The 57,236-nt window shown below is 73.5% G+C and carries 52 protein-coding genes (2 of these 52 running past the window's edge); 21 read left to right on the top strand and 31 right to left on the bottom strand.

Features of this window, described 5'->3' with window-relative positions:
- Nucleotides 1-1,009, top strand: the 3' portion of a protein-coding gene (locus Asera_RS32130; protein ID WP_157035154.1) for a hypothetical protein. It extends 686 nt beyond the left edge of the window; 1,009 of the gene's 1,695 nt are visible here — the last part of the coding sequence; its start codon lies beyond the left edge, outside the window; it ends in the stop codon at nucleotides 1,007-1,009.
- A 26-nt stretch (nucleotides 1,010-1,035) separates the two neighbouring features.
- On the opposite strand, the gene Asera_RS32135 is transcribed toward Asera_RS32130, so the two are convergent.
- Nucleotides 1,036-1,542, bottom strand: coding sequence for a DUF6912 family protein (locus Asera_RS32135; RefSeq protein ID WP_030449379.1), 507 nt, complete (start codon nucleotides 1,540-1,542; stop codon nucleotides 1,036-1,038).
- A 322-nt stretch (nucleotides 1,543-1,864) separates the two neighbouring features.
- On the opposite strand from Asera_RS32135, the gene Asera_RS32140 reads away from it, so the two are divergent.
- Nucleotides 1,865-2,095 (top strand): helix-turn-helix domain-containing protein, encoded by a 231-nt coding sequence (locus Asera_RS32140; protein ID WP_030449380.1) that lies wholly within the window; start codon nucleotides 1,865-1,867, stop codon nucleotides 2,093-2,095.
- 198 nt (nucleotides 2,096-2,293) lie between these two features.
- Nucleotides 2,294-2,842 (top strand): Rv3235 family protein, encoded by a 549-nt coding sequence (locus tag Asera_RS32145; RefSeq protein ID WP_030449381.1) that lies wholly within the window; start codon nucleotides 2,294-2,296, stop codon nucleotides 2,840-2,842.
- A gap of 55 nt (nucleotides 2,843-2,897) precedes the next feature.
- Here Asera_RS32145 and Asera_RS32150 read toward each other — a convergent pair whose 3' ends face one another.
- From Asera_RS32150 to Asera_RS32180, 7 genes are all read right to left on the bottom strand, one after another.
- The gene (locus Asera_RS32150; protein ID WP_051802975.1) at nucleotides 2,898-5,165 is read right to left on the bottom strand and encodes an ABC transporter permease; all 2,268 of its coding nucleotides are present in this window, start codon (nucleotides 5,163-5,165) and stop codon (nucleotides 2,898-2,900) included.
- Between the two features lie 253 nt (nucleotides 5,166-5,418).
- Nucleotides 5,419-6,387, bottom strand: a complete 969-nt coding sequence (locus tag Asera_RS32155; protein WP_030449383.1) for an ABC transporter ATP-binding protein — start codon at nucleotides 6,385-6,387, stop codon at nucleotides 5,419-5,421.
- 199 nt (nucleotides 6,388-6,586) lie between these two features.
- Nucleotides 6,587-6,880, bottom strand: a complete 294-nt coding sequence (locus Asera_RS32160) for a hypothetical protein (protein WP_157035157.1) — start codon at nucleotides 6,878-6,880, stop codon at nucleotides 6,587-6,589.
- Nucleotides 6,881-7,298: 418 nt separating this feature from the next.
- Entirely contained in the window at nucleotides 7,299-7,640 is a 342-nt protein-coding gene (locus Asera_RS32165; protein ID WP_212804784.1) for a cell division protein SepF, read from the bottom strand.
- A gap of 355 nt (nucleotides 7,641-7,995) precedes the next feature.
- Complete coding sequence (locus Asera_RS32170; RefSeq protein ID WP_035298548.1) at nucleotides 7,996-9,693, bottom strand: DUF885 domain-containing protein; 1,698 nt, start codon at nucleotides 9,691-9,693, stop codon at nucleotides 7,996-7,998.
- Nucleotides 9,694-9,924: 231 nt separating this feature from the next.
- A complete protein-coding gene (gene secA / locus Asera_RS32175; protein ID WP_030449387.1) occupies nucleotides 9,925-12,897 on the bottom strand; it encodes a preprotein translocase subunit SecA in 2,973 nt (990 codons plus the stop codon).
- A 220-nt stretch (nucleotides 12,898-13,117) separates the two neighbouring features.
- Nucleotides 13,118-13,462 carry a hypothetical protein gene (locus tag Asera_RS32180; protein WP_157035158.1) on the bottom strand — a complete coding sequence of 115 codons (345 nt, stop codon included), beginning with the start codon at nucleotides 13,460-13,462 and terminating at the stop codon, nucleotides 13,118-13,120.
- 140 nt (nucleotides 13,463-13,602) lie between these two features.
- On the opposite strand from Asera_RS32180, the gene Asera_RS32185 reads away from it, so the two are divergent.
- Entirely contained in the window at nucleotides 13,603-14,733 is a 1,131-nt protein-coding gene (locus tag Asera_RS32185) for a GNAT family N-acetyltransferase (protein ID WP_035298550.1), read from the top strand.
- Nucleotides 14,734-14,929: 196 nt separating this feature from the next.
- Here Asera_RS32185 and Asera_RS32190 read toward each other — a convergent pair whose 3' ends face one another.
- Nucleotides 14,930-15,913, bottom strand: a complete 984-nt coding sequence (locus tag Asera_RS32190) for a glutathione S-transferase family protein (RefSeq protein ID WP_030449390.1) — start codon at nucleotides 15,911-15,913, stop codon at nucleotides 14,930-14,932.
- Nucleotides 15,914-16,226: 313 nt separating this feature from the next.
- On the opposite strand from Asera_RS32190, the gene Asera_RS32195 reads away from it, so the two are divergent.
- A complete protein-coding gene (locus Asera_RS32195; RefSeq protein ID WP_030449391.1) occupies nucleotides 16,227-17,357 on the top strand; it encodes a GNAT family N-acetyltransferase in 1,131 nt (376 codons plus the stop codon).
- Nucleotides 17,358-17,431: 74 nt separating this feature from the next.
- On the opposite strand, the gene hpf is transcribed toward Asera_RS32195, so the two are convergent.
- From hpf to Asera_RS32235, 8 genes are all read right to left on the bottom strand, one after another.
- A complete protein-coding gene (gene hpf / locus Asera_RS32200; RefSeq protein WP_030449392.1) occupies nucleotides 17,432-18,043 on the bottom strand; it encodes a ribosome hibernation-promoting factor, HPF/YfiA family in 612 nt (203 codons plus the stop codon).
- Between the two features lie 365 nt (nucleotides 18,044-18,408).
- Complete coding sequence (locus Asera_RS32205) at nucleotides 18,409-19,230, bottom strand: ComF family protein (protein ID WP_030449393.1); 822 nt, start codon at nucleotides 19,228-19,230, stop codon at nucleotides 18,409-18,411.
- A gap of 105 nt (nucleotides 19,231-19,335) precedes the next feature.
- A complete protein-coding gene (locus tag Asera_RS32210) occupies nucleotides 19,336-20,313 on the bottom strand; it encodes a zinc-binding dehydrogenase (RefSeq protein WP_030449394.1) in 978 nt (325 codons plus the stop codon).
- Nucleotides 20,310-21,194, bottom strand: coding sequence for a haloalkane dehalogenase (locus Asera_RS32215; protein ID WP_030449395.1), 885 nt, complete (start codon nucleotides 21,192-21,194; stop codon nucleotides 20,310-20,312). The genes Asera_RS32210 and Asera_RS32215 overlap by 4 nt, the downstream gene beginning before the upstream one ends.
- Before the next feature lie 294 nt (nucleotides 21,195-21,488).
- Complete coding sequence (locus Asera_RS32220; RefSeq protein ID WP_169745914.1) at nucleotides 21,489-23,381, bottom strand: LpqB family beta-propeller domain-containing protein; 1,893 nt, start codon at nucleotides 23,379-23,381, stop codon at nucleotides 21,489-21,491.
- A complete protein-coding gene (mtrB, locus tag Asera_RS32225; RefSeq protein ID WP_244844249.1) occupies nucleotides 23,374-25,068 on the bottom strand; it encodes an MtrAB system histidine kinase MtrB in 1,695 nt (564 codons plus the stop codon). Before mtrB ends, Asera_RS32220 begins: the two co-directional genes overlap by 8 nt.
- Nucleotides 25,069-25,233: 165 nt before the next feature.
- Entirely contained in the window at nucleotides 25,234-25,923 is a 690-nt protein-coding gene (mtrA, locus tag Asera_RS32230; protein WP_030449398.1) for an MtrAB system response regulator MtrA, read from the bottom strand.
- A 175-nt stretch (nucleotides 25,924-26,098) separates the two neighbouring features.
- On the bottom strand, nucleotides 26,099-27,367 hold the full coding sequence (locus tag Asera_RS32235; RefSeq protein ID WP_035298553.1) for a CynX/NimT family MFS transporter: 1,269 nt from the start codon (nucleotides 27,365-27,367) through the stop codon (nucleotides 26,099-26,101).
- 83 nt (nucleotides 27,368-27,450) lie between these two features.
- On the opposite strand from Asera_RS32235, the gene Asera_RS32240 reads away from it, so the two are divergent.
- From Asera_RS32240 to Asera_RS32265, 6 genes are all read left to right on the top strand, one after another.
- Entirely contained in the window at nucleotides 27,451-28,119 is a 669-nt protein-coding gene (locus Asera_RS32240; protein ID WP_030449400.1) for a FadR/GntR family transcriptional regulator, read from the top strand.
- A gap of 325 nt (nucleotides 28,120-28,444) precedes the next feature.
- A complete protein-coding gene (locus Asera_RS32245; RefSeq protein WP_051802980.1) occupies nucleotides 28,445-29,239 on the top strand; it encodes a hypothetical protein in 795 nt (264 codons plus the stop codon).
- Between the two features lie 64 nt (nucleotides 29,240-29,303).
- Entirely contained in the window at nucleotides 29,304-29,843 is a 540-nt protein-coding gene (locus Asera_RS32250; RefSeq protein WP_051802981.1) for a DUF4129 domain-containing protein, read from the top strand.
- The gene (locus Asera_RS32255) at nucleotides 29,840-31,150 is read left to right on the top strand and encodes a DUF4350 domain-containing protein (RefSeq protein ID WP_157035159.1); all 1,311 of its coding nucleotides are present in this window, start codon (nucleotides 29,840-29,842) and stop codon (nucleotides 31,148-31,150) included. Before Asera_RS32250 ends, Asera_RS32255 begins: the two co-directional genes overlap by 4 nt.
- A gap of 16 nt (nucleotides 31,151-31,166) precedes the next feature.
- Nucleotides 31,167-32,144, top strand: coding sequence for an AAA family ATPase (locus tag Asera_RS32260; protein ID WP_030449404.1), 978 nt, complete (start codon nucleotides 31,167-31,169; stop codon nucleotides 32,142-32,144).
- 88 nt (nucleotides 32,145-32,232) lie between these two features.
- Nucleotides 32,233-33,543, top strand: a complete 1,311-nt coding sequence (locus Asera_RS32265) for a DUF58 domain-containing protein (protein ID WP_030449405.1) — start codon at nucleotides 32,233-32,235, stop codon at nucleotides 33,541-33,543.
- A gap of 225 nt (nucleotides 33,544-33,768) precedes the next feature.
- Here the strand turns inward: Asera_RS32265 and Asera_RS32270 are convergent, their stop codons facing one another.
- Nucleotides 33,769-34,062: a helix-turn-helix domain-containing protein gene (locus Asera_RS32270; RefSeq protein ID WP_212804786.1), complete on the bottom strand. Its 294-nt coding sequence runs from the start codon at nucleotides 34,060-34,062 to the stop codon at nucleotides 33,769-33,771.
- A 64-nt stretch (nucleotides 34,063-34,126) separates the two neighbouring features.
- On the opposite strand from Asera_RS32270, the gene map reads away from it, so the two are divergent.
- Together map and Asera_RS32280 are read left to right on the top strand one after the other, a co-directional pair.
- Nucleotides 34,127-34,903 (top strand): type I methionyl aminopeptidase, encoded by a 777-nt coding sequence (map, locus tag Asera_RS32275; protein WP_030449407.1) that lies wholly within the window; start codon nucleotides 34,127-34,129, stop codon nucleotides 34,901-34,903.
- 246 nt (nucleotides 34,904-35,149) lie between these two features.
- Entirely contained in the window at nucleotides 35,150-37,051 is a 1,902-nt protein-coding gene (locus Asera_RS32280; protein WP_030449408.1) for a CASTOR/POLLUX-related putative ion channel, read from the top strand.
- Nucleotides 37,052-37,063: 12 nt separating this feature from the next.
- Here the strand turns inward: Asera_RS32280 and Asera_RS32285 are convergent, their stop codons facing one another.
- Nucleotides 37,064-37,639: a TetR/AcrR family transcriptional regulator gene (locus tag Asera_RS32285; RefSeq protein WP_030449409.1), complete on the bottom strand. Its 576-nt coding sequence runs from the start codon at nucleotides 37,637-37,639 to the stop codon at nucleotides 37,064-37,066.
- A 119-nt stretch (nucleotides 37,640-37,758) separates the two neighbouring features.
- On the opposite strand from Asera_RS32285, the gene Asera_RS32290 reads away from it, so the two are divergent.
- Nucleotides 37,759-38,130, top strand: coding sequence for a DUF4267 domain-containing protein (locus Asera_RS32290; protein WP_030449410.1), 372 nt, complete (start codon nucleotides 37,759-37,761; stop codon nucleotides 38,128-38,130).
- A gap of 40 nt (nucleotides 38,131-38,170) precedes the next feature.
- Here Asera_RS32290 and Asera_RS32295 read toward each other — a convergent pair whose 3' ends face one another.
- Complete coding sequence (locus tag Asera_RS32295; protein ID WP_030449411.1) at nucleotides 38,171-38,734, bottom strand: dihydrofolate reductase family protein; 564 nt, start codon at nucleotides 38,732-38,734, stop codon at nucleotides 38,171-38,173.
- A gap of 175 nt (nucleotides 38,735-38,909) precedes the next feature.
- On the opposite strand from Asera_RS32295, the gene Asera_RS32300 reads away from it, so the two are divergent.
- Nucleotides 38,910-39,905 carry a sigma-70 family RNA polymerase sigma factor gene (locus Asera_RS32300; protein ID WP_030449412.1) on the top strand — a complete coding sequence of 332 codons (996 nt, stop codon included), beginning with the start codon at nucleotides 38,910-38,912 and terminating at the stop codon, nucleotides 39,903-39,905.
- Nucleotides 39,906-40,011: 106 nt separating this feature from the next.
- On the opposite strand, the gene Asera_RS32305 is transcribed toward Asera_RS32300, so the two are convergent.
- Complete coding sequence (locus tag Asera_RS32305) at nucleotides 40,012-40,473, bottom strand: MarR family winged helix-turn-helix transcriptional regulator (RefSeq protein WP_030449413.1); 462 nt, start codon at nucleotides 40,471-40,473, stop codon at nucleotides 40,012-40,014.
- 98 nt (nucleotides 40,474-40,571) lie between these two features.
- On the opposite strand from Asera_RS32305, the gene Asera_RS32310 reads away from it, so the two are divergent.
- Nucleotides 40,572-41,240, top strand: coding sequence for a hypothetical protein (locus Asera_RS32310; protein WP_035298556.1), 669 nt, complete (start codon nucleotides 40,572-40,574; stop codon nucleotides 41,238-41,240).
- Between the two features lie 83 nt (nucleotides 41,241-41,323).
- Here Asera_RS32310 and Asera_RS32315 read toward each other — a convergent pair whose 3' ends face one another.
- A complete protein-coding gene (locus tag Asera_RS32315) occupies nucleotides 41,324-42,436 on the bottom strand; it encodes an aminopeptidase P family protein (RefSeq protein WP_030449415.1) in 1,113 nt (370 codons plus the stop codon).
- Nucleotides 42,437-42,608: 172 nt separating this feature from the next.
- Between Asera_RS32315 and Asera_RS32320 the strand changes: the two genes are divergently transcribed.
- On the top strand, nucleotides 42,609-43,007 hold the full coding sequence (locus Asera_RS32320) for a RidA family protein (protein WP_030449416.1): 399 nt from the start codon (nucleotides 42,609-42,611) through the stop codon (nucleotides 43,005-43,007).
- Entirely contained in the window at nucleotides 43,004-43,534 is a 531-nt protein-coding gene (locus tag Asera_RS32325; protein WP_030449417.1) for a nucleoside/nucleotide kinase family protein, read from the top strand. Before Asera_RS32320 ends, Asera_RS32325 begins: the two co-directional genes overlap by 4 nt.
- Before the next feature lie 655 nt (nucleotides 43,535-44,189).
- On the opposite strand, the gene hpnH is transcribed toward Asera_RS32325, so the two are convergent.
- Nucleotides 44,190-45,188: an adenosyl-hopene transferase HpnH gene (gene hpnH, locus Asera_RS32330; protein WP_030445142.1), complete on the bottom strand. Its 999-nt coding sequence runs from the start codon at nucleotides 45,186-45,188 to the stop codon at nucleotides 44,190-44,192.
- A gap of 282 nt (nucleotides 45,189-45,470) precedes the next feature.
- Here hpnH and Asera_RS32335 point away from each other — a divergent pair, with 282 nt between their 5' ends.
- The 3 genes from Asera_RS32335 (at nucleotide 45,471) to Asera_RS32345 (ending at nucleotide 48,813) form a co-directional block, all read left to right on the top strand.
- Entirely contained in the window at nucleotides 45,471-46,706 is a 1,236-nt protein-coding gene (locus Asera_RS32335) for a L,D-transpeptidase (RefSeq protein ID WP_084131024.1), read from the top strand.
- A 78-nt stretch (nucleotides 46,707-46,784) separates the two neighbouring features.
- Complete coding sequence (locus Asera_RS32340; RefSeq protein WP_030445140.1) at nucleotides 46,785-47,687, top strand: NADP-dependent oxidoreductase; 903 nt, start codon at nucleotides 46,785-46,787, stop codon at nucleotides 47,685-47,687.
- Between the two features lie 124 nt (nucleotides 47,688-47,811).
- Entirely contained in the window at nucleotides 47,812-48,813 is a 1,002-nt protein-coding gene (locus tag Asera_RS32345; RefSeq protein WP_035295631.1) for a BTAD domain-containing putative transcriptional regulator, read from the top strand.
- 27 nt (nucleotides 48,814-48,840) lie between these two features.
- Here the strand turns inward: Asera_RS32345 and Asera_RS32350 are convergent, their stop codons facing one another.
- The 8 genes from Asera_RS32350 to Asera_RS32385 form a co-directional block, all read right to left on the bottom strand.
- Nucleotides 48,841-49,413 carry a TetR/AcrR family transcriptional regulator gene (locus Asera_RS32350; RefSeq protein ID WP_030445139.1) on the bottom strand — a complete coding sequence of 191 codons (573 nt, stop codon included), beginning with the start codon at nucleotides 49,411-49,413 and terminating at the stop codon, nucleotides 48,841-48,843.
- A 27-nt stretch (nucleotides 49,414-49,440) separates the two neighbouring features.
- Nucleotides 49,441-50,160, bottom strand: coding sequence for an ABC transporter ATP-binding protein (locus Asera_RS32355; protein WP_051801933.1), 720 nt, complete (start codon nucleotides 50,158-50,160; stop codon nucleotides 49,441-49,443).
- Nucleotides 50,157-51,275: an ABC transporter permease gene (locus tag Asera_RS32360; protein ID WP_030445137.1), complete on the bottom strand. Its 1,119-nt coding sequence runs from the start codon at nucleotides 51,273-51,275 to the stop codon at nucleotides 50,157-50,159. Before Asera_RS32360 ends, Asera_RS32355 begins: the two co-directional genes overlap by 4 nt.
- Complete coding sequence (locus Asera_RS32365; protein WP_211255501.1) at nucleotides 51,275-51,655, bottom strand: antibiotic biosynthesis monooxygenase family protein; 381 nt, start codon at nucleotides 51,653-51,655, stop codon at nucleotides 51,275-51,277. Before Asera_RS32365 ends, Asera_RS32360 begins: the two co-directional genes overlap by 1 nt.
- 143 nt (nucleotides 51,656-51,798) lie before the next feature.
- Nucleotides 51,799-55,104, bottom strand: coding sequence for a type 2 lanthipeptide synthetase LanM family protein (locus tag Asera_RS32370; RefSeq protein WP_030445135.1), 3,306 nt, complete (start codon nucleotides 55,102-55,104; stop codon nucleotides 51,799-51,801).
- A 180-nt stretch (nucleotides 55,105-55,284) separates the two neighbouring features.
- Entirely contained in the window at nucleotides 55,285-55,464 is a 180-nt protein-coding gene (locus tag Asera_RS32375) for a mersacidin/lichenicidin family type 2 lantibiotic (RefSeq protein WP_030445134.1), read from the bottom strand.
- A 181-nt stretch (nucleotides 55,465-55,645) separates the two neighbouring features.
- Nucleotides 55,646-56,599 carry a formylglycine-generating enzyme family protein gene (locus Asera_RS32380; RefSeq protein ID WP_030445133.1) on the bottom strand — a complete coding sequence of 318 codons (954 nt, stop codon included), beginning with the start codon at nucleotides 56,597-56,599 and terminating at the stop codon, nucleotides 55,646-55,648.
- A gap of 13 nt (nucleotides 56,600-56,612) precedes the next feature.
- A protein-coding gene (locus Asera_RS32385; protein WP_035295626.1) for a metallophosphoesterase crosses the window boundary here: on the bottom strand, nucleotides 56,613-57,236 show its 3' portion. Its footprint extends 555 nt past the window's final position; 624 of the gene's 1,179 nt are visible here — the last part of the coding sequence; its start codon lies beyond the right edge, outside the window; its stop codon occupies nucleotides 56,613-56,615.

Raw genomic sequence — 57,236 nt, forward strand, 5'->3', positions numbered from 1 at the left:
CGGCGAAGGCACGATCGAGAAGTACGCCAGCGCGCAGTCCACGCTGGCGCTGGTCAGCTTCGTCGTCGCCGGGGTCGTGGCCGGCGTCGCGATCCACCTGTACGCGCGGCGCACCGGCAACCGCCTGCGCATCGCCAGCACCATCGGGGCCGGTGCCACCGCCGGTGTGTTCACGCTCGTCGGCTTGGCGCTGACCTGGGTGTTCGACCGTCAGCTGATCAGCAGTGCCGGCGGCCTCGATCTCGGCGATCAGCTCGCCTTCCACATCGCCGGCATGTACCAGCTCAACGGCGGCCTGGCGCTGCTGTTCGCCGGCGCGATCGTCGCCCTGGTGCTGTACGGCCGGACCCGCGGCCCGCGCCGCCCGCGCCCCGCGAAGCGCCCCACCGGCAAGCCGGAGTGGGCGGTCCGGGAGGAGCGCCGCGCCGCCGAGATCGACCGCGCCGCAGCCAGCGACCCGGCCACCGGCACGACGTCGACCGGCAGCAAGGGCCCCGCCGCCACGACACCCGGAAAGGCCGGCACAACCAAGGCCGACACAACCAAGGCCGGCACGAGCAAGGCCGCGAGCACGGCGGCCGCGAGCAGGGAAGCCACCGGTGGCGAGAATCCCGCCGGCGGCAAGCCCAGCGCGGACGGCGAGGGATCCGTCGCGAGCAAGGCTGCCGCAGACGGTAAGAGCGCCGCGAGCAAGCCCGGTGCGAGCGCCGCGAGCAAGGCCGCCGCAGCCGGTAAGAGCACCGCCGGGCGCAAGACCGACGCAGCGGGTAGGAGCGCCGCGAGCAGGCCCGCCGGTCAGGGCGCCGGGCGCAAGGGCGCGGGCACGGCCAAGGGCGCCAGCGGTACGGGCACGAGGAAGGACGCCGCTGGATCGACGCCGGGCGACGCCCCGGGTGCCACCGAGGCCGAGGGCGCGACCGGCGGCGGCGACGGCGCGGCGACTCCCGAGAGTGCGTCGCCCACGCGCAGCGGCAAGCCGACCGGCAACCGCCGGCGCGCCCGCACCTGAGCCGAGGATCCGGGGCGCCGGGTCGATCAGCTGGCGACGAGGTCGGCGAGCTCCGACACGTCGTACCACTCCAGTTCGTGGTCCTCGGCGCCGTCCACGGTGAACTGGGCATCCCCGTCGCCGCTGGCCGCCGCCAGGATCGCGTCCGCTGCGGCCGCCACCGCCGGCTCGGCATCCGCACCGTCGACGTGCAGCGCCGCGACCGCCGCCAGCGGTACCGAACCGGTCACCGTGACCTCGCTGTCACCGAGTTCGGTGCTCGCCGGGAGCGCCTGCGACGCCGGCAGGTCGACTGAGACCACCGCCCGGCGACGCGGCGCTGCCGGGTCGGCCGCCAGCAGTGCCAGCGCGGCCTGTGCGGCCCGGGTGAACGCGACGTACTCCAGCTCCTCGTCGTCGCCCTCCGCGTACCACTCACGCAGCGTGCCGGTGACCGCCTGGCCGGCGACGACGCGCAACGCGCCGTCCGCATGCAGCCGGCCGAGCAGCGGCAACGTCGCCGGCAGGTAGACCCGTACCGATGCCTCGGACACGTGGTTGCACATCCTTCCTCGCCGACCGGCCGCCCGGCGGGCCCACCGGCTTGACGCGCGACAGTGGCCGAGTCGCGCCGAGGTCCATTCGCTCACCGGCGAGGCGGGGTGCGAGGGCATACCGGTCGCATGCGCTCCATCGGACCCGCTCGTCCGCCGGGTGGGCGGCTCGCGGACCCGACCGGCGATGCCGCCAGCGGGCGAAGGGGGCCAACGCGGCCCGGCCGTCTGTCGTGCTCCAACACGTAAGGCTACGGTACAAGCAAACGGCGGCAAACGAACGCACCGCCGCCGGCCGCCAGCCCACGACGGGAGTCGACGAATGTCGTCTCGTTTCCTGCCGCTCGCCGACGTCGCCGACGAGCTGAACGTCACCGAGTCACAGGTGTACCACCTGGTGCGCAGCGGGGATCTGGCGGCCATCAAGATCGGCGGCCGCGGCCAGTGGCGGGTCGAGCGGGCCAAGCTCGAGGAGTTCATCGAGCGCAAGTACGCCGAGACCGCGGCCTGGGTGGCCGACAACCCGCTGCTCGCCCGCGACGCCACGGAGTAGCGCCGGGGACCGCCGCTACGGAGTAGCTGGGGACCGCGGAGCAGCGCTCTGCGGCCGCGACAGTCGCCGTCTGTCACATACTCGTCAGCCGCGGAGGCGGGCGCGTCTTCCTTCGGGCGTGTATAGCTATCCCAAGAGAACGGAAGCAATCGAAGGCAAACGAAGACATTCGCCCGCTCTGGCATCGGAGACATCCCCATGGCGACTCCGCTTCCCGCCGGCCCCCTCCGCGAGCCGATCCCCGCCGGCCCGTACCCGCGGCTCGTCGAGGACGACGACGGCACGCTGCACGTGCTGTCGCCACCGGACACCGAGCCCGAGCCCGACCCCGACCCGTACTGGGAGCGTCCCCGGCTGTCCGCCGTCGGCACCGAACTGCCGCTGACCTGGTCGCCGGCCCCCGACGACAGCGACGACACCGACCCGACCGAGTACCCGCCCGGCGCGCAGCGGGCCGCCTGGGTGCTGATCAACGGGTACCTCGAGGTGCTGGCCGGCCGGCGTCCCGCCAGTCAGCTCGCCGGCCCGGCCACCCCGGCCGCGGCGCGCCAGCTCACCCAGATCTCCCCGGATCCGAAGCGGCGGCTCCGGCTGTTCCGGCTGCACGTCATCGAACAGCTGCCGGGCCGCGCCGAGGTCGTCGTACTGCTCACCGACCTCGACCGGGACGAGGTTTTCGCGGTCGCGCTGCGCCTGGTGCACATCGACGGCGCCTGGCGCTGCGCCGACTTCCAGGGCGTCTGGTGAGCCGGTGCGCGGCACGCCGGCCGACCGGCCGCGCGTTGCGGCCGAGCCCGGCCGGTCAGGTGACCCGGGCGAAGCGCCACGCCGCGAGCAGTACGAAGAACAGCGTGCAGCCGCCGGTCAGGGCCAGCTCGTCGGTCACGCTCATCCGGTGGCCGAACAGCACCAGGCCGGTCAGCGCACCCTGGTCGGCGCGGACGTTCGAGCCGATCAGCAGCCGCCGGATCGCGTCGACCGGATAGGTGAACAGGTTGAACGTGGCGATCCGGCCGACCCAAGACGGCAGCCCGGCCAGCGGCACCAGCGCGCCGGACAGCACCAGCATCGGGTACGTGAGGGCCTGCGTCACCGCGGTGAAGCTGTGCGGCTTGGCGATGAACGTCGCCAGCGCCACGCCGAGCGCGGTCACCTCCACCGCCATCAGCCCGGTACCCGCGAGCACCGCCAGGATCGTCCCCGGCCCGGGAAACAGTCCCATGATCGGCGCACCCAGGAACAGCAGGACCGCCTGCACGGTGGAGATCAGCGCCCCGCCGAGGATCGCACCGAGCACGATCGAGACGCGGCTCGCCGGCGACACCAACATCTCGCGCAGGAACCCGAACTCGCGGTCCTGCACGATCGTCACCGCGGACAGCAGCGACCGGCCCAGCACGGTCATCGCGATCACGCCCGGGAACACGAACGCCTCGAAGCTCACGCCGCCGGTGGTGCGCACCAGCGTGCGCATCCCGTACCCGAAGATCAGCAGGAAGAAGAACGGCTGGACGAAGCTGGAGAGGATCTTCGCCTTGGAGCGCAGGTACTTCTTCAGCTCGCGGCGGACCACCATGCCGATCACGCGCAGCTCGGCGACCAGCCGCGGTTCCCGGCGGTGCGCGCCGGGCTCGAAGTTGCCGACCGGCTCGTCGTCCGCCACCGTATGCGGCGCTCCGGCCGTCCGAACCGCCGTACCGCCGCGTCCGGCCGGTTCCCGCCGTGCCGCACCACGCGGTGCCGGCGACACGGGTGCCGGATCGCGGGGGGCCGGGTCGTGCCGCGCCGACCCGCTCCGGTACGTGCCGGGTTCCGCCACCGGTTCGGCACCGTGCCGGGCCGCCGGGCCACGCCGTCCCGCCAGCTCGGGCCGTCCCGCCAGCTCGGGCCGTCCCGCCAGCTCGGGCCGTCCCGCCAGCTCGGGCCGCGCCGCCGGCTCGTCCGCGCCCTGGGAGGCGGCGACCGGGGCCCCGGTGCCGTGCCGCGGCGCGGGGGACACCGGCGCTGCCTCGGACCCGCCGTGGCGGGACACCGGCGCGGCGTCGGCGGCACCGTGGCGCGCCGCAGCGGGGGCCGCATCGGGGCCGCCGTGCCGCGGCGCCGGCGATCCGGGCACGGCGTCGGAATCACCATGGCGGGGCGCCGGGGACGCCGGCGCGGCCGGCGCCGGTTCGGCGCCGTGTCGGGGCGGTGCAGTGGCGACCGGCTCGGCCCCGTGCCGGGGCGCCGGGGACACCGGCGCGGCCGAGACCGGCTCGGCCCCGTACCGGGCTGCGGCAGAATCCCGGTCGGTACCGTGCCGGGGCGCCGTGGACACCGGCGCGGCCGAGACCGGCTCGGTTCCGTACCGGGCTGCAGCGGAGTCCTGGTCGGTGCCGCGCCGGGGCACCGCGGCCGCCCCGTGTCGCGCTGCCGGTGCGGCCTCCGGCTCGACGCCGTGCCGTGCCGCGACCGGCTCGACGCCGTGCCGGGATACTGGTGCGGGTGACGGCGCACCGCGCCGGCCGGCCGGGGCCGCCGACTCGACGCCGTGGCGCGAGGTCGTGGCCTCCGGGCCGGTCCCCGAATCCGGCTCCGGTCGGCCGTGCCGTCCCGGCGCCTCCGGTGCCTCGTCCCGGTCGTGCCCGTGCCGGGAGTCCGGTGCTCCGTCCCGGCCGTGGCGACCCCGGGATTCCGCCGCCTCGTCCCGGCCGTGCCGTCCCGCCGCGTTGCGGTACGGGGACGGGGTACCTGGGCGGTCGACCGAGCGACGGCCGCCCGAACCCGGGTCGGCGCGCGTCCCGGTACCGATGCGCTCCGCCCCGCGCGGTCGCGGTGCCGCTTCGGCGCTGTCCGTTCGAGCCGCGGCGTCGGCACCGCTCGCGCGGTCCGCACCGGGGCTCGTCCGTCGCCGCGGCGACGGGCGGCGCGGTTCGCGGTTCGCCGGCGGCTCGGGCCGCAGCCGGACGGTACGTTCCGCGCGGTCGTCCTCGGCCTCGTCGGCCACCGGCACCGGGCCGCCGAACAGCGGGCGACGGATGCCGGTGGTGCTGCGCGCGGCGTACACCCGGGACGACTGCGCGTCACTCACGAACGTGCCTCCCCGCCGGAACGCCGACCTGCGCGGCCGGCACCGGCTCGACCATCGAGCTCACCGCCGGGGCCGACCCGAGCAGCCTGTCCAGGGCACCCCGTCGGACGCTGCGCCCGCGTCACCCGCCGACACCCGTTCGGGAGGCGTCGTGCCGCGGGGTGCGCGCGACTCTCCCGCCGGTGCTCGCGCAGGAACGCCGCCGCGCCGGAGCGTTCATCCGGCACCAGGTCGCGCGCCGCCCACGGTGCGCTCATGAATGCACCCGGCGGCGGTGGGTGGTGGCCGATTCGGCCGCCTCGCGGGCCATCGCCTGCTCGGTGAAGTGCACGAACACGTCGTCCAGGCTGGGCCGCTGCACGCTGACCGAGGTGGCCGGTACGTCGATGTGGCCGAGCAGCCGGCCGATGCCGCGCTCCGCGTCGGGCACGCAGCACACGATCATCTCGCCTTCCGCCCACGCCGGTACGCCGGCGGCCACGAGCTGGTGCAGCGCCAGCGCGTTGTTGGTGGTACTGAGCCGGATCCGGTCCAGCCCGACCGCGGACTTGAGCCGGCTCGGAGTGTCGATCGCGACGAGTTCGCCGGCGTTGACGATGGCGAGCCGGTCGACGTTCTCCACCTCGTCCATGTAGTGCGTGGTCATCAGCACCGTCAGCCCGTCCCGGTCGCGCAGGTGCCGGATCTCCTGCCAGAGCCGGGTACGGGTGGGCGGGTCGAGACCGAGGCTCGGCTCGTCCAGGAAGAGGATCTTGGGCTTGTGCAGCAGCGCGCGGACGATCTCCAGCCGTCGGGCGAGGCCGCCGGACAGCCGTGCGACCAGCGCCTTGGCGTGCGGTTCGAGCCCGAGCAGCAGCAGCGCGTACTCGATGCGTTCGTCCAGCTGGCGCCGTGGCGTGCCGTACAGGGTGGCGTGGAACCGCAGGTTCTCCAGCACGGTCAGGCCGGGATCGAGGGTGCTCTCCTGGAACACGAACCCGATCCGGTGCCGCACCTCGCGCGGCGCCTTGACGGTGTCGTACCCGGCGACGCGGGCCCGGCCGCCGCTGGGCAGCATCAGCGTGCTGAGCATCTTCATCGTGGTGGACTTGCCGGCGCCGTTGCGGCCCAGCAGCGCGAAGATCTCGCCGTCCGCGACGTCGAAGCTGACGCCCGCGACCGCGCGGTGCTGCCCGTAGTACTTGACCAGGTCGGTGACCTCGATGGCCAGTGACTGACGCATGCTGCTCCCGTCCATGGTGCGGGCCGCGCGCGGTAACCGGTACCGCAGGCTCGGCGTGCCGGCGCACGGCTGCGCAACGGCCACGTACCGGCACCGCTTCGCGCCACGGTGCCGGTACGGCAGTGCGGGGACCCGGTCGGCGCCGGTTTCCCGCCGACCACGGTCCGTCTCGGGCCCGGTTCGGGCCGCGAACTCAGAATCAGAGGCCGAGGTTCTGGTCGGCCACGGTCAGGTCGAGGTGGTTGCCGGCCTGACCGGGCGTGCCCAGCCCGACCACCTCGTGCCCGCCGGCCGCAACGCCCAGGTGGGCGCTCTGGTCGGCCAGGTTCACGTCGCCGCCCGCGTTCACGCCGGCCGGGCCGTGCACGCCGACCGCGCTGGTGCCGGTCAGGTCGAGGCCGGCACCCCCGTGAATCGGGCCGGCCTCGAAGCCGGTCGCGCCGTGGGTGGCGTCACCCAAGTTGTCCAACGGCAGAATTCCACCGAGACTCATCTGCGCGTACTCCCTTGAATTCGGTCAGTAATCAATGAACCAGGCGCCTGGTCCGGGCCAGTTTGACCAGCCAGAACGGAGGCGTCAAGTCATGATCTGCCGTATCTCTGCCGATTTGGCCAGCCTCTCGGTGCCATTCATTGATATATGTTGGTGAATGGCTGACCACATTCTGTAGTGACTGCTGTTGAAATGCGGACCGGAAAGCGATCGCCGCGCGCCGTGCGCGTCCGTACGAGATCGACGGGGCGTGACGAAGAAAATTGCGGGAAAGCTGTGACCGGGCGTTGCGTCCGCTGTCGGTCGCCGATGTCGACCGCGCCGCGTATCCCCAAGGACACGCGGCGCGGTCGAGTCGGATCAGGGTCCCGGCGCGGGTCGGATCGGCCCGGTCGACGGGACCAGCGTGCAGGCGGCGTCAGCGAGGCGTCGCGTGGGTCAGCTCGGTGCCGGCCGGCAACACCAGGAAGACCCGCGGCGCGATCCGGTCCATGCCGCCGCGCAACCCGAAGACCAACCCGGAGGCGAAGTCGACGACGCGCTTGGCGCCCGCCTCGTCCATCCCGCTCAGGTCCATCAGCACCGGCACGCCCTCGCGGAACCGCTCGCCCACGGTGCGCGCCTGGTGGAAGCTGGTGAGGTGAATGGTGGCGAGACGACGATCGGCAACAGGGGCGACGTCCGGCACGCGAGTCGGCACGGCCTCGTCGTCGTGCGGCTCACCGGAGTCCAACCCCAGCCAGGAACGGGACCTGTCCACCGCGGCCATCTCGGGCACCTCCTCCCACGTCGCTGCTGCTACGCGCTCCCACCTGTCGTTCGACCTGCGAGTTCCACAATGGAGTGTCGCACCGGCAGGCAAGTCTCCGCGAGTGCGATATTCGCTTGGTGATCACAGGTTAACCCAGATTCACCTACCCACCCGGTACGCCGCGCGCACCTACCGGGTGATCCACCGCCAACGCTACGGCCGGTACCGACACTCACCACCCGCCCTGACGCCGATCCGACAGTCCACCCGACCGGGCACCGCGCCAATTCCGCTCGTTCCCGATCGCCGCAACCGCGAGCCGACCGCGGCGGCCATCGGTCGCTCGTTCTTCTCGCCGGTGACGTCACCGGCGGTCGGGGTGCACCGCCGCTTCGATCCAGTCGTCGACGAGGTCGGACATGATGTCCAGCGGAACGGAACCCTCCGCGAGCAGGCAGTGGTGGAAGTCGCGGATGTCGAACGCGGCGCCGAGCCGCCGCCGGGCGCGATCCCGCAGCTCGTCGATCCGTACCCGGCCGATCATGTACGACAGGGCCTGACCGGGCGCGGCGATGTAGCGGTCCACCTCGTTGTCGATCTCGATCAGCGGCAGCGCGGTGTTGTCCCGCATGAACTCGACGGCCCGGCCGCGCGACCAGCCGTGGTGGTGCAGCCCGGTGTCGACGACCAGCCGGGACGCCCGCCACGCCGCGCTGGCCAGCATGCCGAGCCGGTCGACGTCCGTGCCGTACAGGCCCATCTCGTCGGCGAGGTGCTCCACGTACAGGCCCCAGCCCTCCGAGTGAGCCGCCGACTTGCGGTACCGGCGGAAGTCCGGCAACGCGAGATCCGCGCTCACCACCCCCTGCAGGTGATGGCCCGGGACGCCCTCGTGGAACGCCAGCACCTCGTACACCGCCAGCGCACGCTCACGCGGCCGGTCGGTGTTGACCCACAACGACCCCGGGCGCTGGCCGTCGGCCGACGGCCACAGGTAGTACGCCGCGATGCCGCCGCGGGCCTGGATCGGGTCCATCTCGTTGATCGTGCACGGCGGCACCGGGTACCCGCGGAACCAGTCCGGCAGCGCCGTGACCGCCCGCCCGTACGCGGCCGCCACCCGCTTCGTGATCTGCTCGGCGCTGTCGCAGCGCAGCGCCGGATCGTCGCGCAGCCGCCGGAACGTGTCCGCCACGTCGGCCGTGCCCAGCGCTCGCGCACCGGCCGCGGCGACCTCGTCCCGCAGGGTGTCGAGCAGGTCGAGCCCGGCCGTGTGGATCGCCTCGGCGGGCATGCCGGTCGTGGTGAACGACCGGGCCAGCGCCGCGTACCCGTCGACGCCGCCCGGGACGTGACACAGCCCGACGTGGTCGTCGTCGCGCGCGCCCGGCAGCAACTCCTCCGCCAGCGTGCTGCGCAGCCGCTGCAGCGCGGGCCGGATCTCCTCCGCCCGCGCCCGATCGGCGCGGGCCCGCCACCGGTCGAGGTCGACCCCACCGGCCGGTACCGGCCGCAGCAACGGATCGTCCGCGGGCCCGCCGGCCAGGTAGTCGTCGAGCTGCCGGATCGCCTGCCGGATCCCGGTCGCCGTCGGGTACCGGCCGTCCTTCGCCGCCGCCAGGTGCCGGTCCCGCACCGCGTCGAAGTACCCGCCCAGCCCGGACAGCCGCCGCAGGTACGCCTCCGCCCGGTCCGGGTCGGACAGCGCGACCCGGGGCACCGTCGACAGGATCATCGACAGCGTGCCCGCGACGCTCGCCGACACGCTGACCTCGTCCAGCCCGGTCAGCGCCACCGCACGCTCGTCGGTCAGCCGCTGCCCGAGCACCGCGCAGGTGATCAGATCGGTACCGGTGAGGGCCGTCCGGTCGACCCCGGCCAGCCGGTCTGCCAACTCGCGCAGCGTGCCGGCGTACCGCTCGGACTCCGCCCGGGACGGGTCCGTCACCTCGTCGAGATGGTCGGACATGCCGAGCATCGACGCGCTGATCGGATCGTGCGCCAGGTAACCGGTGAAGTAGCTGTCGGCGATCCGGTCCAGCTCGCGGCCGTCCTGAGACATCGGCTTCCCTCTCGTGGCACGCCCTCGGCCCGCGGCTACTCCGACACGCCAGGATGTTCCGAGCCTACGCGCGCACACACCCCATCCCGCTCCACTGCGACCGACCTCTCCCTACCGACCCAACCGCCCCGGACGGTCCGGCCCGAGGCGCAGCGATGCCCCGGCACGGATCGCCGGGGCATCGCCAAGCTGCCGGAACCCGCCGCAGTCGTCAGCAGCGGTCCGCCATGATCACTCGGGTAGCGGGCCCGCTCCCGGGGCGCCGTGGCACTTCTTGTACTTCTTGCCGGAGCCGCAGGGGCAGGGAGCGTTGCGGGACGGGCCGGAGCCGACCTTCTGGCCCGGGGCGTTCTGCTTCTCACCGGCCGCGATCTTCGACTGCGGGCCGGTGCGCAGTGCCGACGCGGCGGTGGCCGAGCCGGAGTCCTGGCCGATCTCGACCGCGCCACTGCCGGCGGCACCGTCGATCGTCGGCTGGGAGTACTGCAGGGCCTGCGGGGAGCGCTCGCCGAGCCCCTTGGCGTGGATCTCGACCTTGCCGTCACCGGCCGGGGTCGGGGTCGTGGTCCCGGCCGCCTTGCCGACCTGCTCGGCGAACTCCTCGGCGGTCAGCTCGGTCGGCGCCTCGGCGGCCGGCGGCTCCTCGCCCTCGCCCTCCTCCTCGACCTGGACCTCCAGGTTGAACAGGAAGCCGACCGCCTCCTCCTTGATGCCGTCCAGCATCTGCTGGAACATGTCGAAGCCCTCGCGCTGGTACTCCACCAGCGGGTCGCGCTGCGCGTACGCCCGGAGGCCGACGCCTTCCTGCAGGTAGTCCATCTCGTACAGGTGCTCGCGCCACTTGCGGTCGATCACCGCGAGCAGCACCTGGCGCTCCAGCTCGCGCAGCGCGTCGGCGCCGAGCTCCTCCTCGCGCCGCTCGTACGCCTCGTGCGCGTCATCCTTGAGCTGCTCGGCGAGGAAGTCGGCATCCATCGCCTCCAGCCCGCCGGCCTCGTCCTCGAGGTCCTCGACGGTGACCGAGATCGGGTACATCTGCTTCAGCGCGGTCCACAGCTTGTCGAGGTCCCAGTCCTCGGCGTAGCCCTCGGCGGTGGCGCCCCGCACGTACGCGTCGATCACGTCGTCGATGATGTTGTCGATGTAGTCGTGCAGGTCCTCGCCGTCCAGCACCCGCTTGCGCTCGGCGTAGATGACCTGGCGCTGCTTGTTCAGCACCTCGTCGTACTTCAGGACGTTCTTGCGGATCTCGGCGTTCTGCTGCTCGATCTGGGTCTGCGCGCTGCGGATCTGCCGGCTGACCATCTTCGACTCGATCGGCACGTCGTCGGGGATGTTGAGCCGCTCCATCACCGTCTCGACGGCGCCGGCGCGGAACCGGCGCATCAGCTCGTCCTGCAGCGACAGGTAGAACCGGGACTCACCCGGGTCGCCCTGCCGGCCGGCACGACCGCGCAGCTGGTTGTCGATGCGGCGGGACTCGTGCCGCTCGGTGCCCAGCACGTACAGCCCGCCGGCGTCGAGGACCTCCTCGGCCTCGGCCGCGCACTCCTTCTCGGCCTCTTCCAGCGCCGCCTCGTACGCGTCCGCGTAGCCCTCCGGGTCCTCCTCGGCGTCGATGCCGGCGTTGCGCAGCTTCGCCGCGGCGGTGAACTCCGGGTTGCCGCCGAGCAGGATGTCGGTACCGCGGCCGGCCATGTTGGTGGCGACGGTGACCGCGCCCTTGCGGCCCGCCTGCGCGACGATCTCCGCCTCGCGGGCGTGGAACTTCGCGTTCAGCACCGCGTGCTCGATGCCGCGCTTGGTCAGCATGTCGGAGAGGATCTGGCTGCGGTCGACGCTGGCCGTACCGACCAGGACCGGCTGGCCCATCTCGTGCCGCTCGGCGATGTCCTCGACGACCGCCTCGAACTTGGACTGCTCGGTCTTGTAGATGACGTCGGCGCGGTCCTCGCGGATCATCGGCTTGTTGGTCGGGATCGGGGTGACGCCGATCTTGTAGACCTTGTTGAACTCGGCCGCCTCGGTCAGCGCCGTGCCGGTCATGCCGGCGAGCTTCTCGTACAGCCGGAAGTAGTTCTGCAGGGTGATCGTGGCGAGGGTCTGGTTCTCCTGCTTGATCTCGACGCCTTCCTTGGCCTCGATCGCCTGGTGCATGCCCTCGTTGTAGCGCCGGCCGTGCAGGATGCGGCCGGTGAACTCGTCCACGATCAGGACCTCACCGTCGGAGACGATGTAGTCCTTGTCGAGCTTGTACAGCTCCTTGGCCTTGATGGCGTTGTTCAGGAAGCCGACCAGCGGGGTGTTGACCGACTCGTACAGGTTGTCGATGCCGAGCTGGTCCTCGACCTTGCGCACGCCGGCCTCGGTGATCGCCACCGTGCGCTTCGACTCGTCCACCTCGTAGTCGCCGTCCGGCTCCGGCGCCCGGCCGCCGAGCGACGCGGTCGGTGCCATCGGGCTGGACCGCTTGAGCCGCTTCACCACCCGGGAGAACTCCGTGTACCACCGGGCGGACTGCTCGGCCGGCCCGGAGATGATCAGCGGCGTCCGGGCCTCGTCGATCAGGATCGAGTCGACCTCGTCGACGATGGCGAAGTGGTGCCCGCGCTGCACCATCTCGTCGGCCGACCAGGCCATGTTGTCGCGCAGGTAGTCGAAGCCGAACTCGTTGTTCGTGCCGTAGGTGATGTCGCACTCGTAGGCGGCCTTGTGCTCGGCCGGCGTCATCTGCGGCAGCACCACCCCGACGGTCAGGCCGAGGAAGCGGTGCACGGCGCCCATCCACTCGGCGTCGCGCTGGGCCAGGTAGTCGTTGACCGTGACGATGTGCACGCCCTTGCCGGAGAGCGCGTTCAGGTAGGCCGGCAGGGTGGAGACCAGGGTCTTGCCCTCACCGGTCTTCATCTCCGCGATGTGCCCGAAGTGCAGCGCGGCGCCGCCCATCAGCTGCACGTCGTACGGTCGCTTGCCGAGCACCCGGTTGGCCGCCTCGCGGACCGTCGCGAACGCCTCCGGCAGCAGGTCGTCGAGCGACTCGCCGTCTTCGAAGCGCTCCTTGTACTGGTCGGTGAGCTCGCGCAGCTCGGCGTCGCTCAGCTCGGTGTAGTCGTCCTCGAGATCGTTGATCGCGGACGAGATCGCCTTGAGCCGCCGCAGCATCCGGCCCTCGCCGGTGCGCAGCATCTTTTCCAGAACCGACACTTCTCAACGCTCCCTGGGGGATGTTCTCCGGCGACCATCGTAGGCAGGGCGGCGGCCGTTGGACACATCCCGCCCGGCAGACCGGCTCCGGATTGTCACACGGCACCCTGATCCGGTCATTGGACCACGGCCGACGGTGCCGGTGACCAGCGGCACACCCGGCCGGCGGCCGCACACGGTACGCCGGCGCGGCGGTCGGGCCGCGCACCGAGACCGCGGGTCACGGCCGGATCAGGCGGGACAGGACGCCGCCGACGACCAGGTACGCCACCGCCGCGATCACCCAGTCGACCAGCACCTGCCTGGTGTGATCGGCGAACGTGAACAGGTCGCCGAACGGTCCGGACAGCCAGCCGCCGGCCCGGGTCAGCCCGCTGACCAGCACGTTGTCCGGGTTCGCGCCGAATCCGACCAGCACCGCGCCGAGCCCCAGCAGCAACGCCACCACCAGCGCCACCGTCATGATCGCCTTCGCCAGATAGGTCCGGCCGATCCGCACGCCCGACCAGACCCGCGAGGTCGTCGCCGCCTCCGTGGTCTCGGTGCCGCTTTTCGCCACTGCCACCGCCTCGTCACCGACCGTCCATGGTTACCAATGGGTACGAGTGTGCCCTCCCGCGCCCCGTTTTCCCAGCCCGCCGACCGACCGGGCGGCGAGCTGAATTCCGATGTGCCGGTCCGCGCCGATCCGGCAGGATTCCCGGCATGGATCCGGTGGTACTGACCGACGACGAGCTGACGCTGCGCTGCTGGCGCCCGGACGACGCGCCCGCGGTGTACCGCGCCTGCCAGGACCCGGACATCCGGCGGTGGACGACCGTGCCCAGCCCGTACGCCGAGGAGGACGCCGTGCGGTTCGTCACCGACGCGCCGGGGAGGTGGGCCGACGGTACCGTCGCCGGGTTCGGGGTGTTCGACTCGGCGAGCGGTGCGCTGCTCGGCTCCCAAGGGCTGGATCTCGCCGGCGGATCCGCCGAGCTGGGGTACTGGAGCGCGCCGTGGGCTCGTGGCCGCCGGGTCACCGAACGGGCCGGCCGGCTGGTCCTGCGGTGGGCGTTCGACACGCTCGCGCTGCACCGGGTCCGCTGGCGCGCGGTGGTCGGCAACCACGCGTCCCGGCTGGTCGTGGCGCGGCTCGGGATGCGGCTGGAAGGTGTCGTGCGGTCCGGGCTGCTGCCGCACGACGGCGACGAACCGCAGGACGGCTGGCTGGCCGGTTTGCTGCCGGGCGAGCTGCGGCCGGCCGGCCCGGACGACCCCGCGCTGGCGCGGGCCGCGCGGCAGGCCCGTACCTACCTGGCCGCGCAGCCCACGATCGACGCCGGCAGGTACGTCCTGCGCCCGCTCGCCGAGGCCGACGTGCCAGCGCTGGTCGAGCTCTGTCGCGACCCGGCGATGGCGGAGTTCACCACGGTGCCGGTGCCGTACCAGCCGTCACACGCGGCGTTCTTCGTCCGGCTCGCCCGGGACCGCTGGGCCGCCGGCGACGGCGCGATCTTCGCGGTGGCCGAGCCGGCCGGCCGGCTGCTCGGCACCATGGATCTGCGGCTGGTCGACTGGCCGGCCCGGATCGCCGAGGTCGGCTACTCGGTGGCGCCGCAGGCTCGCGGTCGCGGCGTCGGCACCACCGGGCTCTCCGCCGTCTGCGACTGGGCGTTCGACGCCCTGGCGGTCGACCGGATCGAGTGGCGCGCGTACGTCGGCAACCTGGCCTCCCGGCGCGTGGCCGAGAAGGCCGGTTTCACCGTCGAGGGCACCGAGCGCGGGCACACCCTGCACCGCGGCACCCCCGTCGACACCTGGTACGGCGCCAAGCTGTCCACCGACCCCCGCTGACCCCGAACCGACGGCCGAAGGCGGATCCGAGGCCGAGCCCCCAGCCGAAGAACTGGTTGTGACGTCTCCCGAGGGGACGCGAGCGAGCCGTGCCTGAGGCGTTCGCTGGCAAGCCGAGCCCGGGCGCCGTGTGCGAACGCACACAAGTCCGGGATCGGCGCAGTCCAGCGGGCGTCTCAGGTGCGGCGCAGCGACCTCAACCCCTGGCGTGGGGGGTGAGCCAGCGGAGCGGGTCGGGGCCCTTGGGGACGACGCCGGTCGGGTTGATCTTGGGATGGGTCAGGTAGTAGTGCCGCTTGATGTGGTCGAAGTCGACCGTGTCGCCGAAGCCGTGGGTCTGGTAGAGGTCGCGCGCGTACGCCCACAGGTTGATGAACTCGGTCAGCTTCTGCCGGTTGCACTTGAAGTGGTTGTGGTAGACGGCGTCGAACCGGACCAGCGTCGTGAACAGCCGCACGTCCGCCTCGGTGATCGCCTCGCCCATCAGGTACCGGCGGTCGGCGAGCCGCTCCTCGAGCACGTCCAGGCGGGCGAACAGCGCGTCGTAGGCCGCCTCGTACGCCTCCTGGCCGGTGGCGAAGCCCGCCTTGTACACCCCGTTGTTGACGTCGGTGAAGATGTCGGCCATCAGCGGGTCCAGCTCGGCCCGCAGCGCCTGCGGGTACAGGTCGGGCGCGCCGGCCGCGTGGTGGTCGACCCACTCGGTGGACAGGTCCAGCGACAGCTGCGGGTAGTCGTTGCTGACCACCTTGCCGGTGATCGTGTCGACCAGCGCCGGGACGGTGACCCGGCCGGCGAACTCCGGATCGGTGGCGAGGTACGCCTCGGACAGGAAGCCGATGCCGAGCACCGGGTCCTTGCCGCCCTCGTCCAGGGTGAACCGCCAGCCCTTCTCGTCCCGGATCGGGTCGACCACCGCGAGCGAGATCGCCTCCTGCAGGCCGAGCAGCTCCCGGTCGATGATCGACCGGTGCGCCCAGGGGCACGCGAGCGAGACCACGAGCCGGTACCGGCCGGCCTCGACCGGCCAGTGGCCGTCCTCGTCCGGCCCCTCGCCCGGGGCGGACCGGGAGTCGCGGGTGACCCGGCCGGTGAAGCGGTTGGGCTGCCGGACGAACGCACCGTCCGCCGCCGTCTCCCGGCCGAACTGTGCGCTGTCCTGCTTGCCGCCGGGCTGCATGGCAGCCGACGACCCGGTGCCAGGGGCCGCGGCACCCTGCTGCGTGGTCGACGAAACCTCAGCGGTACTCATGACGGCAAGCCTGCCGCAGTCGGCCGGCGAGCGCATCGGAAAAGTGGGTCGAGCACGCCGCGAATGCCCGATGCGTGCCGGGCGGCACGGGGTTGACTGGCCGTCTAGGGCTGCCCGTCGCGTACCGGTGTCGGCGGCGGCTGTCACGACCACGCCGGGAGCGTCGCGCCGAGTCCGGTGGCGCCGGCGGTCTCTTCTGCCGGTACCTCTTTAAGGTTGGTAGCGGAGCTGGGGAGGGCGCATGGATGGGCTGCCACGGGAGGAGCTCGACACCGTACGGTTGCGGCTGCGCGCGCCCGCACCCGGTGACGTCGACGACCTCGTCGCCGCGGGCCGGGCGGCCGGGGCGACCGGTTCGGGCGGCGTCGTCGGCGGGCGGGCCGGGATGGCCGACGCGGCCCGGGCGCGAGCGTTCGTCGACGTCGAGGCGCCGGCCCGGTGGGCGACCGGTGGGGCCGTGTTCGTCGTCGCCGACCGGGACACCGACCGGCTGCTCGGCTGCGTCGAGCTCGACCGGTACGTCGCACCGCTGGCACAGGCGGAGGCGGGCTACTGGCTCGCGCCCTGGGCGCTGGGCAAGGGGTTCGGTGCCGAGGCGGTCGCCGCGCTGACCGACTGGGCGCTGCACCACGGGCTGGCCCGGTTGGAGCTGCGGGCGGCGCCGGCCGACGCGCAGCGGCAGCGGGTCGCGCTCGCCGCCGGGTACCGCCGCGAGGGCATCCTGCGCGGTGCCGGTGCCGGTGCCGGCCCGGACGGGCCTCGGCACGACCTCGTGCTGTGGGCGCGGCTGACCGGTGACCCGGACGGGCCCACGCCCCGGCTGCTGCCGGACCTGCCCGGTGGCGAGCTGTCCGACGGGGTGGTCGCGCTGCACCCGCTCGACCCGAGCGACGCCGACGATGCGTACGCCGTGCTGCGACTGCCGGAGGTCTACGAGTCCTCGGTACCGCCGGTGGCGCCGACCCGCACCCAGGTGCGGGAGAGCTGCGAGACCGCGCAGAGCCAGTGGCTCGCCGGCGCCGCCGCCCGGCTCACCGTCCGGGACGCGCCGAGCGACCGGTATGCCGGGGAGATCGTGCTGCACTACACCGAGCCGGTCACGGCCAGCGCGATGCTCGGCTACCATCTCGCCCCGGCCTGGCGGGGCCGCGGTTTCGCAACCCGGGCGGTACGGCTGCTCGCCGGCTGGGCGTTCGACCACGTGCGGCTGGCCCGGCTGTACGCCGGGGCCGACGTGCGCAACACCGCCTCGCAGGCGGTGCTGGAGCGCGCCGGATTCCGCCGGGTCGGCCGCGAGCTGAGCCGCCGCCCCGGCGCCGGCGGCGGCCGGGTCGACGACGTGCTGTACGAGCTGGTGGCCGCCCCGACCTGAGCGGGAACCCGGGTACGGTGACGGCCCGGCGCGGGAGCGCGCCGGGCCGTCGTCCGATCAGGTGCCGAGCCCGGTCAGCTCGCCAGCCGCAGGATGCCGTAGTCGAACCCCTTGCGCCGGTACACCACGCTGGGCCGCCCGGACTCCTTGTCCATGAACAGGTAGAAGTCGTGACCGACGAGTTCCATCTGGAACAGTGCGTCGTCCACGGTCATCGGGTCGGCTGGATGCTCCTTCTCCCGGACGATGCGACCCGGACCCTGCTCGTGCTCCACCTCCGCCTCGTCGGTGCGCTCCAGCACGGCGACCGCACCCGGCACCGGGGTGTCTGCGCCCAGCGCTGCGGTGGCTGCCGCCACCGACTCCGGGGTACGCCGGCCGCGATGCACCCGGCGGCGGTCGGCCGACTTGCGCAGCCGCGCCTCCAGCTTGGTCAGCGACGCGTCCAGCGCGCTGTAGAAGTCGCCGGCACAGGCCTCGGCGCGCACCGCCGGGCCGCGCGAGCGGCAGGTGATCTCGACACGCTGGCAGCGGCCCGATTGCCGCCGGTTGCGCTCGTGGGACAGCTCCACGTCGACCTCGAACATCTTCGGGTCGTACCGGCCGATCTTGTTCATCTTGTCGGTGATGAGCTGGCGGAAGTGGTCGGGCACTTCCAGGTTTCGGCCCTTGATCACAACATCCACGCCTGACCTCCCACGGTCTTCGAGTGGGTTACGGCGGACCCGCAACGCAGTGCGTACCGGCCGGCGATGGCGGCGCCCCACGGGCCTCGCGGCGGCCGGCACTGTCGTCTCTGTCGACCTCCCTCTCGCTTCGGTGCGAGCACATCGGGTGCACCCGACGCTAACCTCCTGGTCTCGATTCGGCATCCCCAAGGCCTGCGAGATTTTGGGGCACCGACGCCGCGCCCCCGCGTATCGGCGCAAATCCGCCCACCGGTGACGCACCGGGTGTGCGTCCCGGCCGAGATCGCTGACTGCGGAGCGTGTTGCCAGGAGCCCCCAGCCTAGGGTCACCGGCCCGGAACAACCTGCTAACTCGCCCTGAACTACCAGGTCGAGTGGGTGACGGGTGGGTGGCGACGCTGCGTCGCGGCGAGCGTGACGGCCGCGGTCACCGGCACCCCGGCGGCGCTCAGCAGCCGGGCCGCACCGGCCAGGGTGGCGCCGGTGGTGATCAGGTCGTCCAGCAACACCACCGGGCCGTCCCGGGGCGCTGCCGGCGCTCCCGGGCGAAGGCGGAACGCCTGGTCGGCCCGGGCGATCCGGGCCGCGGCGGTCAGCTCGGTGGAGTCGGCACCGCGCGGCCGCGCCAGCAGCGGCCGGCGCACGGCGGCGGCGGTCCCGTCCCGGGCGAGCCAGCGGGCCGCGGACCTGGCCAGCCGCAGCATGTGGTCGCCGCGCCGGGCCCGGGCCGCCGCGCCGGTCGCGGGCACCGGCACCAGCGCCACCACCCGCGGAGCCACGCCGACGCCGCCGGCAGCCCCGACCGCCGCACCGGCGGCAACCGCCGTGCCGGCACCGAGCGTCGTGCCCGCGGCGACCGAGGCGGCGGCAGAGACCGGCGTGCTGACGGAGACCGCCGTGTGCACCGCGCCGGCCAGGGCCCGGCCGAGCGGGCCGGCGAGCCCGAGCCGGCCACGCTCCTTGTACGACAGGATCAGCTCCCGCAGCAGGCCCTGGTACGCACCGAGGGTGTGGCACGGTGGCAGCCCCGGTGGCGGTGGGTCCGGCACGGTCGGCCGGGCCGCCGAGCCGGCCAGGGTCGAACCGCAGCGCGGGCACAGCGGTGTCGCCGGCCCGGCCGCACCACACCCCGGGCAGTCGGCGGGGAACACCAGCTCGACGAGATCCGACCACACAGCACGCATGCGCCCAGCGTCGCTCGCCGGTGGCGCCGATCGACGCGTCGTCCACAGCCCTGTGGACAACCGCGCCGCGACCGGATCCGCGTGGTACGGGCGCGGGCCGGCCGCTCACGGCACCAGGACGACCTTGCCCAGGGACCGGCGCTCCTCGATGACCCGGTGTGCCTCGGCGGCGGCGGCCAGCGGGACGCGGTGGCCGATCCGTGGAACCAGGGACCCGTCGGCGGCCGCGGCGAGCGCCCGCTCCGCAAGGTCCCGCAGCCCGCCCGGGCGCTGGAGCAGCCGCGCGCCGACCGCCGCCGAGACGGTGATCCCGGTGGCGTAGACGGTCTCGGCGTCCAGCGGGATGGCGGAGCCGGAGGCGGTACCGAACATCACCAGCCGCCCGCCCGGCCGCAGCAGGGTCAGCGCCTGCGCGCCGAACTCGCCGCCGACGCCGTCGAGTACCAGGCTCGCCCGGGTGGGCGCCAGGAGGCGCTGCGCCACCTGCGGCCAGTCCGGCTGCGAGGAGTCGACCGTCTCGGCGTCCAGCGCCGCGACGGCCCTCGCCTTCGTGGCGCCGGTGGCGAGACCGACCACCCGGGCCGCTGCGCGTCGGGCGGCCACGGTCAGCATCGTGCCGACCCCGCCGCTGGCGCCGGTGACGACGACGATGTCGTCGGCACGGATCTCGGCGAGCTCCAGGATCGCCTGCACCGTACGGCCGGTCCCGATGGCGGCCACGGCCTCGGCGGGGTCGGTGCCGTCCGCGACCGGGTGGAGGGCCGCGGCGGCGGCGATCGCCAGCTCCGCGTAGCCGCCGCTCGCCGGACCGAGGTCGGCGACCACGTCCCGGCCGAGCCACGACGCGTCGACATCCGGGCCGACGGCATCGACGTGGCCGGCCACCTCGCGGCCGGGCGTCATCGGCAACGGCACGCGGGTACGGGGCGGTCCCAGGCCGGCCCGGATCTGGGCATCGAGCAGGTGCACTCCCGCGGCGCGGACCCGGATCCGGACCTGCCCGGGGCCGGGGGTCGGGTCGGGCAGGGTCACCAGCCGCAACGTCTCCGGGCCGCCGTACTCGTGCTGTCGGATCGCTCTCACGGCGCGGTCACCGCCCCGGCCGGCTCCGCGTCCAGTCCGTGGCGACCGATCCAGGCGCTCAGCGCCGCGGCGATCGCGGCCGGCTGGTCCTCGGGCGCGTGGTGGCCGGCGACACCGCAGTCGACGATCTCGACGCGGGCGGCATGGTCGCGTACCCACGCCTCGACGGCCGGCCCCATGAGCCCGGGGCCGTCGTGGAAGACGGGCATGAGCTTCGGCACGTCGACCGATGCGGCCAGCCACGCGTCGTAGGCCTCGACGCGGGCGACGACGTCGGCCGGCTGGCCGTCGATCGGCATGGCGCGCGGCCACTGCAGCAGCGGCCGACGCGAGGCCGGAGTTGGGTACGGGTCCCGGTAGACCGCGTGGTCCCGCTCTCCCAGCCGGGCGATGTTGGCGGCCAGCGCCCGCTCGATGAACAGGTTCTCCTCCAGTACGGCCTGCTCGCCGGCGCCGGGCGTCCGCAGCATGGTGAAGACCGGCCGGGCCGACTCCGGCAGGTCCTGCCAGGACATCGGTCGCACGATCGTTTCGAGGAAGGCGATGCCGCGGACCCGGTGCGGATGCCGGGCCGCCCAGTCCAGCGCGAGGGCACCGCCCCAGTCGTGGCCGACGAGCACCACCTCCGACAGGCCCATGCGCTCGATCCAGGCGTCCAGGTAGCGGGCCTGATCCGCGAACGAGTACGCGATGTCGGGTTTGCCGGAGCGGCCCATCCCGACGAGATCGAGCGCCAGCGCCCGGACCGATCCGGGCATCCGGGGCAGGACGTTGCGCCACAGGTGCGACGACGTCGGATTGCCGTGCAGGAAGACGACGGGCTGCCCGTCGCCGCGCGTCTCGTAGTGCAGGTGCGTGTCGAGTACACCGATGTCCGGCACGATCTCCTCCGTCGACAGAATGACAGGTACCTGACTAACATTAGGAGGATAGGCAGGTGCCTGTCAATTCCGGGGGGACCTATGGCCCCGCAGCTCGCTGCTGCTTCGCGTCCCGCACGAGGCCAGGCCCGAGGCCGTCATGGGTGGGCGACCGGGGCGAACGGCGATGGGCCGAGCTGACCAGCTAGCCCTGGTCAGCCGGCCGCGAACCGGCCTACGACGGCTACCGGACGCGATCGACGCATCGAGTACCGACCCGGGCTGATCGCTCGGCCAACCGTCCCGGACCGGACCCTAGTTCGGGAAGAACGGGGCGGTGCCCGGCGGCGGTTCCGCGGCACCGGCCGGCGGGGCCAGCTCGTTGCCGGTCAGCTGCCAGAGCTTGCCGTTGATCGCCAGCAGGATGATGCCGTGCGCGGCGCCGCGGGCCGGGTCGGTGGTGCCGGACGCGACGAACTCCGGGACGCGGTCCCCGCTGGTGCCGGTCAGCAGGTCGGAGGAGACGTCGTCCAGGCTGAACTGCCAGGCACCGCCGCGCATCGCGCCGGACTGCCCGCTGGGCGCACCGACCGATCCGCGGCCACCGAACGCGATGTCGTCGTCCTGGGTCCAGGAGACCTCACTGAGGTCGGTGAAGCTGCTCGCCACCGTCCGCATCCGGCCGATCGACAGCGCGGAGTCCTGCTGGATCAGCGGCGCCACGTACAGCTGGCCGCCGCGCACCAGCGCGACCCGGCACCCGTCCGGCGAGACCGCCACCGCGGTCACCTCGCCACCCGGCGAACCGGGCACGAACGGCACCTTCTCGGTGTGTCCGGTGCCGGTCGCCATCCGCAGGCTGCCGTCCACCGGCACCAGCGCGGTCGACGAGTGCGGGAGCAGGCTGGGGCGGCCGATCTCGGTGGCGTCGCCGAGCCCGTCGGCCCGGACGAACCGCGCGTCGGACGATTTGGCGTCGCCGATGGCGTGCCCGATCCACAGCGCCGGTCGGCCGTCGTCGTCGCTGCGGACCAGCGCCGTGGCCGACGAGTCGACGTTCAACGCGGCGCGCTGCACGTGGCTGTTCAGCCCGCGGGTGGCCGGGGCCGACAGCACGCCGGGGAGCCACTGCTTGCTCGCCGCCGGGATCACGCTGCCGTGCGAGACGTAGTACCCGCCGGAGTTGGCGGCGAGGGTGCCGGGGTTGAACGTGCGCAGCGAGCCGGTGTCGAACGTGCTGCCGCCGTCCCTGATGCCCGGCACCGGGAAGGGCCGGCCCTCGACCCGCAGCTGCAGCCGGGACACCCGCGCGCGCAGCGTCCAGGCCAGCTGGGCGGCCATCGTCAGCAGGTGTTTCGCGCCGACCGCCTCGCTGGTCAGGTCGACCACCACGACGTCCTTGTCGCTCTGGGCGACCACGTTGCCGCGTCGCTTGGTGCCGTCCGGGATGTCGTTGACCACGGCCGGCGCGAGCCACCGCGACGGGCCGTCGAGCAGCCAGTCGACCAGGATGGTGCGTTCCTTCACCGGTGCGATCGTCTTCGACACGTACCGCAGATCGGGCACCAGCGACTCGTGGTCCGGGCTGGCGAAGTAGACCGGGGTGGCCGTGTAGTCGGCGATCATCGCCTCGGTGGAGATCAGGGTGTGGTCCGGCGGGTTGGTGATCAACCACTCCTTGCCGCCGGTACCGGTCGGCCACTGCGCCAGCCGGAACTCCTGCCGGTACTGCCGGCTGGTGTGCGGGCCGGGCGCCTCGACCGAGCCGTCGTTGGTCAGGGTGCCGACCAGCTCGCCGCGCACCTGCACCGTCGCGATGGGCCGGCCGTGCTTGTCCTTGCCCTGCGCGGTGACCGTGTTCGTGTTGATCCGCACCACGGTGAGCCCGGCCGGGTCCTGGTGCCACCGGCCCCGGGCGTCCGCGGAGAAGAACTGGGACACGTTGGCCCGCAGCTGGTCCGCGCTCGGGTCGTAGCCTGCGGCCCCGTAGAACTGGTTCACCAGGTCGGTCGGGCCGCTCGCGGTGGCCGGATCGGGGGGCGGATCGCGGTGCGGCGCCTGCGGAACGTTGTCGTCGCCGGAGCCCACCGGTGCCGACTTCACCACCACCGGCGGACCGGAACTCGGCACCCCGCAGGCGGTGAGCGTGACACCGAGCAACCCGGCGAGCGCGGCACCGAGCAGGCCGCGGCGGCGCGGGCTACTCATCGCCACCACCGCGGGTACTACCGGCGGTGAGCGGGTCGGCGTCCGGGGCGTGCGGCGTCGGTTCGTCGTCCAGGGTCCCGGCCGCCCCGCCAGATCCGGCCGGCCCCGCCGGCAGGGCCAGCGGTGCCGGTGAGACATCGGCGTCCGGCGGCACCAGCGGCAGTGGCGAGGACACGATCCGGTCGCCGGCGCGGGCCGGCACGGTCAGCCGGAACTGGGAACCCTGACCGGGCGCGCCCCACGCCTCCAACCAGCCGCCGTGCAGCCGGGCGTCCTCCAGGCTGATCGACAGCCCCAGACCGGTGCCCCCGGTCTGCCGCGCCCGGGACGGATCGGCCCGCCAGAACCGGTTGAACACCAGCTTCTCCTCGCCCGGCCGCAGCCCGATGCCGTGGTCGCGAACCGCGATCGCGACCGTACGCTCGTCCGCCGCGAGGTGGACCTCGACCGGCCGGTGTTCGCCGTGCTCGATCGCGTTGCCGATCAGGTTGCGCAGCACCCGCTCCACCCGGCGCGGATCCACCTCGGCGATCACCGGCCCGTCCGGGGTGTGCAACTGCACCGGCGCGTGCAGCCGCTCGGCCAGCACGCCGAAGCCGGCGGCGACCCGCTGCACGATCGGTACCAGGTCGACCGCCTCGGCGTCGAGCACCGCGAACCCGGCGTCGAACCGGCTGATCTCCAGCAGGTCGGTCAGCAGCGCCTCGAACCGATCCAGCTCGTCGGCGAGCAGCTCGGAGCTGCGGGCCGCGGCGGGCGGGAACTCGTCGCGACCGGCGTAGAGCATGTCGGCGGCCATCCGGACCGTCGTCAGCGGGGTCCGCAGCTCGTGCGAGACGTCGGAGGTGAACCGGCGCTGCAGCCGGGACAGCTCCTCCAGCCGGACGATCTGGTTCTGCAGGTTGCTCGCCATCTGGTTGAACGACGCGGCAAGCCGGGCGAGATCGTCCTCGCCGCGCACCTCCATCCGCTCGTGCAGCAGCCCGGCGGACAACCGCTGGGCGGTACGCGCGGCGGCCCGCACCGGGGTGACCACCATCCGGGCCACGATCGCCGCCATCAGCGCCAGCAGCAGCACCAGCGCCAGGCCGGCGATGATCGTCGTGTTGCGGACCAGGTTCGCCGCGGCGACCTCGTCGTCCAGCGGGAACAGGTAGTAGAGGTCGAACACACCCCAGCCGACGTCGACGTGCTCGCCGACCGCGAGGTAGGGCCGGCTGCCCTGGCCGTCCGGGTTCGCGGTGGTGAACTGGTACGCCAGGGCGCCCTTGCGGCTGACCGTGTCGCGCAGCGCCGCCGGCACCTCGATCTTGGTCTGGTCGGGGGCGGGCCCGCCGTACGGCGCGACGTCGATGCGGGAGTCGGGCACCAGCTTGACCTCGTAGGTCCCGGCGCGGGTGGGCACGCTGTAGAGGTTGACGACGACGTCGCGCACGCTCGCGGCGAGCTGCGGATCCTGCGCGCCGGACAGCGCGGCGAGCTGCTGCGTCACCGTACCGGCGCCGCTGGACACCTGGCGCACGGCGGCCTGCCGCTTGGCCACCACCAGCCCGGCGGTGATCTGCTTCGCCACGAAGTAGCCGAACGCGGCGACCAGCAGCGACGAGACGAGCAGCGTGATCGACACGACCCGCAGCGACAGCGAGCGGCGCCACGGGGACACCGCATGGCGGGCTCGCCGACCCAGCCCCGGTGCCGTCCGGTGCAGTGTCGTACGTGTCCGCCGCACCACGGAGTCGAGCAGACTCACGTCCGCCCTCCACCGCGCGTGCTCATGGCCGCTCTCCGCTACGCTCCGAGCGCCCATGAGGCACCACGCGCACGATGCCCCTGATTCGCTCGCCCATGTCTCCTACCCCGTGCCTGCCTTGTAGCCGACTCCACGGACGGTCAGGATGATCTCGGGACGTTCCGGATCGGGCTCGATCTTCGCCCGCAGCCGCTGTACGTGCACGTTGACCAGCCGGGTGTCCGCGGCGTGTCGGTAGCCCCAGACCTGTTCCAGGAGCACCTCACGAGTGAACACCTGTCGCGGCTTGCGTGCCAACGCCACGAGCAGGTCGAACTCCAGCGGGGTCAGCTTGACCTCGGCCCCGTTGCGGGTGGCGGTGTGTGCGGGCACGTCGATGCTGATCTGCCGACCGGGCGGGCCGATGGTGAGCATTTCCGGCGCGGTGTCCTCGCCGCGCCGCAGCCGGGCCCGCATCCGGGCCACCAGCTCCTTGGGCTTGAACGGCTTGACCACGTAGTCGTCGGCGCCGGATTCCAGGCCGAGGACCACGTCGACGGTGTCGCTCTTGGCGGTGAGCATCACGATCGGCACCCCGGACTCGCCGCGGATCGCCCGGCAGACGTCGATCCCGCTCATCCCGGGCAGCATCAGGTCCAGCAGCACGATGTCGGGCCGGGTCTCCCGGAACGCGGCCAGGGCGCGCTCACCGTCGGCCACGAACGAGGGCATGAACCCCTCGCTGCGCAGCACGATCCCGAGCATCTCGGCCAGCGCCGGGTCGTCGTCGACGACCAGCACTCGCGCCCTCACGCCGACACCCACCGCGGTGCGCACCGACCGAAGTCCCGCCGCCGCGCTCCGCCTCGTTGCGTATCGCTCATGACCCTATCGTTTCATCAGCCGGCCAACCTACGGAAAACCCGGTTGCCCCTGCGCGCCCGGTGCGACCCGTTCGGCCACCCGAATCCGCCCGAAAGTACCGGTCTCAGCGCGATTCCGACGCCGATTCGTCCTCGAGGTAGCGGTTGCGGCCGGCGACCAGGCCACCGAACAACTGCGGTACCAGCATGACCAGCAGGAACACGACCGGCACCAGCCAGCCGCCGGTCGCGTCGTGCAGCACGCCGACCAGCAACGGACCGACCGCGGCGATCAGGTACCCGATGCTCTGCACGAACCCGGACAATCCGGCCGTACCGGCGGGGGTACGGGCGCGCAGCCCGACCATGAGCAGTGCCAGCGGGAACGCCCCGCCGCCGATCCCGATCAGCAACGCCCAGACCAGCGCGCCGGCGTGCGGCGCCACGAGCAGCCCGACGTAGCCGACCACGTAGCAGCCGACCAGCAGCACCACGTACGGGCGCTGGTCCCGGGTCCGGCCGGCGAGGGCGGGCAGGAAGAACGCGATGGGCATGCCCATCGCCACCACCAGCGACACCAGCAGGCCGGCGGTGGACGAGGAGAAACCGGCGGAGGCGAAGATCTTCGCCAGCCAGCCGAACACGACGTAGGCCTGCAGCGACTGCATGCCCATGTAGACGGCGAGCGCCCAGCCCAGCCGGGTACGGGACGGGCGAACGGGCGGCGTGCGCCCGGCCGGCGCGGCGGCGACGGCGTCCGCTCGCCGGGAGCGCACCGCGCCCAGCCAGGGCAGCAGGCCGAGCACGGCGATGGCCGCCCACAGGGCAAGGCCGCTGCGCCAGCCGCCGGTCGCCGACGCGGCCGGTACCGCCACCGCGGAGGCGAGCGCGGCGCCGAGGTTGAGCACCGTCGTGTACAGCCCGGTGAGCAGCCCGAGCCGGCTCGGGAAGTACGTGCGGACCAGCACCGGCAGCGTTACGTTGCCGGCGGCGATGCCGGCGAGGCAGAGCACGCTGACGGCGATGAACACGATGGCCGAGCCGGCCAGCGGGCGCAGGACCAGGCCGGCGACGAGTGCGGCCATCGCGGCGAGCAGCACCCGGTCGGCGCCGAACCGGGCGGCCAGCCGCGGGGCGAGGCCGGAGAACGCGCCGAAGCACAGCGCCGGCAGCGTGGTCAGCAGCCCGGCGGTGGTGCCGGACATGTGCAGCCCGGACTGCAACTGGTCGAGCAGCGCGCCGACGCTGGTGATGGCGGGCCGCAGGTTGAGCGCGACGAGCAGGATGCCGGCGGCGATCAGCCAGCGGGCGCGGCGACGGCCCGGCTCGCCCGCACCGGCCTCGGCGGCCGGCGCGGTACGGGTGGGCTGCTGGTCCTGGGTCGTCTCGGGCACGGAGGCAATCGTAGAATCATGGGATGACTGGATGACAGGCGATTGTGCACAATGCCACTGCGCCAACAAGGAGGTTGTCGTCGATGCCACTGCACAACGCCGCCCGTACCCCGCTCGTCGACCAGGTGATCGCGCAGCTGCGGGAGCAGATCTCGTCGGGTGAGTGGCCGGTGGGCAGCAAGATCCCCACCGAGCCGGACCTGGTCGCCGCGCTCGGTGTGGGCCGCAACACGCTTCGCGAGGCGGTCCGGGCCCTCGCCCACCTCGGCCTCCTGGAATCCCGGCAGGGCGCCGGTACGTACGTGCGGGCGGACAACGAGCTGGTCGGCGCGGTACGCCGGCGACTGGCCCGGGCCGAGCTGCGAGATGCCACCGAGGTGCGGCGCGGCCTGGAGGTGGAGGCCGCCCGACTGGCCGCCCGCCGGCGTACCGCGGACGATCTGACAGCGCTCCGGGCGGCGCTCGCCGCGCGCGACGAGGCCTGGGACGCCAAGGACGCGCAGCTGTTCGTCGAGACCGACGCCCGCTTCCACCACGCGGTTGCCGCCTGCTCGCACAACGCGATGCTGATCGAGCTGTACGCCGACTTCGGCGAGGCGCTGCGCGACGTGCTGCACACCTGCGTCGGCGGCGAGGTGCGGCCGGACGAGTACCTCAGCCACACCGGGCTGGTCGAGGCCATCGCGGCCGGCGACGAGGACCGGGCCGCCGTCGAGGCCGCGACCTTCCTCCGCCTCTTCGACACCACCTGACCCGCCCGATCCGGCCTGCCCCCGCCTGACCCTGCCTGACCCTGCCTGACCCTGCCTGACCCCGCCCGTCGATCAAGGGATCGCCGGGTTGATCAAGGGATCGCCCGCGTTGATCAAGGGAACGGGACATGGCCTCCTGCAGCGATGTGGACGGATCCCTTGATCAACGCCGTGGGGCCTTGATCAACGCCGTGGACCTTGATCGACGATGCGGGCCGGGCAGGCACGACGCTGGGGTGGGGGCGGCATGCCAGGATGGCGGCTGCGCGGGCCCGAAACGCGGGGGCGCGGGATTCTCGTACACGGCCTGGCCGGGGAGAGTGCGATGGAGACGGAGCTGCCGCTGCGGCCGATGACCGTCGGCGAGCTGCTGGACGCCTCCGTGGTACTGCTGCGTCGCAGCTGGCCGCCGCTCGTCGCGCTGGGTCTGGTCCTCGCGCTGGCCCAGCAGGCGCTGGTCGGGCTGATCGCGCCGCTACCCGATCGCGTGTGGTCCGATCCGACCGGCTTCGGGGCGTGGCTCGGTGTCTGGCTCGGTACCGAGTCCGTCGCGATCGCGATCCTCGCCGCGCCGGCGAGCGTCGCCGCCGCCCGTACCGTCGTCGGCGACCCGATCGGCCGGCGCACCCTGCTCACCGCACCGGGCCGCCGGTGGCCGGCGGTGCTCGGGCTGGCGGTGGCGGTGGGCACGGCCGCCGCCGGCGCCCTGTTCGCCTGTGGCCTGCCCTGGCCGGTCGCCTACGCCGCGTCCGGGCTGGTGGTACCGGTGCTGGTCGCGGACCGCGCCACCGGCGTCCAGGTGATCGCCCGGCCGCTGGTGTTGCTCGTCCGCGGCGGCTGCCGGGCTGGCGGCATCCGGCTGCTCGGCTACCTGGGCTGGCTCGCCGTCCGGTTCGCCGTCGGCAGCGGCGCCCAGGTGCTGCTCGGCCGGCTACCGGTGGCGGTGCCGCACGCCGCCGCGATCGGCTGGGTGGTGGTCGACGCGATCGCCTACCCGGCGCTGGCCTGCCTGGACGCCTGCCTGCACCTCGAGAACCGGATGCGTACCGAAGGCCTCGACCTGGCGCTCTCCACCACGTCGGCCCGGCGGCGCCGCACGGTGCTGGAGGCGATCCGGTGAGCGGGCGAGCGAGGCACGGGCGTCGCGGGTGCCCCGCCGGCGTTCCGGCGAGGGAGGTGCGCCGGTGAACGTGTCGCGGGGCTGGACCGAGTTCGTCGCCGACCTGGCCGACCACGTACCGGGTGGGGTGGCCGGGCTGGCCGCGCTGGTGCTGCTGCTCGCCGGGATCGCGCTGCTGGCGCTGTACTGGCGGCCGCGACGCCGGCGGCACCCCGAGCCGGTCGATCCGCCGGCCGCGGTCGAGCCGCCGGAGCCGGCGGCCGACGACGACGCGGTACCGGAGCTGCCGCCGGCGCAGCTCGCCTCGCTCGCCGACCGGTACGCAGCGGCCGGCCGCTACGCCGAGGCGGTCCGGGAGCGGCTGCGGGCGATGGTGCGCGAGCTGGTCGAGCGCGGGGTGCTGGCGCACCGTCCGGAGTGGACGGTCACCGAGCTGGCCGCGGCCGCCGGCCGCGCGGCGCCGCAGCTGGCCGGGACGATGACCGAGGCGGCCGAGGTGTTCTCCCGGATCTGGTACGCCCGGCGCACGGCCACCGCGGCCGACGACGCCCGGATGCGTACCCTGGCCACGGCCGTGTCCGAGCGGGCGGGGGCGGCGCGATGACGACTCGATCGACCCGGCGGCGGTTGCGGTTCCGGCGCTGGATGGCGCCGGCGGCGGCGGTCGTGCTGCTGTTCACCGGCACGATCGTGACCTGGGCGGTGCAGCGGGTCACGCCGGCCGACGCGCAGTTCCTGGAGCCGGCCTCGCGCGCCGGCATCGGCTCCGCGGCGATCGCGCACCGGCTGGCCGCCGCGGGCGCGCCGGTGCACCGGGTGGGCAGCTCGGCGGCGGCCCTGTCGGGCGCCACCGGCGACGCGACGCTGCTGGTCACGGCGCCGGGCTACGTGCAGCCGGCGCACCTCGCTCGGCTGCTGGGCACCCACCGGTACGGCCGGGTCGTGCTGGTCGCGCCGTCCCCAGCGGTGCTGGACGAGCAGCGGCTGCCCGCCCGCCGTACCGGCAGCCGGTGGACCACCGGGGTGGCCGACGCGGGCTGCGCCGGCGTGCGGTCGGCCGGGCCGGCGGCGGTCCGCGGTGACACGTACACGGCGACCGCGCCCGGCGCGCACCGGTGCTACGCCGGCGGCGTACTACAACTGCCGGCGAGCGGCGGACCGCAGGTGGTGCTGGTCGGCGCGGCGGACGTGTTCCGCAACGACCGGATCGGCGAGCATCGCAACGCGGCGCTGGCCGCGGCACTGCTCGGCACCCGCCCGGTGGTCTGGCTGAGCCTGCACCGGCCGGAGCCGGTGGAGCAGGCCCCGCTGCCGCCGGCACCGACCATCAGCCCGGACCGGCCGCATCCGACGGCGACCGGCCCCACGTTCCAGCCGCCCTCGGCGACGGTGGGCCCCGACTCCGGTTCCGGGGCGGGCGGCGACTCGTCGGCCGGCGGTGACCCGCCGAACCCGCTGTGGTCGGCGCTGCCACCCTGGGTGTGGGCGATCGTGGTCCAGCTGCTGGTCGCGGCGGTACTGTTCGCCGCGTGGCGGGCCCGGCGGCTCGGCGGGCCGGTGAGCGAACCGCTGCCGGTACTGGTGCCGAGCACCGAGACGGTCCTCGGCCGGGCCCGGCTGTACCGGCGCTCGAACGCGCGCGCGGCGGCCGCCGCGGCGCTGCGGGCCGGTACCCTTCGGCGGTTGCGGGCCGGGGTCGGCGACGCCGCCGAGGCGACCGGCACGGAGGCGCTGGCCACCGCGTCCGGTTGGCCGATCGAACGGGTCGAGTCGGTGTTGTACGGTTCGGCACCGGAGCGCGACGACGAACTGCGCGCGCTCGCCGCCGACCTGGCCGAGCTGCGACGCCGGGTGCTCGACCCGCATGACGGCAGTACGAGACAGGAGACTGGGCGTGCAGGACATCGGTGAGCCCCGGATCGGCACGATGCCGGACCCGCCGGCGATCGACGAGGACGGGGACGCCCGGGCGGCGCTGGGCCGGCTGCGCGCCGAGGTGAGCAAGGTCGTGGTCGGCCAGGACGCGGTGGTCTCGGGCCTGGTGATCGCGCTGGTGTGCCGCGGCCACGTGCTGCTGGAGGGCGTGCCGGGGGTGGCGAAGACGCTGCTGGTGCGCACGCTGGCGCGGGCGTTGTCGCTGTCGCACAAGCGGATCCAGTTCACCCCGGACCTGATGCCGGGCGACGTCACCGGTTCGCTGGTGTACGACGCGCGCAGCGCCGAGTTCGAGTTCCGCGAGGGGCCGGTGTTCACCAACCTGCTGCTCGCCGACGAGATCAACCGGACGCCGCCGAAGACGCAGTCTGCGCTGCTGGAGGCGATGGAGGAGCGGCAGGTCACCATCGACGGGGTGGCCCGCACCCTGCCGGATCCGTTCACGGTCGCCGCCACCCAGAACCCGATCGAGTACGAGGGGACCTACACGCTGCCGGAGGCGCAGCTGGACCGGTTCCTGCTGAAGCTGACGGTACCGCTGCCGGAGCGCACCGCGGAGCTGGCGATGCTGTCCGCGCACCATCGCGGCTTCGACCCGCACGACCTCGCCGCGGCCGGCGTGCAGCCGGTGGCCGGGCCGGCCGACCTGGCCGCGGCGCACCGGCAGGCCGGTGCGGTGCAGGTCGCCGACGTGGTCCTCGCGTACCTGCTGGACGTGTGCCGGGCGACCCGGACGGCGCCGTCGCTGGCGCTGGGTGCCTCGCCGCGCGCCTCGGCCGCGCTGCTGTCGGCGGTGAAGGCGTGGGCGTGGCTCGCCGGCCGCGACTTCGTCACGCCGGACGACGTGAAGGCGCTGCTCCGGCCGGTACTGCGGCACCGGGTGCGGCTGCGGCCGGAGGCGGAGCTGGCCGGCGTCACCAGCGACGCCGTGCTCGACTCGGTTCTCGCCAGCGTCCCGACGCCGCGCTGACCGCGATGGCCACCCCACCCCGCGCGGTGCCCGCCCGCACGTGCCGCGCCCCGGCGGCGCCGGTGTGCTGCGGCGATCGGGGGCGGCGATGCTGACCTGGCGGCCGGTTGCGCTGCTCGCCGTGCTGGCGGTGGCGCTGCCGCTGTGGCCGAACCCGCAGCTCGGGGTGGCGTGCTCGGTCGCCGCGGTGCTGGCGCTGTCCATCGTGGACATGGTGGCCGCGGCACCGATCTCCAGGGTCCGGTTGTCCCGCACCGGTGACACCCGGGTCCGGTTGGGCGAGTCGGCGACGGTACGGCTGCACGTGCGCAACGAGGCGACCCGGCCGCTGCGGGCCACGGTGCGGGACGCCTGGGTACCGTCGGCAGGCGCGGACCGGCCGGTCCGGCAGGTGTCGCTGCCGGCCGGCGGCAGCGCGACGATCACCATGACGCTGACCCCGATCCGGCGCGGTGACCGGCCGGCGCGGCGGGTCACGGTCCGCTCGTACGGCCCGCTGCGGTTCGGCTACCGGCAGGCGAGCGCCCGGGCCGCGGCCGCGATGACGCCGCGGTGGCGACTGCGGGTGTTGCCCCGCTTCTCCGCCCGCCGGTACCTGCCGGAGAAGCTCGCCCGGCTGCGGGTGCTGGACGGCGCGGTGACGATCCGCGGCCGCGGCCAGGGCACCGAGTTCGACGCGCTGCGCGAGTACGTACCGGGCGACGACGTGCGGTCGATCGACTGGCGGGGTACCGCCCGCAGCGCCGATGTGCTGGTGCGCACCTGGCGGCCGGAACGGGACCGCCGGGTGCTGTGCGTGCTGGACACCGGCCGCACCGCGGCGGTCCGGATCGGCGACGAGCCGCGGCTGGACGCCGCCCTGGACGCCTGCCTGCTGCTCGCCGCAGTCGCCTCCCGCGGCGGTGACCGGGTCGACCTGCTCGCCGCCGACACCGAGGTACGTGCGGCGGTTCGGGGCGCGGGCGCGGCCAGCCTGCTGCCCCGGTTCGCCGACGCGCTGGCGCCGCTGACGCCGGCGCTGGTGGAGACCGACTTCGAGCTGGTCACCGGGGAGATCCTGCGCACCGAGCGGAAGCGCTCGTTGGTCGTGCTGTTCACCGAGCTCGCTCCGGGCGCGCTGGTGGAGGGGCTGCTTCCGGTGCTGCCGATGCTGACCGACCGGCACACGGTGCTGCTCGCCGCAACGCACGACGACACCCTGGACCGGCTGACCGACCGGCACGACGGTCTCCCCGAGGTGTACGGGGCGGCCGCCGCCGAGCGGGCCCTGGCGGAGCGGCGCCGCATCGCCGATGCGTTGCGGCGCAACGGTGTCGTGGTGGTCGACGCCGCGGCGGCCGAGTTCGCCAGCGCGGTCACCGACAGGTACCTCGACCTCAAGGCGACCGGGCGGCTCTGACCGGTGATGCCCGAGTTCCGCCAAGCTCCTGGTTCGCCCGGGCGGAGCTCGGACGACCGCTAGGGTCTGTTTCGGAGCCCCCGGCCGAGCGAGGCGAGTCCCGTTTGTCTGCTCGCAAGGCGGAGGGCAGTTCGTGTGCCGGGCTTGCACACGGGCTGTCCGACAACGCCGCGAGCGGGCAAACGGGGCCGCCGCAGCCGGCACGCGGGACTTGCGAAACAGACGCTAGGAGGCGAGTCGTTCCCCGGCTCGCCGGGCCGGTGCGACACCGTGGTCGGGCTGGTTGATCTCGGCCCACACCGCGTCGAGGGACAGCCCGAGCACGGCGGCGATCGCCGCGATGGTGGAGAAGGCGGGGGTGGCCACCCGGCCGGACTCGATCTTGCGGAGCGTCTCGGGCGAGACGCCGGCGTCGAGGGCGGTGTCGAGCATCGAGCGCCCGCCCCGGGCTCGGCGCAACAGGGCACCCAGGCGGGCACCGCGTTCGAGCTCGGCGGGACTGAGCGGCAACCTGACCATGAGCCGATTCTAATACCGGGATAGTATTGCCGGTATAGTTATTGGACGAGCGGAAGCGGAACCCATGATCGAGATCCTGAACGACACCGAGCTGGCCCGGGCGAAGGTCACCGGCGCGCTGGTCGCCGACATCCTCCAGGCGCTCAAGGCCCGCAGCACCGTCGGTACCAACCTGCTGGAGATCGACGGCTGGACCAGGGAGATGATCGTCGCGGCCGGCGCGGAGTCCTGCTACGTCGACTACGAGCCGTCGTTCGGCCGCGGCCCGTTCGGCCACTACATCTGCACGTCGGTCAACGACGCCGTGCTGCACGGCATGCCGCACGACTACGCGCTCGCCGACGGCGACCTGCTCAGCCTCGACCTCGCGGTCGCCAAGGACGGCGTCGCGGCCGACGCCGCGATCAGCTTCGTGGTGGGCGACACGCAGCCGCCGGAGAGCCTCGCGATGATCGACGCGACCCAGCGGGCGCTGCGTGCCGGCATCGCCGCCGCCCGGCCGGGGGCCCGCATCGGCGATCTCTCGCACGCCATCGGCGAGGTGCTGACCGCCGCCGGGTACCCGATCAACACCGAGTTCGGCGGGCACGGCATCGGCTCGACAATGCACCAGGACCCGCACATCCCGAACACCGGTCGCCCCGGCCGCGGCTACACCCTGCGGCCCGGGCTGCTGCTTGCGCTGGAGCCGTGGATCATGGCCGACACCGCCCAGCTGATCACCGACGCCGACGGCTGGACGCTGCGCAGCGCCACCGGCAGCCGGACCGTGCACAGCGAGCACACCATCGCCGTCACCGCCGACGGAGCCGAGATCCTCACCCTGCCGACGCCGCGCTGACCGCAGTGGCGCCGCACCGCAGCGGCGCTGGATGCGGTGACTTTCCGTTACTGGCCGGCGCCGCCTGTCCGACCGCGTCGCACCCGACCACCCGGAGCAACCGGACTTCGACTGTGGGCAAGCATCCGATGAACCGCAGATCACCGGGATGAGTCGGACTTGCGCGGCGGCCTACCATCGGTCGCCGACACGATGTGCCGGCCCCGCCGACCCATGCGGGACACAGCCAGCGCACAGGGAGAAGCGGTGCCCGCCATCACGTTCCGTCGACGAATCCGGTACTGGTTCGACCGGACGATGTCCAGGGGCACCCCCGCCCTCGTCGGCTGGCTCGCCGTCGCCTCGCTCGCCGTCGTCGTCATCGGCGGCGTCCTGGCCTGGCTGGTGGAGTTGCTGGTCCACCCCGGCTCCAGCGAGGGCGAGCCGCATGGGCTGCTCGCCTCGCTGTGGCAGGCCGTCCTGCACGCCATGGACCCCGGCACCGTCGCCGGCGACACCGGGCACTGGTGGTACATCGCGATCGCGTTCCTGATCACCATCGGCGGGATCATGATCGTCACCGCCTTCATCGGTGTGCTCACCACCGGCCTGGACGCGAAGCTCACCGACCTGCGCAAGGGTCGTTCGGAGGTGCTCGAGCAGGGACACACCGTCGTACTCGGCTGGTCCGACCAGGTGTTCACGGTGCTGTCGGAGCTTGCCGAGGCCAACGAGAACCAGCGCAAGTCGTGCGTGGCGATCCTGGCCGACCGGGACAAGGTCGAGATGGAGGACGAGATCCGGGCCAAGGTGCCCGACGTCGGCCGGATGCGCATCGTCTGCCGCACCGGCGATCCGGTGGACCCGGACGACATCATGATCGTCAACCCGGCCGAGGCGAAGTCGGTGATCATCCTGCCGCTCGCGGAGTCGAACCCGGACGCCAACCTGGTCCGTACCCTGCTCGCGATCAACCGGGCCCGCGAGGGCACCGCCCAGCCCTGCCCGATCGTCGGGTGCGTGAGCGAGACGAAGAACCTCGCCGCGGCCCGGCTCGCCGGCGGCCCGAACGCGTACCTGATCGACGCGAACGACATCGCGGCCCGGCTCATCGTCCAGACCTGCCGGCAGTCCGGGCTGTCGGTGGTGTACACCGACCTGCTCGACTTCGGCGGCGACGAGGTGTACCTGAAGGAGGAGCCGGCGCTGGTCGGGCACACCTACGCCGACGCGCTGCACGCGTACCGCACCTCGTCGATCATCGGGATCCTCGGCGCGGACGGGCGGAACGTCGTCAACCCGGACAGCCGGACGCCGATCCGGCCCGGCGACCGGCTGATCGCGATCTCCGAGGACGACGACACCGTCGTGCTGTCGCCCACCGGCCCGGCACCGGTGCACGGCCCCGCGATCACCGCGATCCCGAACTCGCCGCCGATCAAGGAACGCACCCTGATCCTCGGCTGGAACGCCCGCGCCGAGGGCGTGCTGCGCCAGCTCGACCAGTACGTGTCGCCCGGCTCCGAGGCGCACGTGGTGGCGAGCCATCCCGATGCCGGCCCGTGCATGCGCAAGCTCACCGTGACCAACATGCTGCTCGACCTCAAGTCCGAGGACAGCTCGGACCGGGCGGTACTGGAACAGCTGCGGGTCCAGGACTTCGACCACATCATCGTGCTGTGCGGCGACGACGTCGATCCGCAGCTGGCCGACTCGCGTACCCTCGCCACGCTGCTGCAGCTGCGCGACATGGAACAGCAGCTCGGCGACCGGTTCTCCATCGTCAGCGAGATGGCGGACGACCGGAACCGGGCGCTCGCCCAGGTCACCCAGGCCGACGACTTCATCGTCAGCGACAAGCTGCTGACGCTGATGATGACGCAGGTGTCGGAGAACCCGCACCTGGCCCAGCTGTTCAACGACCTGTTCGACGCCGACGGCTGCGAGATCTACCTCAAGCCGGCCGGCCGGTACGTGCGGCCGGGGGTGCCGATCAACTACCAGACGGTGGTCGAGGCGGCCCGGGCGAAGGGCGAGTCGGCGATCGGCTACCGGGTCGCGACGCAGTCGCACCAGCCGCCGACGTTCGGCATCGTGCTCAACCCGGACAAGGCGGCGCCGCTGACCATCCGCCCCGGCGACAGCGTCATCGTGCTCGCCGAGGACTGACCCTCCCGGGCGTCAGCTCAGGAAGCGGTCGACCAGCAGGGCCAACCGGTCGGCGGTACGGCCGGGGCGCAGCCGGTGGCTGTCGCCGAGCGAGACGAGGCCGTGCAGGGCCGCCCAGAACGTCTCGGTGAGCGTCTCCAGGTCGACACCGGGCCGGGCGAACGGCCGTACGGTCGCCATGAACTCGCCGAACGCCGCGCGCAGCGTCGCCGGGCTCGCCGCGGTGCCGAAGGACAGATCGCTGGTGAGCGTGAACATCGCCGCGTAGAGCGCGGGTTGCTGCGCGGCGAACTCGACGTAGCTGGCCGCGACGGCACGCATCGCCGCCGCCGGGTCGCTCTCGCCCTCCCGGGCCGCGCGCAGGCGCTCGCTCAGCTCCCCGATGCCCTCCAGCGCGGCCGCTTCCATGATCGCCTCCTTCCCGCGGAAGTGGCTGTACAGCACGGGCTGGCTGTATTCGATCCGGGCGGCGAGCCGGCGGGTGGTGACCGCGTCCCAGCCTTCGGCCTCGGCCAGCTCACGGGCCGCGGTGACGATCAGCTGGTGTCGCTCGGCGCGTTCCCGTTCCCGACGGGACTGGATGCTCATGGGTCGATCCTAGCATTGCTAGATTAAAAATCAGTGCTACTCTTTCGCTGACCACAAACCTAGCGTTGCTAGATTTCATCGGTCGGGCCGCCGGCCCGACCCCACGATTCGGAGCAGTCATGACCATCGCCGGTACCGTCATCGCCGCCGTGATCTCCGCCGCCCTGGTGTGGATCGGAATCCGGTTCCTCGTCGTCCCGCGAGCCGCAGCCGCCGGCTACGGCATCCCCGCCGACCCCGACGGCGACGCCGGCACCTACCTGTCGGTCAAGGGCAACCGCGACCTCGCCTGCGCGCTGATGATCGCGGTGCCGCTGATCCTCGGCGCGCACACCGTCGCCGGCTGGATCCTGTTCGCCGGCAGCGTGGCCGCGTTCGCCGACTGCCTGACCGTGCTGCGGCGCGGCGGCCCGAAGATCGTCGCGTACGCGGTGCACGCCGGCACCGGCGTCCTCGCCGTGGTGGGCGGCCTGCTCCTGCTGCTCGGCTGAGGCCGTCGGGGGCCACGCGGCCCCCGACGGTCGGCGAGCGTCAGGCCGGGCGGAGGGTGAGCCGGGTGAGGTTCTCCCCCACCGTTCGGCTCTCGGCCAGGCGCAACGGCCACACGGCGTCGGTCGCACCGAACAGCCGCTCGCCGGCGCCGACCACGAACGGGTATGTCACCAACCGCAGCTCGTCGACCAGGTCCGCCGCCAGCAGGGCGCGCGCCAGCCGGCCGCTGCCGTACAGCACGATCTCGCCGCTGCGCTCCCGCTTCAGCGCCGCGACCGCCTCGGTGACCGGGCCGGTCAGTACCGTGGTGTTCGCCCAGCTGTCCGCGTCGGTGGTCCCGGCCACGACGTACTTGGGCAGCTCGCGCAGCCGGTCCGCCCAGCCGCCGGAACGCGACGGCCAGCCCTGCGCCACGAACCACTCGTACGTCCGCCGGCCCAGCAACAGCGCGTCCGCACCGAGCGCCTCGTCGTACTCCAGCTTCGCCCAGGCCTCCCGGTCGGCCGCCCCGATCCGGCCGTACCAGTCGCCCCGGTCGAAGCCCTCGCCCACCTCGACGACGCCGTCGACCGAAACGTTCTCGCTGATCACGATCCTTGCCATGATGGACCCCCAAGGTCACGTGCTCGACTGTCACCGGGGTAGACACCACGGCACGGCGCACGTGGCGCCACGCCGACGTGACAAGACCGACACCCGCCCGGCGCCCCCTTTCCGGTCCCGGCGGTGTCCATACCGGCAAGGACGAGACCATCGAAACGATCCGGGGGTGGGTGTGATGCCGATCGAGCTGATGTCACGGGCACGGGCCGGCGACGGCGAGGCGTTCCGCGAGCTGACCGAGCCGTACCGGCGGGAACTGCAGGTGCACTGCTACCGGATGCTCGGCTCCTTCCACGACGCCGAGGACGCGCTGCAGGACACGCTGCTGTCCGCATGGCGCGGCTTCGCCGGCTTCGAGGGCCGCGCGTCGCTGCGCACCTGGCTGTACCGGATCGCCACCCACCGGTGCCTGAACGCGCGCCGCGCCGCCGGCCGCCGCAACCCGGCCCGCTGGGCGATCCCGAACGTCGAACCGCCCGAGCCGACCCGGCTCGGCGAGGTGGTCTGGCTGGAGCCGTACCCGGACGCGCTGCTCGCCGACCCCGACACGGCGCCGCCCGGCCCGGAGGTACGCATCGAGCAGGCCGAGGCCATCTCGCTCGCGTTCGTGACCGCGCTGCAGACGCTGCCGCCGCGCCAGCTCGCCGTCCTCATCCTGCGCGACGTGCTCGGGTTCCGGGCGGACGAGGTGGCGACCATGCTCGACACCACCGTCGACGCGGTGAAGAGCGCCCTCAAACGAGCCCGGTCCGGCCTGCGGGACCGGCAGCAGGCCGGCGAGGAACCGCCACCGGCCGCACCGGCCGAGCGGGCGATCGTGGCACGGTTCGTCGCCGCCTGGGAGTCGGCCGACCTCGACGCGCTGGTCGGGCTGCTCACCGACGACGTGTTCATGGCGATGCCGCCGCTGCCCCTCGAGTACGAGGGCCGGGAGGTGGTGGCCCGGTTCTGCGCCCTGCTGTTCGACGCCGGCCGCCGGTTCGAGCTGGTACCGACGCGGGCGAACGGGCAGCCGGCCTTCGGCGCCTACCTGTGCGGGCCGGACGGGACCCGGCACGGCACCGGGCTGTACGTTCTCGGCCTGGCCGGCGACCGCATCGCCGCGATGACCCGGTTCGACGCCGGCACGCTCGCCCCCTTCGGCCTGCCGCGATCGTTGCCGCCGCGCTAGCGCGCCTGCGGCCGATCCGCACGCGGCGCCGGCACGCCGGGGCTGCTGCGCGATCGGTGTCGCCGCACCGGGGCGGCGTCGGCCGATTCCGGGTCGCGGGGTCGGGTCAGCGTGGTGCGTCCACCAGGCGGGTGAGCAGGGCGACGAGCCGGTCCCGCTCGGCCGGGGTCAGCGGCGCGAGGAAATCGTCCTGGATGCCGTCGACGACCTGGTCGAGCCGGTGCAGCTGGTCGGACCCGGCGGCGGTGATCGTGACGATCTTCCGCCGCCCGTGGTCGGGATCGGCCGAGCGCTCGACCAGCCGGCGTGACTCCAGTTCGGCCAGCGCGGCGGTCACGTCGCTGCGGTCGATCCCGGTCTGCCGGCCCAGCTGCGCCTGGCTCGCCGGTCCCCACTCCGCCAGCGCGGCGAGCAGGCGGTAGTGGTAGCCGCGCAGCCCGTCCCCGCCGGCCCCGAAGCCGGCGTTGAGCAGCCCAGAAGAACGCGCGTACGCCCGGCTGACCAGCCAGGTCGCCCGGCCCTCGAGGCGGCTCGGGGTGCGGTCGGTGTCGCGATGTCGGGGAGGCACCAGACGAGCCTAACAGTTGTGGGTTCGACCAACACTCGCTATGTTGGTGTGGCCAACATTGTTCGACGGTCGGCCACGACCGGACAGGAGACGCCATCGTGCACACCCAGAACCGGCCCGGACGCGTACTCGTCGTCGGCCGCAGCCCGCACGTGCTCCTGGACACCGTCGACGCGCTGCGCGCGCTGGGCTACGCCGCCGACGCGACCAACCAGTTCGACCGGGTCCTCGACGAGTACGACGGCGCCGAGCTCGACGTCCTCGTCTTCGGCGGCATGGTCCCGGCCGACACGAAGCAACGGTTGCGCGCCAGCCTGCTCGCGCGCAACCCGCGGGTGGTCTTCGTCCAGGGACTCGCCGGCATCCCCGGCCTCGTCGCGGCCCAGGTGCAGGCCGCCACCGCCACCGAGGCGCCGGCCGACCAGATCGGCTACGACCCGGTCGGGCGCGCGGTGCAGCTCACCCTGGGCGAGGCCCGACACGTCACCGTGCAGGCGTGGTGGATGACCTCGTTCGCACCGCCGGAACCGCGCAGCACCACGCTGCGGGTGTTCGACGGCGACCTCGGTGCCGGCGCGCACACCGTGCGGCTGCCGGACGGGGTACCGGACATCGCCTCCTTCGCCGGGGTCACCGTCGGCGCGGCCGTCCGGGTGTTCACCGTCGGCGAGATGCCCCACGCCGTCACCCGGCTTGCGCCGAACACGGCCGCCGACGACCGGCTCCCCCCGGTCGACCAGGTCAGCACCGGACACAGCGACGGCTGACGGGCGGAGTCGGCGCACCTTGGGCGCACCGCTGTCCCGGCTCTCCCGCGGAGCGGTCCGCCCGGCAGTCGCCGACCCCGGCGTCAGTGCACCAGCGCGAGCGCGTGGCTGCTGTCGTTGAACCGCCGTCCACCGGACTCGGTGACGGTGACGATGTCCTCGATCCGGACCCCGAACCGGCCCGGCAGGTAGATGCCCGGCTCGATCGAGAAGCACATCCCCGGCACCAGCGGCTGCTTCTCCCCCGCGACGACGTACGGCGGCTCGTGCGTGGTCATCCCGATGCCGTGGCCGGTGCGGTGGATGAAGAACTCCCCGTAGCCGGCTTCGGTGACCACCCTGCGCGCGATCGCGTCCAGGTGCTCGCACGGTACGCCCGGCGCCACCGCCTCGAACGCCGCCTGCTGGGCCGCCCGTACCGCCTCGTGCACCTCGCGGACCTCGGCGCTCGGCTCGCCGACGTGCACCGTGCGGGTGGTGTCCGAGCCGTACCCGTCGCGCAGCCCGCCGAAGTCGAGCACCACCGTGTCGCCTTCCGCGATGACCCGGTCGGTCGGTTCGTGGTGCGGGCTCGCCCCGTTCCGGCCGGACGCGACGATGGTGAAATCGACCTGCTCGTGGCCGTGCTCGCGCAGCCCGGCCGCGAGATCGGCGGCGATGTCGACCTCCCGCCGACCGGCGAACCGCACCCCGAGGACCTGCTCGTACGTGGCGTCCGCGCCGGCGCCGGCCGCCGCCAGCCGGCCCAGCTCGTCGGCCTCCTTCACCGCGCGCAGCATCGGCAGCGCCTCGGACAGCCCCGCCCAGCACAGCTCCGGCACGGTGCGCTGCAACCCGAGCAGGTGCAGCGACCAGGCCGAGTCGGAGATGCCCAGCCGGCCGGCCGCCGGCAGCAGGTCGGCCAGCAGCCGGTACGGGTCGACGCCGTCGGTGAAGTCGGCGAACGTGAGGGCGGCCGGTGCCAGCTCCGCGGCCGGCCGCTCCAGCGTCGGCACCACCAGGGTCGGCGCGGCATCCGCGCGGACCACCAGCGCGGTCAGCCGCTCGGTGTCCGCCGGCGGTGTGTACCCGGACAGGTAGGCGAGGTCCGGACCCGGCGTGAGCACCAGCGCCGCCAGCCCCGCCGCTCGCGCCGCCGCCACCGCCCGCTCGCACCGCCGCCGGTACACCTCGGACCCGAACGCCGTGCCCCCCATGCTTCCCCCCGCTTCTCGCACGCTGTACCCCCTGCCGCAACGGTACTGAGCAGGCGGGACGCCTTGCCGCCGACGCCACGCACCGGGCACCTCCCCCGCCGGACGGCCGGTGCGGCGGCCAGCAGTTCGCAACACGGATGCGGGCCAGCCCGTCGGCGGCGATACTTCCGGCGTGATCAACCGCAGCAATCCGCCCAGCCTGCACGCGCCGGACGGCTACCACCACGTGACGATCGCCGAGGCGGGGCGCACCGCGTACCTTGCCGGGCAGTGCCCGGTCGACGCCGACGACCAGCTCGTCGGGCCCGGCGACGTGCTCACCCAGGTCGACCAGGTGGTGGCGAACTGCCTGCTCGCGCTGCGCGCCGCCGGCGCCGAACCGGACCAGGTGGTGCGCTCGGTGGTGTACGTGGCGAGCGACGAGCAGCCGGTCCTCGTGTCGGTGTGGGAGCGGCTGCAGGCGTCGCCGCTCGCGCCGGCGTTCACCACCGCGAGCACCCTGCTCGGGGTCACCGCGCTCGGCTACGCCGGCCAGCTCGTCGAGATCGACCTCACCGCGGCCCTGTCGTGACGGCAGCGGACGGCACCGAGGCGCTGCTGATCGGCGGCCGTTCCGGCGTCGGCAAGTCCAGTGTCGGCTGGGAGATCGCCGCGCTGCTGAAAGCGGCGGACGTGGCGCACACCTACGTCGAGGGCGACACGCTGGACCAGACCTGGCCGAAGCCGCCCGGCGACGCGACGCTCGCCACCCTCACCGAGGAGAACCTGCGCGCGCTGTGGCGCAACTTCGCCGCCCGCGGCCAGCGCCGGCTCATCTACACCAACACCTCGGCGGTACTCGACGCCGACCTGATCCGGCGCGCGACCGGCGCGGCGCGCTGCATCGGGGTACTGCTGACCGCGTCCGACACCACCACCCTGGGCAGGCTCGCGGCCCGCGAGATCGGCAGCGAACTCGACCTGCACACCCACCGCAGCGCCCAGATGGCCGACCGCCTGGACCGCGACGCCCCCAGCTGGGTGCACCGCGTTCCCACCGACGGCCGTACCGTCACGGACATCGCCACCGAGATCATCGGGATCACCACCTGGAGCTGAGGCCACTTCTTTGCGCTGAGGTGGGCCCGAAGCGCCGGTGCCCGGCTCGCGCGCGTTGCTGGCGGCGTCCCCCTGTTCGCGCTGCGTGCGCTCTTGTTGGTGGTGTAAAGGCCACCTCTGTTTCTCTTTTCACCCCTCGTGGGGGGACCGTGGGGAGCGGGCTTCGCCCCTCCCCACACCCCTCCCCGTCAAGGGGGCAGTCGCCCCCTTGACAATCCCCCACCGGAAAACCAGAGACGAGATCCTGACCCCGCCTGGCCCGTTTCGGAACGACGGGGTGTCGGTGCGGCCTACCCATCGCCGCCGGACCGCCACGCCAAACCAAACCCCCAACCCACCTGCGGGCCGCCGGGACACGAAGCGACGCGTTGCGAGGCGGGCGTTGCCGTGATGGACATGCCGGGCCGGGCCCCGGTCTTCTTCGACACGCACTCGGCGTCGAGGGGCATCGTCACCGGGCCTGGCAAGGGGATGGCCAAGGGGAATCCCCTTGGCGGGGAAGGAGCGCGAGGAGGGGGCGAAGCCCTCTCCTCGCATTCCCCCACGCGGGGTCCAAGCGTGAACAGAGGTGGCCTTTACACCAGCAACAACACAGCACCCCCGCGCGGACACGGCGCTTCGGGAGCACCTCAGCGCATAGAGGTGCGCACTGACCTCACCGCACGGCGCGAATGGACTCCCGCAAAGACGACATCGTGGCCATGATCGCGGTCGGCTCGTACCCGCAGTGCGCCATGCAGTTGGCACAGCGCGGATCCCGGCCCCGGCCGTACTTCTCCCAGTCGGTGTCCTCGACCAGCTCGCGGTAGCTCTTGGCGTAGCTGTCGCCCATCAGGTAGCAGGGCCGCTGCCAGCCGAACAGCGAGTACGACGGGATTCCCCAGGCGGTGCAGGCGAAGTCGCGCTTGCCCTCGAGGAAGTCCAGGAACGCCGGCGAGTGGTTGATCCGCCACTTCTCCCGGCGCCCGTTGGCGAACGCCTTGCGGAACAGCTCGCGGGTCTCCTCCACGCCGAGGAAGTGGTCCTGGTCCGGCGCCTTCTCGTACGCGTACGCCGGGGAGAGCATCATCCCGTCGACCTTCAGATCGTTGTTGAGGTAGTCGAGCACCTCGATGACGGTCTGCGGGGTGTCGGTGTTGAAGAACGTGGTGTTGGTGGTGACCCGGAATCCCCGGTCCTGCGCCATCTTGATGGCGTCCACCGCCTGCGTGAAGACACCCTTCTTCGCGACCGACTCGTCGTGCCGCTCCTCCAGGCCGTCGATGTGCACCGCGAAAGACAGGTACGGCGACGGGTGCAGCTTGTCGATCTTGCGCGGGATCAGCAGCGCGTTGGTGCACAGGTAGATGAACTTCTTGCGCTGGATCAGGCCCTCGACGATGTCCTCGACCTGCGGGTGCATCAGCGGCTCGCCGCCGGCCAGGCAGACCACCGGGGCGCCGCACTCGTCGGCGGCGGCGAGCGCCCGCTCCACCGGCATCCGCTGCTTGAGCACGTCGTGTGGGTGCTGGATCTTGCCGCAGCCCTCGCAGGCGAGGTTGCAGGCGAACAGCGGTTCGAGCTCCAGCGTGATCGGGAACTTCTTGCGACCGGCCAGCTTCTGCCGGAACAGGTACGCGCCGATCTTCGCCGCCTGCCGGAACGGGATACTCATCGCCGCGCGACTCCTTTGCTTCCGTGGTCCTCGGCCCGGCGCACGACCCGCGAACAACCAGGGCACACCGGACCACCCGAAGCGGTCATATCTGGACTACCACAGCGAACCGGTGCTGCGCAGTGGAAGCGCGATGCCGGCACCACCGAACGGTGGATCCACAGACCGTGCAGAGCGCGAATCCGGGCAGGTACCGCCGAAGCCTCCGCCGGCCCGCCCGGTCCACGGCACGATGGGCCGGGAACACCGTCGTGCCGGGCAGTCCGGACATGGGAGGGCACGGTGACACGGCTTCGTACGGCCATCGCCACGCTCGCGGTACTCACCGCCGCGGTCGCCACGACCGCCGGGTGCACCGGCGACGGCGCGGACACCAGGGACACGATCGCCGGCCCGACGCCGGCGGCGGACCGGACGGCGCTGTCGCTCTCGGTACGGCCGAAGGCGCATGCCACCGGCCTGCCGGTCAGCACCGAGATCGGTGCGACGGTGACCGGCGGGTCGGTCGAGGAGGTGCGGCTGGTCGACGCGCACGGCAACCACGTCGACGGCTCGCTGCGGCCGGACGGGACGAGCTGGGTGCCGGACCGCCCGCTGGCGTACCACCGGCGCTACACCGCGACCGTCGTCGCCGTCGGCGCGCGCCGGCAGCACGTCGAGCGCCGCACGACGTTCACCACCATGAGCGAACCGAGCAACCGCGTCGGCACCGGCATGTACGTGCAGGACGGCCAGACCTACGGGGTGGGCATGCCGATCGCGGTCGAGATCCTGCGCGACGTGCCGAAGAACCTGCGCGCCTCGGTGCAGCGGCGGCTGTTCGTGCACAGCGATCCGCCGCAACCGGGCGCCTGGCACTGGTTCGGTCCGCGGCGCGTCGAGTACCGTCCCGCGACCTGGTGGCAGCCGGGCACGAAGCTGACCGTACGGATGGCGCTCGGCGGCCTGCCGATGGGCCACGGCGGCTACGGCGACACCGACCGCAGCGCCACCGCCCGCATCAGCTCCGACCGGATCGAACTGCGGATCACCAACCGGCCCAAGCAGATGAAGGTGTACCGGAACGGCAGGCTGGCCCGCACGATGCCGGTCAGTCTCGGCAAGGCCGATGCGCCGTCCTCGTCCGGGCACATGGTGATCATGGACAAGGCCGCGCACACCGTCTTCGACACCCGCGGCATCCCGGGCGAGAACTACGTCGCACCGGTGGACAACGCGCAGCGGCTCACCTGGGGCGGCGAGTTCATCCACGCGGCGCCGTGGTCGGTGGCCGACCAGGGGCACCGCAACGTGTCGCACGGCTGCGTCAACATCTCCGATCCGGACGCGGCGTGGCTTTTCGCCCGCACCCACATCGGCGATCCCGTCACCGTGTCGGGTACCGGCACCAGGCTCGCCCCGGGCAACGGCTGGACCGACTGGGACATGGACTGGGACACCTTCGTGGCCGGCAGCGCGCTACCGGTGCCCGACTCGGTGCGCAACGCGACCGCCTACGACCCGTACCCGCGGCGCTGAGCCGACCCGGGCACGCCGGCCCCTCCCGGCCGAGGGCCAGGTGGCCGGTGGCGGGTCGCCCGGGTAAGGATGAGGATCATGAAGGCAATCGTGTTCGACCGTCACGGCGGTCCGACAGTACTGCAACTGACCGAGGTGGCGGTTCCCGAGCCGGGCAGGGGACAGGTACGCATCCGGGTGCGCGCGGCCGGCGTGAACCCGATCGACGGCAAGCTGCGGGCCGGCGGCGGCTGGCCGATCGAGCTGCCGTCGACCCCGGGCGTCGAGGGCGCCGGTGTGGTCGACGCGGTCGGTCCGGACACCGATGGCTTCGCGGTCGGCGACGAGGTGCTCGGCCACACCGCGACCGGGTCGTACGCGCAGTTCGCGCTGTCGGACCGGGTGGTGCCCAAGCCCGCGGGGCTGTCCTGGGACGTCGCCGCGGCGGTGCCGGTCGCGGCCGAGACCGCGCTGCGGGTGTTGCGGCTGCTCGACCTGTCCCCGGGGGAGACGCTGCTGGTCCACGGCGCGTCCGGCAGTGTCGGCAGCCTGGCCGGGCAGCTCGCGCGGCGGCGCGGCGTCACCGTCGTCGGTACCGCCGGCGCGGCCGGCCGGGACCGCCTCGGGCGGCTCGGGGTCACCGCGATCGCCTACGGCGACGGGCTCGTCGACCGGGTCCGGTCGGTCGCGCCGCACGGCGTCGACGCGGTGTTCGACGCGGCCGGCCGGGGTGCGCTGCCGGACTCCATCGCCCTGCGCGGTGGGCCGGAGCGCATCGTGACGATCGCCGATCCGAACGCGGCCGAGTACGGCGTGCTGTTCACCGGCGGCAGCGAGGTGATGGTCGAACCGGCCGCGATCGCCGAGGTGGCGAAGCAGGTCGCCGCGGGCGATCTGACCGTACCGATCGCCGCCCGGTACCAGCTGGCCGACGCCGCCGAGGCGCAGCGGCTCAGCGACACCGGGCACGCTGGCGGCAAGATCGTCCTCACCGTCGACTGACCGGTTCGGCCGGCGCGGCGGGCCCGGACCCTTACGCAGCGCTGTGCGCACAATCACACGCGGTTTAGCCGTGCTTGCCCGTTATCGTGCTGGTTACGCCTACGAGGCACAGCGGGAGCCGCGGATGGACGGTACGCACCTGGACCTCCGGTTCGCCGACGTGCTGCGCTCCTACCGCACCACGGCCCGGCTCAGCCAGCGGGAGCTGGCCGACCGGGCCGGGCTGAGCGTCGGTGCGGTGCGCGATCTGGAGCAGGGCCGGCGGCGGACGCCACGGCGCAGCACGGTCCGCCGGCTCGGCGCGGCGCTCGGGCTGCCCGCGCCGTCGGCGGCGGGACCGGACCCCGCCCGCCGGTTCGTGCTGCGGGTGCTCGGTCCCCTGGAGTTGCGGGTCGGCGGCCGGGCGGTCCGGCTCGGCCCACCCCGGCAGCGCGCCGTGCTCGGGCTGCTCGCGCTCTGCCCGAACGCGCTGGTGCACCGCGAGGAGATCATCGACCGGCTGTGGGCCCGCGCCGCGCCGGCGACCGCGGTACATCTCGTACAGGCGTACGTGAGTCGGCTCCGGGCGCTGCTGCTGCCGGACGCGCCGCCGGAGCGGCGGCGAGCGGTGCTCGAGTCGACCGGGGCGAGCTACCGGCTGCGGGTCCGGCCGGACGGACTCGACCTGCTGCGGTTCGGTCGGCTGACCGAACAGGCCCGCACCGCGGTCGCGGCCGGCAACCACCTGCTGGCCGGCGAGCGCTACGAGGCCGCGCTGCGGCTGTGGCGTGGCACCCCGTTGGCGGATGTCGACCTGCTCCGCGGCAGCGCACCGGTTGCCACGTTGGCCGAGCAGCGCGTCGCCACCGCCATCCGGTACGCCGAGGCCGCCGCCCGTACCGGACGGCACCACCCGGTGCCGCAGCTGCGGCTGCTCGCCGACGCCGACCCGTTGCACGAGGCACTGCACGCCCGGCTGATGCTCGCGCTGGCCGCCGGTGGCCAGCAGGCCGCGGCCCTGCGGGTGTACGCGGAGATCAGCGCCCGGCTGGCCGACCAGCTCGGCCTGACCCCCGGCCCGGAGCTGACCGACGCCCGGCTCCAGGTGCTCCGCGGCGGCGCCGATCCGCGGCCCGGCCCGGGGTGAGGCGCCGGCCCCGGCGCCCGGACGCTGTCAGCCGAGCCCGTGGTGGATGAGGCGCAGGGTCCGCTCGGCGACGTGGTCCGGGTCCGCGCCGCCCTCGACGGCGGCCATGGCCGACTGCAGCAGGCCGCCGACGAGCTGGGCCGTCAGCTGCGGGGCGGTGGGGCTGAGCTCGGCGATCGCTTCCTGGAGCGGCAGGTAGTGCAGCCGGTGGAGTTCGTGGACCCGGTCGCGGCATTCCTGGGGTAGTTCGGCCCGCATCAGGGCGGCCGCCGGGCGGTGGAGGCCCTGCGCGGCGAGCCGAAGCTCGGCACGCACGAAGGCGTCGATGTGTCCCGCCGGGTGCTCGACGGTGCGCAGCGCCTGGTCGCGGGCGGTGTCGGCGGCGGCGAAGGCGTCCTCGACGATGGCCGCCAGGATGGCGGCCCCGGAGGGGAAGTACTGGTAGAAGCTGGAACGGGCCAGGCCCGCGCGGGCGCCGACCGCGCCCGGGGTGACCGCGCCGGCGCCCTGCTCGATCAGGATGTCGATCGCGGCCCGGACCAACGCGGCACGTTGCTGGGCGCGGTGCTCGGCCACCGTGGCCGCGTTGATCTTGGGCATGGCGTGGGCGCGCCTTTCGCGAACGGGTCAGGTCAGTCGGCCGTCCCGCAGGTTTCGGACCCGGTCGGCCGCGTCCAGTATCTCGGTGTCGTGGGTGACCATGACGGTGGCCGTGTTCTGGGCGCGGGTCTGCCGGGCGATCAGGTCGACGATGTCGCGGGAGCGTGCCCGGTCGAGCGCGGAGGTCGGTTCGTCCACGAGGAGGATCTCGGGGGCGAGGAGGAGGGCACGGGCCAGTCCGACCCGCTGGCGCTCGCCCCCGGAGAGCTGGTGCGGACGCCGGTCGGCGCGGGCGGTCATCCCGACCGCGTCCAGCAGCTCGTCGGCCCGTTGGCGGGCCGACCCGTCGAGACGGCCGGCGATGTGCGCGGCGACGAGCAACTGTTCCCTGGCGGTGAGGGAGGCGAGCAGGTTGGCATGCTGGAAGACGTAGCCGATGTGGTTGCGTCGGTGCGCGGTGCGCTGGCCCTCGGTGAGGGTGGTCAGGTCGGTACCGGCGACGTGGACGGTTCCCTCGCTGGGGCTCTGCAGCCCGCCGGCGACGGCGAGGAGGCTGGACTTTCCCGAACCGGACGGGCCGGTGAGGGCGAGGAACTCGCCCCGCGCGACGGTCAGGTCGACCCGGTCGAGCGCGGTGACCTGCTGGGCTCCGCTGCCCAGCCGGAGGGTGACACCGGCCAGTCGCAGCGCGGCGGGCAGGGTCGTGCCGTCCACGGTGGTGGCGGTGGCCGGGGTGGTCGGGGTCATCGGTTGGCTCCGAGGGCGGTGAGGGCCTGCACCTTGGTGATGCGACGGATCGCGACGGCGGCTCCGGCCAGACCGAGAACGATCAGCAGGGCCGCGGCCATGGTCACCTGGCCGGGGTCGAGGGAGAAGGGCGCCGACCGGTTCATCGCTCGGCCCAACGCGAGACCGACGCCGGTGCCGGCGGCGGTGGCCAGCAGCAGGACGACGGTGACCTGCGTCAGTGCGTCGCGCAGGAGGTAGCCGGTTCCCGCCCCGATGGCCTTCAGCAGGGCGATCTCCTGGCGGCGCTGGATGGTCCACACCGTGAAGAAGGAGCCCACGACCAGGGCGGAGATGGCGTACAGGAAGGCGCGGATCAGGGTCATGGTGCTGGATTCGGCGGTGTAGCCCGGGGATGCCGCGTAGGTGCCCGCCTTGTCCACGCTCCGCGTGCCGAGCCGGCGGTCGGCCGTGGCGGGGTCCACGCCGGGTGCGAGTTGGAGGGCCACGGCGGTCGCCTGGTCGGTGGCCGCCGCCGGCAGCGGGCCGGCCAGACCGTAGTGCAGCTGTTGCCAGAGCGGCAGCGGCGCGTACACGACGCCGATGTGGCCGAACGAGGCGTGCCCGATCGTGCCCACGACGGTCAGCTCGGTGCCCGCCTGTCCGGCGGTCAACCGGTCGCCGATGCGCACGCCCTCCGCGGCGATGTCCGCGCTGATCAGGACGCCGTTCGGGGCCGCCGACAGGGGCCGCCCCGACACCGGTGGGGGCGCCAGGAACCCGTCGGGCTCGACCCCGAACACGGCGAGATCCAGCTGCTTGCCGGCCGAACCGGCCAGCCGTGCGTGGACGAGCTGCTGCCCGAACGGCTCGGCCCGGCGTACGCCCGGTTGGGACGCCCAGGCTTCCCAGGTGGTCTTCGTGACGGTGGAGCGGGAGAACAGTTCTCCGGTAGCGGACTTGTCGAACGCCAGGTGCGTGACGGGCAGGGCGCGCAGCGCGGAGACACCGGAGTCGGCGAGCCCGCTGGCCAGCCCGGACAGGATGACGCCGAGCATGGCGATCAGGGCGACGACCGCGCCGATGAGCGCGAAGCGGCCGCGGGCGAACCGCAGGTCGCGGAGGGCGAGGAACATCAGGCGGACTCACCCGGTACGCCGTCGGCGACCGCGGCGACGGTCTCGAACGGCTCGACGGTGCCGGCCATGCCCTGGGTGGAGGGTCCGTGGGCGGCCCGGAAGGACGGCGAGCGCATCCAGGCGGTGAACGCGTCCCGGGTGGTGAACTCCATCACCGCCACGTACACCCCGCCGGCCTGTGCGGGGCGCAGCAGGCGCGCCCCGAGCAGGCCGTCCACCCCGGGCAGCGTCTCACCCATGCTCGCCGTGAATCGCTCCTCGAAGGTGGACTCCTCGCCGCCCGGGACCGGGATCCGGTTCATCACCGTGTACATCGACTGCGCACCCATCTCCTCCGACCGGAGGGCACCGGAGCCGGCCCGAAGATGCCGACTCATGTGTTGGCATCCTAGCGCATGTTCCCGACACAGGTGTCGGCAAGCTTTGCGGTCGGCGCCTCGCCGCGGGCGGCGAGGAACTCGACGCCCGGCGGCACGAGGGCGCCACCGGGCGCGGCCCACCGACCCGGTCGCCCGTTCACTCAGCCGGAGCTGCCGTTCCGGCCGGCGACCGGCGGGTGCAGGGCCAGTACCGAGGGCACCCGGTCGGGGGCGGCGGCGCGCAGCAGGCCGTAGCCGATGCCGGCGAGTCCGACCAGCAGCGCCGGATTCTCGCCACCACCGGCCAAGCCGCACACCCAGCCGCGCTCGTCGAGCCGGTCCAGGATCGCCGCGGTCTGCCGCAGCGCCGTCTCGCCGGCGGCAGCGGCCGCGGCCTCGTCGAGCACCGCAGGCGCGGTGCAGAACAGGTCGAGCGCGCCGAGATCGCCGTGGCACAGCGAGAAGTTCCAGCCGAACCCGGCGGCTGCCGCGGTGTCCAGCGCGGTGCGCAGATCGGCGGTCAGCTCGGCGACGGTACCCGCGCCGCCGACGCCACCGCCCGCGCTCTGGTCCGAGCCGAGGTCGGCGACGCCGAGCTCGCGCGCGGCGGCGAGCAGGCCGGTACGGGACAGGCCGAGGCCGACGGCGCCGTGACACCACAGCACCGGGAAGGACGCCTCGTGCGGGATGCCGGTACGCACGTCCGGCCAGTTCCCGGCGGCGGCGTCGAACAGCGACCGCTCGTACGCCAGGGCCGCCGCCGCGGTGGGCAGGTACCGCCGGTCGCCGGTCACCGTGGCGGCCCGGGCCAGCGCCCAGGCCGGCCCGGCGGCCCCGTGCGCGAAGCCGGCCAGCGGCCGCGGCGAGACGTCGGCCATCGACGCCGCGCGCCAGCCCACCCCGGCCGGTTGCCGCTCGGCGCGGGCGCACAGCTGGTCCGCGCAGGCGGCCACCGCGGTGCGGACCGCCGCGGACGGCCGGACCGCGTGCCAGGCGGCGAGCCCGGCGATCGAACCGGCCGCACCGCTGATCACGTCGTACTCGGCGTCGTCGGTGGCGAGCTCGCCGACGCCCGCGGCCATGTTGTCGGCCAGCGCGGCCAGCTCCTCGTCCGGCCGGATCGCGTGCAGGTGAGCCAGCGCGTACAGCACGCCGCCGTAGCCGCAGAGGCCGCCGGCCAGGTTCCGGGGCAGCCGGAGCACCTGGGCACGCAGGGTGTCCAGGGCGCCCGCGGCTGCCGCCCGGTGCGCCGCGTCGCCGGTCACCTCGGCCAGCCGGGCCAGGAACAACGTCACGCCCGCGGTACCGGAGTACAGGTCGGCGCCCAGCGGCGCCAGCGCCCACGCACCGCCGGGCAGCAGCCCGGGACCGGCCCAGGCGAGGCTGCCGTCCCGCCGGTACGCGAGGGCCACCAGGCGGTCCGCCGCCCGCCCGGCGTACTCCAGCGCGCGGGCCGCGACCCGGTCGGCCGCCGGCAGCGGCGCGGCCGGTACCACCGCGGCGACGGTGCCGTCGGCCTGCGGCACGTGGTCGGTTCGCGACGACTCGACGGCCCAGCGCAGCAGCGACCGCTGGGCGGCCAGGTCGTCCTCCCCCAGCGCGTCGAGCTTGGCCAGCGCGAGGCTGAGCGCCGGCTCGTCGGAAACCGCCGGCAGCTTGCGACCGGCGGCGTCGCACAGCGCGGTCCCGCCCGGCCGCGCGGTGAACACCGGTACGTCGGTGGCGGCCAGGTCGGCGCGCTCGGACGCCAGCAGCGGCGCGACCGCCTCCAGCCGAGGTACCAGTTCCCACAGCCGGTCCAAGTGCCGGTCGGCGGCGAGCCCGTCGCGCAGCCGGTCCGGGTGCAGCCCGGCCACCACCAGGGTGCGGTACTCCATCGTCTCCCGGCACAGCACCCGGATCTCGTCGTCGGCGAACGCGTCGAGCAGCTCGCGCACCGCCTCCCGGTGCCCGGCGAGAATGCGGTAGGCCTCGGTGAAGCCGGCGTCGAGATCGGCGCGGAAGTCGGCCAACCGCAGCGGTTCGCCCGGCGGCAGCGGCCGGGACGCGACCTGCCCGATGCCGACCCGGCGGTACCCCACCCGCACCTCGTCGGTACCGGCGTCCCGCAGCTCCGGGATCTCCCGCGGCGGCAGCTCGCGCGGGTCCCAGCCCAGCGCCGACACGTCGGCGCCGCCGTTACCGACCTCCACCCAGGCCCGGTACGGCAGCATGCCCGAGCGCAGCACCGAACCGCCGATCGCGGTGTTGGCCACCAGCTCGGCGGCGGACAGCTCGTGCAGATCCTCACGCAGCCGCGGCGTCAGCAGCGTCTCGTGGTCGATCAGCACCGGCTGGTCACCGACCGCGATCAGGTTCTGCGCGTGGCAGTCGGTCGCCTCCAGCAGGTACAGCAGCGCGGTCAGCGTGCCCGCCCGGTGGTAGAAGCGGTGCAGGTCGGCGCCGTCCGAGCAGTACCGCTGCTGCACGTGCGCGACCCAGCCGTAGCCGTCGCGCGCCAGGCAGGGCAGCTCGGCGAGCGGCCACCGCAGGTACCCGTTGAGCCACGCCACCAGCTGCTGGTAGTGCGCGTCGACGGCGAGCGACCGCGGCTTGTACAGGATCCGTACGCCGTGCTCGAAGCGCAGCCGGGCCACCGTGCGGCCGCCCCGATGCCGGTCGCCAAGGTCGGTCTCCAGCTGCGTCACTGCGCCGAGCGGTGCACCGCCGGCGAACCGGGCGGACAGCTCCGGCAGGTCCGCGACGAGCCGGTGCACCAGCTCCGCGCTGGCGGTCACCCAGTTGCGGCACACGGTCACCAGCCGGCGCGCCAGCACCGGGTACTCGGCGAGCAGGCCCGCCGCGATCCCCGGATCCCGCAGCCGGTCCAGGAACTGCCGGTACCGGCCGGTGGGGGTGTCCGCGGTCAGCGCACCGGTCACCTTCGCCACCTGCACCTCGAGCACCATGCTGCGCTGGGTCAGCGCGTACGCGTGTGCGGTCAGCGACGGCAGGAACCGGGCGACGGCGGCGTCCGGGTCGCCGAACGGGGTGTCGCCGAGCGGGGCGAGCGCGGTACGCAGCCGGCCGGCGGCGGCAGTCAGCAGCGGCCCGGCGACCGCGGCGAGGTCGTGCTCGGCGGGCAGCTCGATCGGGGCCGGCGTGGCGAACGCGGCCACCAGCTCGTCCACCCACGAGCCACCGGCAACCTCGGCGGTGGCGCCGGCGTGGCCGAGACCCACGCGGTCGGCCAGCGCGTCCGGCGGCTCGGCGAGCTGGTCGTGTACCACCTCCACGGTCAACCCGTCCGCAGCCAGCCGACGGTCGAACCAGCCCGCCTTGTGGAACGGCGGCTGGGCGCGCCAGCGGGCCATGATGCGGTCGGCGCGGGCCGACCGGCCCGGATCGACGACCGCCGGCTTGCCCCGTTCGACCGCCGACAACGCCTGGCTCATGGCCCGCCGCAGCGCGACCAGAGCTGCCTCCACCCGACCTCCCACCGGCCGACCTCCCACCGATCAGGGCTCCCACCGATCACGGGCCGTCCCGACGTCCCCGGCCGCGGTTGCCTCCCGCCAGCCGCCGCCGGACGGCCGCTGCGTTCCGAGAACCGGGCCGCATCGCGGCCGGCGGCGGGCAGCGCGGCCTCGCGCTGCCCGCCCGGCCGGTCAGGCCGCGCAGCTGCAGATGTGTGCACAGGTGACGCTGGCGTAGTTGCAGGTGGACGCCGCGCCGGTGGACACGTACAGCTCGCGGTCGACCTCTCCCGCCGGATGTGCTACGGCGGACTCCAACTCGAGCCGGAAGTCCTCGTCCCGCCAAGCGCGGACCAGTTCTTCTGCCGACATGGAACCTCCCTCGTGACGAAGCGTGCGGTGCGGTACGCGCCCAGTATTCGCACGGTGGTTGGTGTTCCGTTTGGCGTTGCGCTCACGGCAATTGCCGTACCGCGCCGTTCGGCGAGGTGGGACGGGGGAACCGGTTCCGGCCCGGCGGCCGGGAGACTGGGTGTTGAGCCGGCCCGGAGATCTAGGTGCTGGGGCGGGCCAGGCAGCGGAAGCCGATGTGCGACATCGCCGACTCGACCTGCTGCGCCTGCCGGGCCGCCGGCCGGTACCGCCGGCAGTAGTTCTCCGCGCACAGGTGCGAGCCGCCCTTGAGCACCCGCCGCGGTACGTGCGCGCCGCCCTGCTCCTGGTCGCCGTAGCTGCCCTCGGCGTCGTCCACCCGCGGATTGACGGGCGGCGCGCAGCAGGCGTGCGTGGCCGGATGGTTGCTGCGGTAGAAGTCCGCGGTCCACTCCCACACGTTGCCGGCCACGTCGTACAGCCCGTACCCGTTCGGCGGGAACGATCGCACCGGGGTGGTGCGCTGCCGCCGCGCCGGTTTGAGGTTGTGCCAGGGGAACTCGCCGACCCAGGTGTTGGCCATCCGCTTGCCGCCGGGCAGGAACTCCTCGCCCCAGGCGTACGGCGCGCCGTCCAGCCCGCCGCGCGCGGCGAACTCCCACTCCGCCTCGGTGGGCAGCTGCTTGCCGGCCCACTGTGCGTACGCCTCGACGTCCTCGGCGCACACGTGCACCACCGGGTGGTCGTCGCGGCCGGTGACGTCGGAGCGCGGCCCCTCCGGATGCCGCCAGCTCGCCCCCGGCACGTACCGCCACCACTGCTGCATGTCGGTCAGGTCGACCGGCTTGTCGGTCGGGGTGAACACCAGCGAACCGGCCAGCAGCAGCCGGCGGTCGACGTTCGGGTACTGCGCCGGGTCGAGCGGCCGCTCCGCCACTGTGACGTATCCGGTGTCGGTGACGAACCGGGCGAACTGCACCACCGTGACCGGGGTCGGGTCGATCCAGAACCCGTCGACGGTGACGCGATGCGGCGGCCCCTCCTCCGGGTAGTCGGCGAGGTCCGAGCCCATCGTGAACGTGCCGCCCGGCACCCACACCATCGCCGGGTCCGGCGGTTGCTCTCCCGCTGTCATGACGCCAGCTACGTTACGCGGCGCCGGAGCGCAGGGTCAGGACGGTGATCTCGCTGGGCGCGAACACCCGGAACGGCGGGCCCCAGAAGCCGGTCCCCCGGCTGGTGTACAGCTGGGTACGGTCGCCGTGCCGGGTCAACCCCGCGACCGACGGCTGGTCCAGCCGGACCAGGTAGTGGAACGGCCAGATCTGGCCGCCGTGGGTGTGCCCGGACAGCTGCAGATCCACCCCGTGCTCGACCGCCAGCGAGATCTGCTGCGGCTGGTGGGCCAGCAGCAGTACCGGCAGGTCCGGGTCGGCGCCGGCGAGCGCCGCGGCGTGGTCGGCCCGGTGCCCGGTGCCGGACGAGCCGGCGGTGCGGTCGTCGACCCCGGCCACCACCAGCCGGTCGCCGCCGCGTTCCACCACCAGATGCCGGTTGTGCAGGGTCGACCAGCCCAGTTGCGCCATGTGGTCCATCCACGCCTGCGCCTCGCCGTAGTACTCGTGGTTGCCCGTCACGTACGCCCGGGCCAGCGTGGCCCGCACGTCACCGAGCGGCGCGGCCTGCGCCAGCCGGGCGTTCACCGAACCGTCCGCGATGTCACCGGTGTGGCAGACGATGTCCCCGTCCAGCTCGTTGACCACGTCGATCAC

Origin of the sequence: Actinocatenispora sera (assembly GCF_018324685.1) — a bacterium.
Lineage (GTDB): Bacteria > Actinomycetota > Actinomycetes > Mycobacteriales > Micromonosporaceae > Actinocatenispora > Actinocatenispora sera.

Excerpts from the sequence above, each read along its gene's own strand:
- Asera_RS32140 (WP_030449380.1), top strand. The coding sequence starts at position 1,865 with ATGTCGTCTCGTTTCCTGCCGCTCGCCGACGTCGCCGACGAGCTGAAC.
- Asera_RS32145 (WP_030449381.1), top strand. The coding sequence starts at position 2,294 with ATGGCGACTCCGCTTCCCGCCGGCCCCCTCCGCGAGCCGATCCCCGCC.
- Asera_RS32155 (WP_030449383.1), bottom strand. The coding sequence starts at position 6,387 with ATGCGTCAGTCACTGGCCATCGAGGTCACCGACCTGGTCAAGTACTAC.
- Asera_RS32160 (WP_157035157.1), bottom strand. The coding sequence starts at position 6,880 with ATGAGTCTCGGTGGAATTCTGCCGTTGGACAACTTGGGTGACGCCACC.
- Asera_RS32170 (WP_035298548.1), bottom strand. The coding sequence starts at position 9,693 with ATGTCTCAGGACGGCCGCGAGCTGGACCGGATCGCCGACAGCTACTTC.
- Asera_RS32185 (WP_035298550.1), top strand. The coding sequence starts at position 13,603 with ATGGATCCGGTGGTACTGACCGACGACGAGCTGACGCTGCGCTGCTGG.
- Asera_RS32190 (WP_030449390.1), bottom strand. The coding sequence starts at position 15,913 with ATGCAGCCCGGCGGCAAGCAGGACAGCGCACAGTTCGGCCGGGAGACG.
- Asera_RS32195 (WP_030449391.1), top strand. The coding sequence starts at position 16,227 with ATGGATGGGCTGCCACGGGAGGAGCTCGACACCGTACGGTTGCGGCTG.
- Asera_RS32205 (WP_030449393.1), bottom strand. The coding sequence starts at position 19,230 with ATGCGTGCTGTGTGGTCGGATCTCGTCGAGCTGGTGTTCCCCGCCGAC.
- Asera_RS32220 (WP_169745914.1), bottom strand. The coding sequence starts at position 23,381 with ATGAGTAGCCCGCGCCGCCGCGGCCTGCTCGGTGCCGCGCTCGCCGGG.
- Asera_RS32240 (WP_030449400.1), top strand. The coding sequence starts at position 27,451 with ATGCCACTGCACAACGCCGCCCGTACCCCGCTCGTCGACCAGGTGATC.
- Asera_RS32245 (WP_051802980.1), top strand. The coding sequence starts at position 28,445 with ATGGAGACGGAGCTGCCGCTGCGGCCGATGACCGTCGGCGAGCTGCTG.
- Asera_RS32255 (WP_157035159.1), top strand. The coding sequence starts at position 29,840 with ATGACGACTCGATCGACCCGGCGGCGGTTGCGGTTCCGGCGCTGGATG.
- Asera_RS32260 (WP_030449404.1), top strand. The coding sequence starts at position 31,167 with ATGCCGGACCCGCCGGCGATCGACGAGGACGGGGACGCCCGGGCGGCG.
- Asera_RS32265 (WP_030449405.1), top strand. The coding sequence starts at position 32,233 with ATGCTGACCTGGCGGCCGGTTGCGCTGCTCGCCGTGCTGGCGGTGGCG.
- Asera_RS32270 (WP_212804786.1), bottom strand. The coding sequence starts at position 34,062 with ATGGTCAGGTTGCCGCTCAGTCCCGCCGAGCTCGAACGCGGTGCCCGC.
- map (WP_030449407.1), top strand. The coding sequence starts at position 34,127 with ATGATCGAGATCCTGAACGACACCGAGCTGGCCCGGGCGAAGGTCACC.
- Asera_RS32285 (WP_030449409.1), bottom strand. The coding sequence starts at position 37,639 with ATGAGCATCCAGTCCCGTCGGGAACGGGAACGCGCCGAGCGACACCAG.
- Asera_RS32290 (WP_030449410.1), top strand. The coding sequence starts at position 37,759 with ATGACCATCGCCGGTACCGTCATCGCCGCCGTGATCTCCGCCGCCCTG.
- Asera_RS32295 (WP_030449411.1), bottom strand. The coding sequence starts at position 38,734 with ATGGCAAGGATCGTGATCAGCGAGAACGTTTCGGTCGACGGCGTCGTC.
- Asera_RS32300 (WP_030449412.1), top strand. The coding sequence starts at position 38,910 with ATGCCGATCGAGCTGATGTCACGGGCACGGGCCGGCGACGGCGAGGCG.
- Asera_RS32315 (WP_030449415.1), bottom strand. The coding sequence starts at position 42,436 with ATGGGGGGCACGGCGTTCGGGTCCGAGGTGTACCGGCGGCGGTGCGAG.
- hpnH (WP_030445142.1), bottom strand. The coding sequence starts at position 45,188 with ATGAGTATCCCGTTCCGGCAGGCGGCGAAGATCGGCGCGTACCTGTTC.
- Asera_RS32340 (WP_030445140.1), top strand. The coding sequence starts at position 46,785 with ATGAAGGCAATCGTGTTCGACCGTCACGGCGGTCCGACAGTACTGCAA.
- Asera_RS32345 (WP_035295631.1), top strand. The coding sequence starts at position 47,812 with ATGGACGGTACGCACCTGGACCTCCGGTTCGCCGACGTGCTGCGCTCC.
- Asera_RS32350 (WP_030445139.1), bottom strand. The coding sequence starts at position 49,413 with ATGCCCAAGATCAACGCGGCCACGGTGGCCGAGCACCGCGCCCAGCAA.
- Asera_RS32355 (WP_051801933.1), bottom strand. The coding sequence starts at position 50,160 with ATGACCCCGACCACCCCGGCCACCGCCACCACCGTGGACGGCACGACC.
- Asera_RS32360 (WP_030445137.1), bottom strand. The coding sequence starts at position 51,275 with ATGTTCCTCGCCCTCCGCGACCTGCGGTTCGCCCGCGGCCGCTTCGCG.
- Asera_RS32365 (WP_211255501.1), bottom strand. The coding sequence starts at position 51,655 with ATGAGTCGGCATCTTCGGGCCGGCTCCGGTGCCCTCCGGTCGGAGGAG.
- Asera_RS32375 (WP_030445134.1), bottom strand. The coding sequence starts at position 55,464 with ATGTCGGCAGAAGAACTGGTCCGCGCTTGGCGGGACGAGGACTTCCGG.
- Asera_RS32380 (WP_030445133.1), bottom strand. The coding sequence starts at position 56,599 with ATGACAGCGGGAGAGCAACCGCCGGACCCGGCGATGGTGTGGGTGCCG.